The sequence below is a fragment of the Lysobacter sp. F6437 genome (assembly GCF_052547215.1).
In genome coordinates this window covers 795,278-852,178 of record NZ_JBQWRB010000001.1, presented here as the reverse complement: position 1 = coordinate 852,178, position 56,901 = coordinate 795,278, and the positions used below count along the sequence as shown (strand labels likewise).

General features: G+C 67.9%; 52 protein-coding genes and 1 tRNA gene (2 of these 53 only partly in view). 29 read left to right on the top strand and 24 right to left on the bottom strand.

What is annotated here, in order from left to right:
* The 3 genes in view from ACT9F5_RS03945 to yidD are tightly spaced (at most 50 nt apart) and all read right to left on the bottom strand, a layout consistent with a single transcriptional unit that may run on beyond the window.
* Positions 1-389 carry the start of a peptidoglycan DD-metalloendopeptidase family protein gene (locus ACT9F5_RS03945; protein WP_445119489.1) on the bottom strand. It extends 448 nt beyond the left edge of the window, so only the first 389 of its 837 coding nucleotides appear in the window; the start codon lies at positions 387-389; its stop codon lies off the left edge, out of view.
* A 50-nt stretch (positions 390-439) separates the two neighbouring features.
* Complete coding sequence (locus ACT9F5_RS03940) at positions 440-1,792, bottom strand: dihydroorotase (RefSeq protein ID WP_445118622.1); 1,353 nt, start codon at positions 1,790-1,792, stop codon at positions 440-442.
* Between the two features lie 43 nt (positions 1,793-1,835).
* Entirely contained in the window at positions 1,836-2,117 is a 282-nt protein-coding gene (gene yidD / locus ACT9F5_RS03935) for a membrane protein insertion efficiency factor YidD (RefSeq protein ID WP_445118621.1), read from the bottom strand.
* A gap of 144 nt (positions 2,118-2,261) precedes the next feature.
* On the opposite strand from yidD, the gene dksA reads away from it, so the two are divergent.
* On the top strand, positions 2,262-3,323 hold the full coding sequence (dksA, locus tag ACT9F5_RS03930) for an RNA polymerase-binding protein DksA (RefSeq protein WP_445118620.1): 1,062 nt from the start codon (positions 2,262-2,264) through the stop codon (positions 3,321-3,323).
* A gap of 139 nt (positions 3,324-3,462) precedes the next feature.
* Here the strand turns inward: dksA and ACT9F5_RS03925 are convergent, their stop codons facing one another.
* From ACT9F5_RS03925 to cysS, 3 genes are all read right to left on the bottom strand, one after another.
* Positions 3,463-4,719: an MFS transporter gene (locus ACT9F5_RS03925; protein WP_445119488.1), complete on the bottom strand. Its 1,257-nt coding sequence runs from the start codon at positions 4,717-4,719 to the stop codon at positions 3,463-3,465.
* Between the two features lie 8 nt (positions 4,720-4,727).
* Positions 4,728-5,165 carry a SufE family protein gene (locus ACT9F5_RS03920; RefSeq protein ID WP_445118619.1) on the bottom strand — a complete coding sequence of 146 codons (438 nt, stop codon included), beginning with the start codon at positions 5,163-5,165 and terminating at the stop codon, positions 4,728-4,730.
* A gap of 71 nt (positions 5,166-5,236) precedes the next feature.
* Entirely contained in the window at positions 5,237-6,604 is a 1,368-nt protein-coding gene (gene cysS / locus ACT9F5_RS03915) for a cysteine--tRNA ligase (RefSeq protein WP_445118618.1), read from the bottom strand.
* Between the two features lie 152 nt (positions 6,605-6,756).
* Between cysS and ACT9F5_RS03910 the strand changes: the two genes are divergently transcribed.
* From ACT9F5_RS03910 to ACT9F5_RS03870, 9 genes are all read left to right on the top strand, one after another.
* A complete protein-coding gene (locus ACT9F5_RS03910) occupies positions 6,757-7,203 on the top strand; it encodes a hypothetical protein (protein WP_445118617.1) in 447 nt (148 codons plus the stop codon).
* A 289-nt stretch (positions 7,204-7,492) separates the two neighbouring features.
* Positions 7,493-8,503: an N-acetylornithine carbamoyltransferase gene (locus ACT9F5_RS03905; protein WP_445118616.1), complete on the top strand. Its 1,011-nt coding sequence runs from the start codon at positions 7,493-7,495 to the stop codon at positions 8,501-8,503.
* 28 nt (positions 8,504-8,531) lie between these two features.
* Positions 8,532-9,728, top strand: a complete 1,197-nt coding sequence (locus ACT9F5_RS03900; RefSeq protein WP_445118615.1) for an argininosuccinate synthase — start codon at positions 8,532-8,534, stop codon at positions 9,726-9,728.
* 2 nt (positions 9,729-9,730) lie between these two features.
* Positions 9,731-10,849 (top strand): acetylornithine deacetylase, encoded by a 1,119-nt coding sequence (locus tag ACT9F5_RS03895; protein ID WP_445119487.1) that lies wholly within the window; start codon positions 9,731-9,733, stop codon positions 10,847-10,849.
* 99 nt (positions 10,850-10,948) lie between these two features.
* Positions 10,949-12,295 carry an acetylglutamate kinase gene (locus tag ACT9F5_RS03890; RefSeq protein WP_445118614.1) on the top strand — a complete coding sequence of 449 codons (1,347 nt, stop codon included), beginning with the start codon at positions 10,949-10,951 and terminating at the stop codon, positions 12,293-12,295.
* On the top strand, positions 12,292-13,269 hold the full coding sequence (gene argC / locus ACT9F5_RS03885) for an N-acetyl-gamma-glutamyl-phosphate reductase (RefSeq protein ID WP_445118613.1): 978 nt from the start codon (positions 12,292-12,294) through the stop codon (positions 13,267-13,269). Before ACT9F5_RS03890 ends, argC begins: the two co-directional genes overlap by 4 nt.
* 137 nt (positions 13,270-13,406) lie before the next feature.
* Entirely contained in the window at positions 13,407-14,696 is a 1,290-nt protein-coding gene (argH, locus tag ACT9F5_RS03880; protein WP_445118612.1) for an argininosuccinate lyase, read from the top strand.
* Positions 14,697-15,207: 511 nt separating this feature from the next.
* A complete protein-coding gene (gene proB / locus ACT9F5_RS03875) occupies positions 15,208-16,350 on the top strand; it encodes a glutamate 5-kinase (RefSeq protein WP_445118611.1) in 1,143 nt (380 codons plus the stop codon).
* A gap of 26 nt (positions 16,351-16,376) precedes the next feature.
* Entirely contained in the window at positions 16,377-17,705 is a 1,329-nt protein-coding gene (locus ACT9F5_RS03870) for a glutamate-5-semialdehyde dehydrogenase (protein ID WP_445119486.1), read from the top strand.
* Between the two features lie 78 nt (positions 17,706-17,783).
* Here ACT9F5_RS03870 and ACT9F5_RS03865 read toward each other — a convergent pair.
* Positions 17,784-17,860, bottom strand: a tRNA-Pro gene (locus ACT9F5_RS03865).
* Between the two features lie 132 nt (positions 17,861-17,992).
* Here ACT9F5_RS03865 and hisS point away from each other — a divergent pair.
* Positions 17,993-19,372, top strand: coding sequence for a histidine--tRNA ligase (hisS, locus tag ACT9F5_RS03860; RefSeq protein ID WP_445118610.1), 1,380 nt, complete (start codon positions 17,993-17,995; stop codon positions 19,370-19,372).
* Entirely contained in the window at positions 19,369-21,258 is a 1,890-nt protein-coding gene (locus tag ACT9F5_RS03855; RefSeq protein WP_445118609.1) for an aromatic amino acid lyase, read from the top strand. The genes hisS and ACT9F5_RS03855 overlap by 4 nt, the downstream gene beginning before the upstream one ends.
* An 18-nt stretch (positions 21,259-21,276) precedes the next feature.
* Here ACT9F5_RS03855 and ACT9F5_RS03850 read toward each other — a convergent pair whose 3' ends face one another.
* The gene (locus ACT9F5_RS03850; RefSeq protein ID WP_445118608.1) at positions 21,277-23,043 is read right to left on the bottom strand and encodes a 7TM diverse intracellular signaling domain-containing protein; all 1,767 of its coding nucleotides are present in this window, start codon (positions 23,041-23,043) and stop codon (positions 21,277-21,279) included.
* 251 nt (positions 23,044-23,294) lie between these two features.
* Here ACT9F5_RS03850 and ACT9F5_RS03845 point away from each other — a divergent pair, with 251 nt between their 5' ends.
* The 10 genes from ACT9F5_RS03845 (at position 23,295) to ACT9F5_RS03800 (ending at position 32,692) form a co-directional block, all read left to right on the top strand.
* The gene (locus ACT9F5_RS03845; protein WP_445118607.1) at positions 23,295-23,606 is read left to right on the top strand and encodes a YerC/YecD family TrpR-related protein; all 312 of its coding nucleotides are present in this window, start codon (positions 23,295-23,297) and stop codon (positions 23,604-23,606) included.
* Between the two features lie 30 nt (positions 23,607-23,636).
* The gene (hisG, locus tag ACT9F5_RS03840; protein ID WP_445119485.1) at positions 23,637-24,551 is read left to right on the top strand and encodes an ATP phosphoribosyltransferase; all 915 of its coding nucleotides are present in this window, start codon (positions 23,637-23,639) and stop codon (positions 24,549-24,551) included.
* Between the two features lie 29 nt (positions 24,552-24,580).
* Positions 24,581-25,879, top strand: a complete 1,299-nt coding sequence (gene hisD / locus ACT9F5_RS03835; protein WP_445119484.1) for a histidinol dehydrogenase — start codon at positions 24,581-24,583, stop codon at positions 25,877-25,879.
* Positions 25,876-26,991 carry a histidinol-phosphate transaminase gene (gene hisC / locus ACT9F5_RS03830; protein WP_445118606.1) on the top strand — a complete coding sequence of 372 codons (1,116 nt, stop codon included), beginning with the start codon at positions 25,876-25,878 and terminating at the stop codon, positions 26,989-26,991. Before hisD ends, hisC begins: the two co-directional genes overlap by 4 nt.
* Positions 26,988-28,064 (top strand): bifunctional histidinol-phosphatase/imidazoleglycerol-phosphate dehydratase HisB, encoded by a 1,077-nt coding sequence (gene hisB / locus ACT9F5_RS03825; RefSeq protein ID WP_445118605.1) that lies wholly within the window; start codon positions 26,988-26,990, stop codon positions 28,062-28,064. The genes hisC and hisB overlap by 4 nt, the downstream gene beginning before the upstream one ends.
* A gap of 13 nt (positions 28,065-28,077) precedes the next feature.
* A complete protein-coding gene (hisH, locus tag ACT9F5_RS03820; protein WP_445118604.1) occupies positions 28,078-28,698 on the top strand; it encodes an imidazole glycerol phosphate synthase subunit HisH in 621 nt (206 codons plus the stop codon).
* Positions 28,695-29,474 carry a 1-(5-phosphoribosyl)-5-[(5-phosphoribosylamino)methylideneamino]imidazole-4-carboxamide isomerase gene (gene hisA / locus ACT9F5_RS03815; protein ID WP_445118603.1) on the top strand — a complete coding sequence of 260 codons (780 nt, stop codon included), beginning with the start codon at positions 28,695-28,697 and terminating at the stop codon, positions 29,472-29,474. The genes hisH and hisA overlap by 4 nt, the downstream gene beginning before the upstream one ends.
* The gene (gene hisF, locus ACT9F5_RS03810) at positions 29,468-30,244 is read left to right on the top strand and encodes an imidazole glycerol phosphate synthase subunit HisF (protein ID WP_445118602.1); all 777 of its coding nucleotides are present in this window, start codon (positions 29,468-29,470) and stop codon (positions 30,242-30,244) included. Before hisA ends, hisF begins: the two co-directional genes overlap by 7 nt.
* Entirely contained in the window at positions 30,234-30,866 is a 633-nt protein-coding gene (gene hisIE, locus ACT9F5_RS03805) for a bifunctional phosphoribosyl-AMP cyclohydrolase/phosphoribosyl-ATP diphosphatase HisIE (RefSeq protein ID WP_445118601.1), read from the top strand. Before hisF ends, hisIE begins: the two co-directional genes overlap by 11 nt.
* Positions 30,867-30,973: 107 nt before the next feature.
* Positions 30,974-32,692 carry a calcineurin-like phosphoesterase C-terminal domain-containing protein gene (locus ACT9F5_RS03800; RefSeq protein ID WP_445118600.1) on the top strand — a complete coding sequence of 573 codons (1,719 nt, stop codon included), beginning with the start codon at positions 30,974-30,976 and terminating at the stop codon, positions 32,690-32,692.
* A gap of 25 nt (positions 32,693-32,717) precedes the next feature.
* Here ACT9F5_RS03800 and mtnC read toward each other — a convergent pair whose 3' ends face one another.
* From mtnC to ACT9F5_RS03775, 5 genes are all read right to left on the bottom strand, one after another.
* Entirely contained in the window at positions 32,718-33,416 is a 699-nt protein-coding gene (mtnC, locus tag ACT9F5_RS03795; protein WP_445118599.1) for an acireductone synthase, read from the bottom strand.
* Positions 33,413-33,967, bottom strand: coding sequence for a cupin domain-containing protein (locus ACT9F5_RS03790; RefSeq protein WP_445118598.1), 555 nt, complete (start codon positions 33,965-33,967; stop codon positions 33,413-33,415). Before ACT9F5_RS03790 ends, mtnC begins: the two co-directional genes overlap by 4 nt.
* A complete protein-coding gene (locus ACT9F5_RS03785; RefSeq protein ID WP_445118597.1) occupies positions 33,964-34,602 on the bottom strand; it encodes a methylthioribulose 1-phosphate dehydratase in 639 nt (212 codons plus the stop codon). The genes ACT9F5_RS03790 and ACT9F5_RS03785 overlap by 4 nt, the downstream gene beginning before the upstream one ends.
* A 68-nt stretch (positions 34,603-34,670) precedes the next feature.
* Entirely contained in the window at positions 34,671-35,966 is a 1,296-nt protein-coding gene (locus ACT9F5_RS03780) for an amino acid permease (protein ID WP_445118596.1), read from the bottom strand.
* Positions 35,967-35,975: 9 nt separating this feature from the next.
* On the bottom strand, positions 35,976-37,442 hold the full coding sequence (locus ACT9F5_RS03775; protein WP_445118595.1) for an amino acid permease: 1,467 nt from the start codon (positions 37,440-37,442) through the stop codon (positions 35,976-35,978).
* Positions 37,443-37,651: 209 nt separating this feature from the next.
* Here ACT9F5_RS03775 and ACT9F5_RS03770 point away from each other — a divergent pair, with 209 nt between their 5' ends.
* Positions 37,652-38,194 (top strand): NUDIX domain-containing protein, encoded by a 543-nt coding sequence (locus ACT9F5_RS03770; protein ID WP_445118594.1) that lies wholly within the window; start codon positions 37,652-37,654, stop codon positions 38,192-38,194.
* 4 nt (positions 38,195-38,198) lie between these two features.
* On the opposite strand, the gene serA is transcribed toward ACT9F5_RS03770, so the two are convergent.
* Complete coding sequence (serA, locus tag ACT9F5_RS03765) at positions 38,199-39,461, bottom strand: phosphoglycerate dehydrogenase (RefSeq protein ID WP_445118593.1); 1,263 nt, start codon at positions 39,459-39,461, stop codon at positions 38,199-38,201.
* A 109-nt stretch (positions 39,462-39,570) separates the two neighbouring features.
* Between serA and ACT9F5_RS03760 the strand changes: the two genes are divergently transcribed.
* The 3 genes from ACT9F5_RS03760 to ACT9F5_RS03750 all read left to right on the top strand — a co-directional run bounded on the left by ACT9F5_RS03760 (position 39,571) and on the right by ACT9F5_RS03750 (position 43,379).
* Positions 39,571-40,959 carry an FAD-linked oxidase C-terminal domain-containing protein gene (locus tag ACT9F5_RS03760; protein ID WP_445118592.1) on the top strand — a complete coding sequence of 463 codons (1,389 nt, stop codon included), beginning with the start codon at positions 39,571-39,573 and terminating at the stop codon, positions 40,957-40,959.
* A 140-nt stretch (positions 40,960-41,099) separates the two neighbouring features.
* The gene (locus ACT9F5_RS03755) at positions 41,100-41,435 is read left to right on the top strand and encodes a DUF2388 domain-containing protein (protein WP_445118591.1); all 336 of its coding nucleotides are present in this window, start codon (positions 41,100-41,102) and stop codon (positions 41,433-41,435) included.
* Between the two features lie 63 nt (positions 41,436-41,498).
* Positions 41,499-43,379 carry a zinc-dependent peptidase gene (locus ACT9F5_RS03750; protein ID WP_445118590.1) on the top strand — a complete coding sequence of 627 codons (1,881 nt, stop codon included), beginning with the start codon at positions 41,499-41,501 and terminating at the stop codon, positions 43,377-43,379.
* Between the two features lie 3 nt (positions 43,380-43,382).
* On the opposite strand, the gene efpL is transcribed toward ACT9F5_RS03750, so the two are convergent.
* From efpL to ACT9F5_RS03715, 7 genes are all read right to left on the bottom strand, one after another.
* Positions 43,383-43,949: an elongation factor P-like protein EfpL gene (gene efpL, locus ACT9F5_RS03745; protein ID WP_445118589.1), complete on the bottom strand. Its 567-nt coding sequence runs from the start codon at positions 43,947-43,949 to the stop codon at positions 43,383-43,385.
* A 130-nt stretch (positions 43,950-44,079) separates the two neighbouring features.
* Complete coding sequence (locus ACT9F5_RS03740; RefSeq protein WP_445118588.1) at positions 44,080-44,850, bottom strand: SDR family NAD(P)-dependent oxidoreductase; 771 nt, start codon at positions 44,848-44,850, stop codon at positions 44,080-44,082.
* Positions 44,851-44,926: 76 nt separating this feature from the next.
* On the bottom strand, positions 44,927-47,512 hold the full coding sequence (locus ACT9F5_RS03735) for an EAL domain-containing protein (RefSeq protein WP_445118587.1): 2,586 nt from the start codon (positions 47,510-47,512) through the stop codon (positions 44,927-44,929).
* A complete protein-coding gene (locus tag ACT9F5_RS03730; protein WP_445118586.1) occupies positions 47,513-48,403 on the bottom strand; it encodes a hydroxymethylglutaryl-CoA lyase in 891 nt (296 codons plus the stop codon).
* Positions 48,400-49,053, bottom strand: coding sequence for a hypothetical protein (locus ACT9F5_RS03725; RefSeq protein ID WP_445118585.1), 654 nt, complete (start codon positions 49,051-49,053; stop codon positions 48,400-48,402). The genes ACT9F5_RS03730 and ACT9F5_RS03725 overlap by 4 nt, the downstream gene beginning before the upstream one ends.
* On the bottom strand, positions 49,050-51,071 hold the full coding sequence (locus ACT9F5_RS03720) for an acetyl-CoA carboxylase biotin carboxylase subunit (RefSeq protein ID WP_445118584.1): 2,022 nt from the start codon (positions 51,069-51,071) through the stop codon (positions 49,050-49,052). The genes ACT9F5_RS03725 and ACT9F5_RS03720 overlap by 4 nt, the downstream gene beginning before the upstream one ends.
* 18 nt (positions 51,072-51,089) lie before the next feature.
* The gene (locus ACT9F5_RS03715; protein ID WP_445118583.1) at positions 51,090-51,872 is read right to left on the bottom strand and encodes an enoyl-CoA hydratase-related protein; all 783 of its coding nucleotides are present in this window, start codon (positions 51,870-51,872) and stop codon (positions 51,090-51,092) included.
* A 123-nt stretch (positions 51,873-51,995) separates the two neighbouring features.
* Here ACT9F5_RS03715 and ACT9F5_RS03710 point away from each other — a divergent pair, with 123 nt between their 5' ends.
* The 3 genes from ACT9F5_RS03710 to ACT9F5_RS03700 are packed head-to-tail and all read left to right on the top strand — an operon-like array spanning position 51,996 to position 54,354.
* On the top strand, positions 51,996-52,247 hold the full coding sequence (locus tag ACT9F5_RS03710; protein WP_445118582.1) for a FeoA domain-containing protein: 252 nt from the start codon (positions 51,996-51,998) through the stop codon (positions 52,245-52,247).
* Positions 52,244-54,112, top strand: a complete 1,869-nt coding sequence (gene feoB / locus ACT9F5_RS03705; protein WP_445118581.1) for a ferrous iron transport protein B — start codon at positions 52,244-52,246, stop codon at positions 54,110-54,112. Before ACT9F5_RS03710 ends, feoB begins: the two co-directional genes overlap by 4 nt.
* Positions 54,112-54,354: a DUF6587 family protein gene (locus ACT9F5_RS03700; protein WP_445118580.1), complete on the top strand. Its 243-nt coding sequence runs from the start codon at positions 54,112-54,114 to the stop codon at positions 54,352-54,354. Before feoB ends, ACT9F5_RS03700 begins: the two co-directional genes overlap by 1 nt.
* A gap of 189 nt (positions 54,355-54,543) precedes the next feature.
* Here ACT9F5_RS03700 and ACT9F5_RS03695 read toward each other — a convergent pair whose 3' ends face one another.
* The 3 genes from ACT9F5_RS03695 to ACT9F5_RS03685 all read right to left on the bottom strand — a co-directional run.
* The gene (locus tag ACT9F5_RS03695) at positions 54,544-54,906 is read right to left on the bottom strand and encodes a hypothetical protein (RefSeq protein ID WP_445118579.1); all 363 of its coding nucleotides are present in this window, start codon (positions 54,904-54,906) and stop codon (positions 54,544-54,546) included.
* Complete coding sequence (locus ACT9F5_RS03690; RefSeq protein WP_445118578.1) at positions 54,903-55,460, bottom strand: polymer-forming cytoskeletal protein; 558 nt, start codon at positions 55,458-55,460, stop codon at positions 54,903-54,905. The genes ACT9F5_RS03695 and ACT9F5_RS03690 overlap by 4 nt, the downstream gene beginning before the upstream one ends.
* 151 nt (positions 55,461-55,611) lie before the next feature.
* Positions 55,612-56,901 carry the 3' portion of a BCCT family transporter gene (locus ACT9F5_RS03685; RefSeq protein ID WP_445118577.1) on the bottom strand. The gene runs 684 nt beyond the window's last position, so the window shows 1,290 of its 1,974 coding nt (coding positions 685-1,974); its start codon lies beyond the right edge, outside the window; the stop codon is at positions 55,612-55,614.

The window sequence follows — 56,901 nt, the reverse complement described above, 5'->3', positions numbered from 1 at the left end:
ACCGCGGCCTGCTCGCGGGCGATGCGCGCGGCGATCGCGGGTGGCGGGTTGACGGTCTTGCCCGGCACGCCGTTCACCCGTTCGATCGGCCAGTCACGTGCGGTGACTGCGATGCTGGCGGTTTCCCGGCTGCCATCCGGCCGGGTGACCTCGACACTGACCGGACCGGACTCGGTGCGGGCCACGCCGAAGGCGACCGTGCCGTAAGACGTGACCTTGAGTTCGCGTCCAGCGTAGGAAACGCGGCTTCCTGAAGGCACTTTTCCGATCACCAGCGCGCCCTGCTGCACGGACCCGGGGAAGACGATCCGGCGGTCGACTGCAGGGGTTGCTGGAGCCGGGCTTGCGACCTGCGGAACAGGGCCGGCGCTGGCGGGGTGGGGCGCCACACCGGCGCAGGCGGTCAGCAGCCCCACGCCGGCGGCGGCCAGCCATGTCCTCAACGATCGAACTCCAGCCGTTGGCCGTTGGGTGCACCGACCAGTTGCGTACCGTCCCACGCCAAGTGGCCGTTGACCCAGGTCGAGCCGATCCGCGAGTGGAACGTCCGTCCCTCGAACGGCGACCAGCCACACTTCGACAGCACGTCCTCGCGACGCACGGTCAATGGGGTATCGTCGATCAGCACCAGGTCGGCGGCGTAGCCCTCGCGCAGGAAGCCACGATTCTTGACGTCGAACAGCTGGGCCGGCGCGTGGGCGAATTTCTGCACCACCTGCGCGGTGGTCAGGTGGCCTTCATGGACCAGTTCCAGCGCGGCGTTGAGCGCGTATTGCACCAGTGGCAACCCGCTCGGGGCTTTCGTGTAGGGGTTCTGCTTTTCCTCCAGCAGGTGCGGCGCATGGTCGGTCGCCAGCACGTCGATCACGTCGCCGGCCAGTGCGCGCACCAGCGCCTCGCGGTCGGCCGGGTCCTTGATCGCCGGATTGCACTTGATCAGGTGACCGAGCTCGGCGTAATCGCTGCGGTCGAAGCGCAGGAAGTGGATGCAGGTCTCGGCGGTGATCTGCTTGCGGCTGCCGTCGGCGCGGATCAGCGGGCCGGCCTCGAACAGCGCCAGCTCGTCGGCGGTCGAAATATGCAGCACATGCAGGCGGGTGCCGTGCCGCCGCGCCAGCGAGATCGCCAGCTGCGTCGACTTCATGCACGCCTCGCGCGAGCGGATGTCGGGATGGCATTCGGCCGGGATGTCGTCGCCGTACTGCGCCTTGTAGCGCGCGGTATTGGCCTCGATCATCGGGGTGTCTTCGCAGTGGGTGATGATCGGCGTCGGTACGTCGCGGAACACCGCGTCGAGCACCACCGGGTCGTCGACCAGCATGTTGCCGGTGGAGGCGCCCATGAACACCTTGACGCCCGGTGCGGTCAGCGGATCCAGCCGCTGGATGTGCTCCAGGTTGGAGGTGCTGGTCCCCATGTAGAAGCCGTAGTTGCCACGGACGCGGCCGGCGGCACGCTGGTATTTGTTCTCCAGCGCCTCGGCATCCAGTGTCGGCGGGCTGGTGTTGGGCATGTCCATGAAGCTGGTCAGGCCGCCGGCGACCGCGGCGCCGGACTCGACCGCCATGTCGGCCTTGTATTCCAACCCCGGCTCGCGGAAGTGGACCTGGTCGTCGATCATGCCCGGCAGCAGCCGGCGGCCGGCGGCGTCGACCACGGTTTCGTTCGCGCGTGCCGACAGCCCGCTGCCGATGGCGGTGATGCGGCCGTCCTCGAAGCGCAGGTCGCCGTCGAACTCGCGGCCCTCGTTGACCAGCCGGGCGTTGACGATAAGGGTCGGTGCAGAGGTCATCAGAGGTCCTTTTTCGGAAGTTCGGGCGTCAGGTTGGCAAGTATCACGACACCGGCGGCACCGGGTCGTGACCGCCGGGGTGGAGGGGGTGGCAGCGCAGGATCCGCCGGATCGCCAGCCAGCTGCCCTTGATCGCGCCAAAACGCGCCACGGCCTGCATGGCGTATTCGGAACAGGTCGGGTGGAAACGGCAGCGCGGGCCAAGCAGCGGGCTGATCCAGCGCTTGTAGCCGCGCAACAGGGCGATGAGCAGACGGTCGATCACGGGACCTTGAAGGAAATATGCGCCATGATGGGACGTTGGACGTGGCGCGCTCGTGCACATTTCGGAATGAGGCCGGGCAGCCAATCCGGCCGACGCCGCGCGAAACCTCGCGGAGGTTTGTCGCCGCGGTTGCTGCAAGTGTCCGGGCAGGGTATAACAGCGCGCTTTCCCGTCACAAGGGAATGAAAAAAGGATACGCCGACCGTGGCAGCCAAGAAAACCGCCAAGAAGGCCAGCAAGGCCACCAAGAAGACCGTCAAGCCGGCCGCCAAGGGGGCCGCTGCGAAGAAGCCCGTTGCCGGCAAGCCGGCGGCGCGCAAGGCGGTTGCCAAAAAGCCGGCCGCGAAGAAGTCGGCCGTGGCCGGCAAGTCGGTTGCAAAGAAGCCGGCGGCGAAGAAGGCTGCCGCGAGCAAGGCACCCGCGAAGAAGGCTCCGGTAAAGAAGACGCCCGCGAAGAAGGTTGCGGCGAAGAAGGCGCCCGCAAAGAAGGTCGCGACCAGGAAACCGGCAACCAAGACGGCGCAGAAGGCGGTCGCGAAGAAGGCTGCACCGGTCCGCAAGACGAGTGCGCCAGCCAGGACCGTCGCCAAGCCACCCGTGGCCAAGACCGGTTCGAAGAAAGCCCCGATCAAGAAGACGGCCGCCCACAAGGCGCCGGCTTCTTCCCCCGCAACTCCATCCCCCACCAAGGCTGCCAGGACGCCGGTTTCGCAGAAACCCGCGGCCGGCAAGCCTGCTTCGGCCCCGGCCAGGCGGCCCATCGGCAAGGTTGCCGTGGCGGTCGCGGCCAAGCCGCAAGCACCCGCACCGCGAGGAAAAGTGAAAGTCGTGCCGTACAAGACAGAAAAAGGTGGTCGTCCCATCGTCCCCAACGGCTACAAGCCGGGTCCGGACGAGGAGTACATGAGCCCGTTGCAACTGGAATATTTCCGCCAGCGCCTGCTGAAGTGGCGCGAGGACCTGGTCGAGGAATCCAAGCAGACGATCGAGAACCTGAAGGAAGAGGTGCGCGACGTCGGCGACGAAGCCGAGCGCGCTACCCGTGAGACCGAGAACTCGCTCGAACTGCGTACCCGCGACCGCTACCGCAAGCTGATCAGCAAGATCGACAGCACGCTGAAGCGGGTCGACAGCGGCGATTACGGTTTCTGCGTCGATACCGGCGAGGACATCGGCCTGGAGCGGCTGGAAGCGCGCCTCACCGCCGAGCGCACGATCGATGCACAGGAGCGCTGGGAACACCTGCAGCGCCAGATGGGCGACTGACCGCCGGTCCAACCTTCCAGGAAAAGCCCCGCACCGCGGGGCTTTTCCATATGGAACCTTCGGCATCTGTAGGAGCGGCTTTAGCCGCGACCTGGAACCGGACGGACGACCAGGCACCCGATCGCGGCTAAAGCCGCTCCTACAGGAGCCCGGGGTCTCGATCGAGGTCGCGCAGGTCGAGCCGTCGCAACTTGGGCGTCAGCTTCGCGGTGATGCCCACGGTCGCCAGCGTCATGAAACCACCGAACACCACCGACGGGACCAGCCCAAGCAGGCGTGCGGCGACGCCCGACTCGAACGCGCCCAGCTCGTTGGACGAGCCGATGAATATGCCGTTGATCGACGCGACCCGGCCGCGCATGTGGTCCGGGGTGGCCAGTTGCACGATGGTCGAGCGGATCACCACCGAGATGCTGTCGAATGCGCCGGACAGCAGCAGCATCGCCGCCGACAGCCACAGCCACTGCGACAGGCCGAAGCCGACGATGCACAACCCGAACGCCGCGACCGAGCCGAACAGCAGCGGACCGGCATGGCGTTGCGGTGGATGGCGAGCGAGCCACAGGCTCATCAGCACCGCGCCTGCCGCCGGCGCCGCACGCAACAGGCCGAGTGCTTCCGGGCCGGCCTCGAATATGTCGCTGACGAAGGCCGGCAACAGTGCGACCGCGCCGCCGAACAGTACCGCGAACATGTCCAGCGCCAGCGCGCCGAACACGACCTGGGTATTGCGGACGAAACGCAGGCCCTCGCCAATGCTCTTGAACACCGGCTCGCGCTGTAGCGGCAACGGCGGCTCGGTTACCCGCAAGCCGACAACCACCATCGCCGCCACCGCGGCAAATGCCGCCGCCACCAGGTAGGTCATGGTGGTGCCGATGGTGGCGATCAGCAGGCCGCCCAGTGCCGGGCCCAGCACCATCCCGGTCTGCATCACCGCCGCGCCGATGCTGGAGCCGCGGACATACTCTTCGCGCTTGAGCACGCGTGCGAACAGCGACATGTACACAGGGCCCAGGAACGCCCGGACCACTCCGTTGAACGCGATCGCGGCGTAGATGGTGAATGCCTGCATGCCGCCAACGCCTGCAGGCAGCAGCTCCGCGGCGACCGCGGCCAGCACCAGCGTGGTAACGCCCAGGCCGAGGCACGCGACCATCCCGACCTTGCGCCGGGGCAGGTGGTCGACCGCGTAGCCGGCGAACAGTGCGCAGGCGATGTACGGCCCCACCTCGGCCAGGCCGACCAGGCCGAGCGCGAACGGATCGGAGGTGAGCTGGTATATGTGCCAACCGACCGTCACCGCGACGATCTGCGCGGAAAACATCGACAGCAGCCGATAGGTCAGCAGCGCGATGAATCCCGGGTTGCGCAGCAACACCCGCACGCCGGGCATCGGCGCATTCACAGGCGGCGTCGGGCCTGGTCGCGGATGAACGCCAGCAGTGCGGCCAGGCCGTTGCTTCGGGTCGGTGAGAGGTGTTTGGCCAGGCCGATGTCGGCGATGTAGTCGGCGTCGGTATCGGCGATCTCGGCGGCGCTGCGGCCGGAATAGACCCGCAGCGCGAGGTAGACCAGGCCGGAGACGATCGCCGAGTCGCTGATCGCATGGAAGTCGAGTTTGTCGGCATCACCTTCGGCGACGATCCAGACCATCGACTGGCAGCCGTGCAGGCGGTGCTCCTCGGTCTTCCATTCCGCCGGCAGGTCGGGCAGCTTGCGGCCGAGGTCGATCAGGTACTGGTAGCGCTCCGACCAGTCGCCGAAGAACGCGAACTCGTCGCGGATCGCGGCCTGCGCCTCGGCGGTGGTGGGTTCAAGCGGGAACGGGGTATCGGTCACTGGCGGTGCTCAATCAACGGGGGCGTGGCTCCTTCTACCGCGTGCGGGAGAAGGCCGGGATGAGGGCGCTCTTATGCGCGTTTCCAACGTACACCCGCCGGCGTGTCTTCCAGCAGGATGCCGTCGCCGGCCAATTGCTCGCGGATCGCATCGGCGCGGGCGAAATCACGGGCCTGCTTGGCGGCGTTGCGCTCGTCGACCAGTGCCTGGATACGCACATCGTCGCCGCCATCGGCGCCGCGCGCGAACCATGCGGCGGGGTCCTGATGCAACAATCCCAGCGCCAGGCCGGCGCCGAGCAGTTCGGCCTTGAGCCGGGCCTTGTCAGCAGCCGACGCGGCCTTGCGCGCCTCGCCGCCGATCCGGGCGATCTCGGCCAGCGCCTGCGGAGTGTTGAGGTCGTCGTCGAGAATCGTTTCGATGGCGTCCGGGATGACGGCAGCGGCATCGATATCGGCAAGATCGCGCAGGGTTCCGTACAGCCGGTCCAGGGTCCGCACGCTCTGCTCGATCAACCCGTCGGACCAGTCCAGCGGCTGCCGGTAATGCGCCGACAGCAGCGCGTAGCGCAGCGCCTCGGGCGGGTGGGCGCGGACCAGGTCGTGCACCTTCTCGATGTTGCCCAGCGACTTGGACATCTTGGCGCCGCCGAAATTGAGCATGCCGTTGTGCAGCCACCAGCGCGCGAACGGCTTGCCGCCATGGGCACACTCACTCTGGGCGATCTCGTTCTCGTGGTGCGGGAACTGCAGGTCGACGCCACCGGCATGGATGTCGATGGTCTCGCCGAGGTGCGCGGCGGCCATGGCCGAGCACTCGATATGCCAACCCGGACGGCCGCGGCCCCAGGGCGACTCCCAGCCCGGCAGGTCGTCGCTCGACGGCTTCCACAGCACGAAATCGCCGGGGTCGCGTTTGTACGGCGCCACGTCGACCCGGGCGCCGGCCAGCATGTCCTCGGTATCGCGCCGCGACAGCTTGCCGTAACCGTCGAAGCTGGCGACCGAGAACAGCACGTGGCCCTCGGCCGCGTAGGCGTGGCCGGAGTCGATGAGACGCTCGATCATCGCGACGATCTCGCCGACATGCCCGGTCGCCTCCGGCTCGATGTCCGGTGGCGCGATGCCCAGTGCCGCCATGTCCTCGCGGTAGGCGGCGGCGAAGCGGTCGGTGATCGCCGTGATCGGCACGCCCAATTCCTTCGCCGCGGCGTTGATCTTGTCGTCGACGTCGGTGATGTTGCGGGCGTAGGCGAGGGCGCCGAAGCGCCGGCGCAGCAGGTCGGCCAGCACCCCGAACACCACCGGCCCGCGGGCGTTGCCGATATGCACGTAGTTGTAGACGGTCGGGCCGCAGACATACATGGTCACGCGGGCCGGATCGGCGGGGAGGAAGGTTTCGACCCGGCGGGTCAGGCTGTTGTATAGATGCAGGCTCATGGGGGCGTTGCGATGGTTTGCGACATTCTAGCGGGCCGCCGTTGGCCGCGGCGGGACGCGCGCGCTTGCCAGGGATACGACAGCGAGGATTCAGCCCATCTACATCCCGCCCGCATACACTTTGTGAATACGCCTGCCGAGCCCCCGATTTGATGACCCGCCTTGCCCTGTCGCTGCCGTTGATGCTGTCTGCCCTGTGGGCATTCCCGGCGACGGCGCAGGAAACCACGGTGATCCAGGCCGAGAACGTCCGGTTCGCCTACGCCCAGGTGCTTCGCGTGACTCCGGTCTACCAGACGCTGACCGCAACCAGCGTCGAGCAGCGCTGCGACCAGTCGCCGCGTCCGGAGGAGGACGCGTCGGGGCTGTCGCGGGTGGTCGGTGCGGTCAAGGACGCCCTGACCCGCAAACCCGAGGAAGTGCCGGAAAACTGCGTGGCGGTGCCCGTGGAGCGCGAGTTCCACCGGCCGATCGCCTACGACGTCGACTATGTCTACAAGGGTTCCAAGTACCGTTCGCGCCTGCCCGACGACCCGGGCAACCGCCTGCGTATCCGGATAGGGGTGACCCCGGTGGTGACCGGTTCGCGCAGCCACTGATGGCGATCCGGCCTTCCCTCACAATTATCCGCCGGGGCGCTTGCCCCCACCCGCAGCCCGTGCGAGCATCCGTCTCCTGATGACCCAGTTCCGCGCCGACGCCGACATTCTCACCTCCGCCTGGATGGCGGCGGGGATGACCTCGCGCGCGCGCCGACCGCAACCCTCCAATTTGGCCGGGTAGCGTTCGCACACGCGCGACAGATCGCGTGACACACGAAAAGCCCAGCCTCCGCGCTGGGCTTTTTTGCGTTATGGCCCGGCGATCCAGCCCAACGGAACCCATGCGATGCCCATCAAACACTTCCTCAATACCCAGGACTGGTCGCGGCCCGACCTCGACGCACTGCTCGCCCAGGCCACCGCGTTCAAGCGCGAGAAGCTCGGTGACCAGTTGCGTGGAAAGTCGATCGCGCTGGTGTTCTTCAACCCGTCGATGCGCACCCGCACCAGTTTCGAACTGGGCGCGTTCCAACTCGGCGGACACGCGGTGGTGCTGCAGCCGGGGAAGGACGCCTGGCCGATCGAGTTCAATCTGGGCACGGTCATGGATGGCGAGGCCGAGGAGCACGTGGCCGAAGTCGCCCGCGTGCTCGGTCGCTATGCCGACCTGATCGGGGTGCGAGCGTTTCCGAAGTTCATCGACTGGTCGGTGGATCGCGAGGATCGCGTGCTCAAGGCCTTCGCCAAATACTCGCCGGTGCCGGTGATCAACATGGAGACGATCACCCACCCGTGCCAGGAACTGGCCCACGCGATGGCGCTGCAGGAGCATTTCGGCAGCAGCGACCTGCGCGGGAAGAAGTTCGTGTTGACCTGGACGTACCATCCCAAGCCGCTCAACACCGCCGTCGCCAACTCGGCGCTGACGATCGCGACCCGCATGGGCATGGACGTGACCCTGCTGTGCCCGACGCCGGAATACGTGCTGGACGAGCGCTACATGGGTTGGGCCGAGTCGAACGTCGACGAAAGCGGCGGCTCGCTCGCGGTCAGCCACGACATCGACAGCGCCTATGCCGGCGCCGACGTGGTCTACGCCAAGAGCTGGGGTGCATTGCCGTACTTCGGCAACTGGGCGCCGGAAAAGCCCATCCGCGACCAGTACAAGCACTTCATCGTCGACGAACGGAAAATGGCGTTGACCAACGACGCCGTCTTCAGCCATTGCCTGCCGCTGCGCCGCAACGTCAAGGCGACCGATGCGGTGATGGATTCCCCGCGCTGCATCGCCATCGATGAAGCCGAGAACCGCCTGCATGTGCAGAAGGCGATCATGGCCGCGTTGACCGCGCGGTAGCCGCCAACACCATTCCCGAGAACTGATAATGACCGACAAGAACATCGTCCTCGCCTTTTCCGGCGGCCTCGACACCAGCTTCTGCGTGCCCTACCTGCAGGAACGCGGCTGGGCCGTGCACACCGTGTTCGCCGACACCGGCGGCGTCGACGACGAGGAGCGTGCCTTCATCGAGCAGCGTGCGGCCGAGCTGGGCGTCGCCTCGCACGTGACAATCGATGGCGGACCGGCGATCTGGTCGGGCTTCGTCAAGCCGTTCGTGTGGGCGGGCGAGGGTTACCAGGGTCAGTACCCGCTGCTGGTGTCCGACCGTTACCTCATTGTCGAGGCGGCGCTGAAGCGTGCCGCCGAGTTGGGCACCCGCGCGATCGCACATGGTTGCACCGGCATGGGCAACGACCAGGTGCGCTTCGACCTGGCGGTCAAGGCGCTGGGCGACTACGAGATCGTCGCGCCGATCCGCGAGATCCAGAAGGAACACACCGAAGTGCGTGCCTACGAGCAGGCTTATCTGGAGCAGCGCGGTTTCGGGGTGCGGGCCAAGCAGCAGGCCTACACCATCAACGAAAACCTGTTGGGCCTGACCATGTCTGGCGGCGAGATCGATCGCTGGCAGGCGCCGGGCGAAGGGGCGACGGGCTGGTGCAAGCCGCGCGCCGAATGGCCGGCGCAGCCGCTGCGGGTGACGCTCGGTTTCGAGAATGGTGAAGCGGTCTCGCTTGATGGCGACAGGATCGCCGGACACGCGTTGCTCGCGAAACTCAACGGCCTGTTCGCGGAATATGGCGTTGGTCGGGGGCTCTACACCGGCGACACCACGATCGGCCTGAAGGGACGGATCATCTTCGAGGCACCCGGCCTGGCCGCGCTGCTGGTCGCCCATCGCGCACTGGAAGAGGCGGTGCTGAGCAAACAGCAGAACCGCTTCAAGCCCGAGGTTGCGCGCAAGTGGGTGGAGCTGGTCTACGAAGGATTTTTCCATGACCCGCTGAAGACCGACCTGGAGGCCTTCCTCGCGTCCAGCCAGTCGACCGTCAACGGCGAGGTCGTGCTGGAAACCCATGGCGGCATCGTCAACGCGGTCTCGGTCGACTCGCCGCACATTCTCAACGCCAAGGGCGCGACCTACGCGCAGGCGGCGGACTGGGGCGTCGCCGAGGCGGAAGGCTTCATCAAGCTGTTCGGCATGAGCAGTACGCTGTGGGCGGAGGTTAACCGGACGTGACCATGCTCCCCGACATCCTCCGCCACCTCGAAGCGCTCGTTTCCTTCGACACCCGCAACCCGCCGCGCCGGATCGGTACCGGTGGGATATTCGATTACCTGCGCGCGCAGTTGCCCGGGTTCCGGATCGAGGTCACCGACCATGGTGCCGGCGCGGTGTCGATGCTGGCCGTCCGCGGCGACCCGCGACGGGTGTTCAACGTGCATCTGGACACCGTTCCGGACTCTAAGGCGTGGAGCGCTGATCCGCATGTGCTCCGTGTTACGGGCGACCGGGCGATCGGCCTTGGCGCCTGCGACATCAAGGGTGCGGCGGCCGGCCTGCTGGCTGCCGCGGCGAAGACCGGAGGTGATGCCGCATTCCTGTTCAGTACCGACGAGGAAGCCAACGACGCCCGCTGCATCCCCGCATTCCTCGGTTCCTCGCACGGCTTCACCGAGGCGGTCGTGGCCGAGCCCACGCGCTGCGAAGCGGTGCTCGCCCACCGTGGCATCAGTTCGGTGCTGTTGAAGTTCCGCGGCAGCGCCGGCCATGCCTCCGGTGCCAACGCGATGGAGGCCAGCGCCCTGCACCAGGCGATGCGCTGGGGCGATCGCGCGCTGGACCTGGTCGAGGCCGAGTCGCACCAGCGCTTCGGCGGCCTGACCGGGTTGCGCTTCAACATCGGCAGGGTCGAGGGCGGGATCAAGGCCAACATGATCGCGCCGAGCGCCGAGGTCCGGTTCGGATTCCGGCCGCTGCCGTCGATGTCGATCGACGAACTGCATGCACGCTTCGGCACCCTCGTCGAGGCCGGTGCGGTGGAGCGCTACGAGGAGACCTTCCGTGGCCCGCCGTTGCCTTCGGGTGACATCGCGACCGCCGAGGAACGCCGGCTGGAAGCGCGCGACCTCGCCGAGGCGCTGGAGCTGCCGATCGGAAATGCGGTCGACTTCTGGACCGAGGCGTCGCTGTTCTCCGCTGCCGGCCTGGCCGCGATCGTCTATGGACCGGGCGACATCGCTCAGGCGCATACCGCTGATGAGTGGGTGGCGCTGGAGCAGTTGCAGCGATACGGCGAGTCGGTGAAGCGCATCCTTTCCGGGCCCTTGTCCTCCATGGGGACTTCTTTCGGGGCGTAGGAGCGGCTTCAGCCGCGATCGGGTGCCTGATCGCCCGCGCCGATTCCAGATCGCGGCTGAAGCCGCTCCTACAACAGCACGAACATCGACCTGACACTCATGACCATCCCGCCCACCGTCCACGACATCCAGACCCGCCAGACCATCGTGCGGCTGCTTTCCAGCATGGCCAGCGCCAAGGAGATCAGCCAGTACCTCAAGCGCTTCTCGCAACTCGACGCGGCCCGCTTTGCGGTGGTCAAGGTCGGCGGCGCGGTGTTGCGTGACGACCTCGACGCGCTGACCTCGTCGCTGGCGTTCCTGCAGGATGTCGGCCTGACTCCGATCGTCGTCCACGGCGCCGGCCCGCAACTGGACGAGGCGATGTCCGCCGCCGGCATCGAGAAGCAGACCGTAAACGGCCTGCGCGTGACGTCGCCTGAGGCGCTGGCGGTGGTGCGCCGGGTGTTCCACAGCCAGAACCTGAAACTGGTCGAGGCGTTGCAGCGCGGCGACGCGCGCGCGACCTCGATCGTGTCGGGTGTGTTCGAAGCCGACTACCTCGACCAGGGCACCTACGGCCTGGTCGGCGAGGTCAAGCGGGTCGACCTGGCGCCGATCCAGGCCAGCCTGCAGGCCGGGTCGATCCCGGTGATCGCCAGCCTCGGCGAAACCGTCGGCGGGCAGATCGTCAACATCAATGCCGACTTCGCCGCCAATGAACTGGTGCAAGTGCTGCAGCCCTACAAGATCGTGTTCCTGACCGGTACCGGCGGCCTGCTCGACGAGCAGGAGCGGGTGATCGACTCGATCAACCTGTCGACCGAGTACGAGCACCTGCTCGCACAGCCGTGGGTCAACGGCGGCATGCGGGTCAAGATCGAGCAGATCAAGCAACTGCTGGATCGGCTCCCGTTGTCGTCGTCGGTATCGATCACCCGGCCGGCCGAACTGGCCAAGGAGCTGTTCACCCACAAGGGCTCCGGGACCCTGGTACGGCGGGGTGAGCGGGTGTTGCAGGCCGATGGTTGGGACGCGTTGGACCTGCCCCGGCTGCGCGCGCTGATCGAGTCCGCGTTCGGGCGGCGGCTGGCCCCGGACTACTTCGAGCGCACCGCTTTGCATCGCGCGTACGTGAGCGAGAACTACCGCGCCGCAGTCATCCTCACCGAGGTCGATGGCCACGCCTACCTGGACAAGTTCGCCGTACTCGACGAAGCACAGGGCGAGGGCCTTGGCCGCGCGGTATGGCTGGTGATGCGCGAGCAGAACCCGCGGCTGTTCTGGCGTTCGCGCCATGGCAATCCGGTCAACGCGTTCTACTACGCCGAATCCGACGGCCACTACAAACAGGAGCAATGGAAGGTGTTCTGGTACGGACTGGAAGACTTCGATGAGGTCGCGCGCTGCATCACCCACTGCCGCGATCGTGCGCCGACCCTGCTCGAACCGCTGGAGGCCGCATGAGCGTCCAGCCCACGCGTCCCATCAGCATCGGCATCGTCGGTGCGCGCGGTCATGCCGGTGCCGAGTTGATCCGGTTGATTGCCGGACACCCGCGGTTCGAGCTGGCATTCGTGTCATCGCGTGAGCTCGATGGACAGCGCCTCGCCGACCACAGCGACGCCTATGCCGGTTCCCTGCGCTTCAGCGCGCCGGGCCACGAGCAGCTGCCGGACCTGGACACCGATGCGGTCGTGCTGGCGTTGCCGAACGGCAAGGCCGCGCTGTGCGTGGATGCGTACGATGCGGCCGGGGCGGATGCGAACGACGGTCCGGTGATCATCGACTTGTCGGCCGACTACCGCTTCGATGACGACTGGTACTACGGCCTGCCGGAACTGACCCGCGGCAACTACGCCGGCCAGCGCCGGGTCAGCAACCCGGGTTGTTATGCCACCGCGATGCAACTGGCGATCGCGCCGATGCTGGATGTGCTGGAAGGCCCGGTGCAGTGTTTCGGCGTGTCCGGGTATTCGGGCGCCGGGACGACGCCATCGGACAGGAACGATCCGGACAAGCTGCGCGACAACCTGATGCCGTACGCGCTGACCGGACACGTGCATGAGCGCGAGGTCTCATCGCGTCTGGGCCATGCGATCGAGTTCATGCCGCATGTCGCGCCGCATTTCCGTGGCATCACCGTCACCGCGAATCTGCACCTCGCGCGACCGTTCTCCATCGACGAAGTGCAGGCGCGCTACCGCGATCGCTATGCCGACGAGCCGCTGGTCCGCGTGCTCGACCAGGCGCCTTGGGTCAGTAAGATCGCCAGCCGGCACCATGTCGAACTCGGCGGGTTCACCCTGTCGGAGGACGGTCGACGACTGGTCGTGGTCGCCACCGAGGACAACCTGCTCAAGGGCGCCGCGACGCAAGCGCTGCAGAACCTCAACCAGGCGTTTGGCCTGCCCGAACTTGCCGGCATACCCTGCGGGTAACCGATTGCCTTTTGTAGGAGCGGCTTCAGCCGCGATCGTGGGCCGGTGCAAGCGACCATGCATCCGATCGCGGCTGAAGCCGCTCCCACAAAGAGCCCCTGCACCCGCGCCAACCCTCAACGCCACGGAACCCCACAATGACCGACCTCCTCTGGCAGAAACCCGGCGTCAAGCTCGACACGCGCATCCAGCAGTTCTGCGCCGGCGACGACGTGATCCTCGATCGCGAATTCTTCCTGTTCGACATCCAGGCCAGCGTCGCGCATGCCGAGGGCCTGCAGCGGATCGGCATCCTCGATGCCGACGAGCTCGCCGGCATCGTCCATGAACTGGAGGCGCTGGCCGCCGACTTCGAGGCGGGACGCTTTGTTCTCGATGACCGCTACGAGGACGGTCACTCGGCAATCGAGGCGCGACTGATCGATCGCCTTGGCGATACCGGCCGCAAGATCCACACCGGCCGCAGCCGCAACGACCAGGTGCTGGTCGCGACCCGGCTGTGGCTGAAGGACCGGCTTGCACGTTTGCTGGCATCGTGCCGCGAGGCGGCCACCGTCGCCCTTCACCGTGCGGAGGCCGAGGCATTGCTGCCTTTGCCCGGCTACACCCACCTGCAGCGCGCCGTGGTGTCCTCGGCCGGCATGTGGTGGTCGGCATGGGCCGAGGCGTTCATCGACGACGCCACGCGCGCGCGCGACACCCTCGCGTGGGTCGACGCCAACCCGCTCGGCAGCGCCGCGGGCTACGGCGTCAACCTGCCGCTCGACCGCGACCACACCACGCAGGCGCTCGGGTTCGGTCGGATGCAGGTCTCCGCGACTTACGCGCAGCTGTCGCGTGGCAAGTTCGAGCTGGCCGCGATCGAGGCGTTGTCGAGCGCGATGCTGGACCTGCGCCGCCTCGCCTGGGACCTGAGCCTGTTCACCAGTGCCGAGTTCGGCTTCGTCGCGTTGCCGGCGCAATACACCACCGGCAGCTCGATCATGCCGAACAAGCGCAACCCCGATGTCATCGAACTGATGCGTGCCAGCTACGCGAGCGTCGCCGCCGGTCGCACCGAGATCGAACATCTGCTGTCGCTGCCGTCGGGCTACCACCGCGACCTGCAGTTCTCCAAGGGCGCCATCTTCCACGCGTTCGGCCGCGGGCTGGGTGCACTGGAATTGCTGCCGGACCTGTTGCGCAACATGCAGTGGAAGCCCGATGCGATGCGCGCCGCACTCGACCCGTCGATGTACGCGACCGACCTCGCGATCGACCTCGCGCGGGAGGGGGTGCCGTTCCGCGATGCCTACCGGCAGGCCGCCGACCCGGCACGCTGGAACGAGGGTGACGCGGATGCGAGCCTGGTTGCGCGGACGTCTCCCGGCGCAGCCGGCGATCTGCGGTTGGACGTGTTGCGCGAGCGGTTGGATGTGCTTGATTGATGCCCCCAAAACAGGCGAATCAGCGCCTTTTGCAGGAGCGACGTAAGTCGCGATTTCACTGATGGTCGGAATAACCGTGCGATCGCGACTTACGTCGCTCCTACATCAAACCCCATCCGCGATTAGCCGCCGCACCCACTCCCGCATGAATGGCCCGCTGGCCTGAGAAGCCCGGAAATGCTAGGATTGCGGGCTTCCGAGTACAGCTTCCGGCGTTGGTGGACGTAACGCCGTTGTCCTGCACGTGCGCTCCCGGGCTCCTTTCCGAGCCGTCACCTTGAGCGCTTTCTTCGCGAACACTGCCGCAGTGCGTCGCCATCCGCAGGCAATGATTTCCGACTGATCAGCCTTGTTGGCCCAGTCCTGTCGATCCGTGTGCCAAGCGCTGATCCGCGTGGGCACCAGCCGGTTGACTGTTCTCCGATTACGCCGCGTCCGCCCCGTGGATCGCGCCCCGTACATTCCAGGAGGACCCACCAGGCCGATGACTTCAGTATTTCCGGAACAACCCATGCCCCCGTGGCAGCGTGCCGTGCTCAAGGTCGGCAGCAGCCTGCTCAGCGACGGACAGGGTGGCCTTGGCAAGCGTAACGCCGCGGCACTCGCCAACATGATCGCGCGCTTTCGCGAGCAGGGCCGGGAGGTCCTGCTGGTGTCGTCCGGCGCGGTGGCGGCGGGGCGCGGACTGCTCTCGAGTACTCGCGCCGGCCTGGTGCAGCGCCAGGCGCTGGCGGCGATCGGGCAGACCCCGATGCTCGCACTGTGGCAGGGCCTGGCGCAGCAACCCGTCGCGCAGGTGCTGCTGAGCCACGATGACCTGCGCAACCGGCGGCGCTACCTCAATGCGCGCGCCACCCTGCGCGAGTTGCTGCGGATCGGCGCGTTGCCGATCGTCAACGAGAACGACACCGTCGCCGTCGACGAGCTCAGGCTGGGCGACAACGACAACCTTGCCGCCGTCGTCGCCAGTCTGGTCGACGCCGATGTGCTGCTGATCGCGACCGACACTGCCGGCCTCTACACCGGCCATCCCGGCAACGACCCGGCCGCGGTGCCGGTGCCGCGTATCGAGGAGATCACGCCCGACATCATGCTGATGGCGCAGGGCGGGGCAGGCTCGCTTGGCACCGGTGGCATGTACACCAAGCTGGAAGCGGCCACCAAGACCGCCGCGGCCGGCATCGACACTGCGCTCTTCTGCGGCCATGACACCGACACCATCGCGGCCCTGGCCGACGACCGCTTGCACGGCACCTTCATCCCCGCCCACGGCGACCGCCTGGTCGCGCGCAAGATGTGGCTGCGGCATACCCCGCCGAGCGGGGGCGCGATCCGGATCGACGCGGGTGCGGCCGAGGCCCTGTCCGAACAGGGTGCCTCGCTGTTGCCCGGCGGCGTGGTGTCGGTCGAAGGCGACTTCAACCGCGATGCGATGGTCGACGTGTTGCCGGCCGAGGGATATCGCCGCCTCGCACGCGGCCTCGTCCAGTACCAGTCAACCGACCTGCAGCGCATCGCCGGATGCCACAGCAGCGAGATCGAGGGCGTACTGGGTTTCAACAACTGCCATTCGGTGATCCGCCGCGAGGACATGGTGCTGCTCAGCGCCGCCGCGGCCGCCGCCACCCCCGAACTGTTCATGGAGACTTGCTGATGAGTGATTCCACCACCACCGCACCGATGACGAGCGACGCGAATGCGACCGACTCGAACGCGAGCGCCGCGAATGCCGGCGGCTACGTCCGCGGCCTCGCCGAGCGCGCCCGCGCGGCCTCGCAGGCCATTGCCGCGCTCGACGGCACGCAGCGCGTCGCGCTCATGCAGGCCATGGCCGATGCCGTGGCCGCCGGTCGTGACGACATCCTCGCGGCCAACGCCGCCGACATGCAGCGCGCCGCCGATGCCGGAACCACCGGCGCGATGCTCGACCGGCTCAAGCTCGACCCCGAACGGATCGACGGCATCGTCGCCGCGATCCGCGAGGTGGCCGAACTGCCCGATCCGGTCGGCGAGGTCACCCGCAGCGAGACGCGCCCCAACGGCCTGCAGGTCGAGAAGGTCCGTATCCCGCTCGGCCTGATCGCGATGATCTACGAGGCGCGGCCGAACGTGACCGCCGATGCCGCCGCGCTGTGCCTGCGCGCCGGCAACGCGGTGCTGCTGCGCGGCGGTTCGGAAGCGCGCGACAGCAACATCGCCATCGCCGTCTGCCTGCACCGCGCGCTGCGCGAACAGGGATTGCCGGCCGAAGCGGTGTCGCTGGTCGAGGACACCGCGCGCGAGCACGTGCTGGAACTGCTGCAGCTGTCGGACCTGATCGACCTGGCAATCCCGCGTGGTGGCGAGAAGCTCATCCGTTTCGTCGCCGAACATGCGCGGGTGCCGGTGATCAAGCACTACAAGGGCGTCTGCCACCTGTATGTCGACCGTGCCGCCGATCTCGACCTGGCGTTGAAGCTGGCGATCGACGGCAAGCTGTCACGCCCCGGTGTGTGCAACGCGCTGGAAACGATGCTGGTGCATGCCGAGGTCGCCGGCCGCTGGCTGCCGGACGCATTGGCCGAACTCGCCGCGCGCGGCGCCGAGATCCGCGGTTGCGAGCGCACGCGGACGCTGTTCCCCGACGCAATCCCCGCCACCGATGCCGACTACGACGCCGAGTTCCTGGCGCCGATCCTTGCGGTGCGCGTGGTCGACAGCATCGAAGACGCGATCGCCCATATCCATCGCTACACTTCCGACCATACCGAGGTGATCGTCAGCGTCGACAGCGCCGCGAGCGACCGCTTCATTCGCGACATCCGCAGTTCCGCCGTGGTGGTCAACGCCTCATCGCGCTTCAACGACGGCGGTGCGCTCGGCCTGGGCGCGGAGATCGGCATCTCGACCACCCGCCTGCACGCCTACGGGCCGATGGGGCTGGAGTCGCTGACGATCGAACGCTACGTGCTGCGCGGCGAGGGGCAGGCGCGGCATCCGGACGTGGCCAGGGTCGCCGCAGCCGGATAATGCGCGGGCCGAGAGGTCCGAAAAACGGGCACAAAAAAACCGGCCTCGGCCGGTTTTCTGCTATCTGCTTGATTTGATTGGTCGGGGAGACAGGATTCGAACCTGCGACTTCTACGTCCCGAACGTAGCGCTCTACCAGGCTGAGCTACACCCCGACAGCAGAGCCGCGCATTTTAGACAGTGCCGTGGAGTTAGGCAAGGGGTCGGAGCCATCGGGCGACGGGAATCGGGCGGCCCCGCTAAACTGTGGCGATCCGTCCGCGACACCGCCGTCACTGGAGCCTTGCTTGATCAAGCCGCGTACCCCGCCGGGGGTCATGGAGCTGCTGCCTCCCGACCAGATCGCCTTCCAGCGCATGCTGGACACGATCCGCCGCAACTATGAACGCTTCGGCTTCCTGCCGGTGGAAACCCCGGTGATGGAGCTGTCGGAGGTGCTGCTGACCAAGTCCGGTGGCGAGACCGAGCGGCAGGTGTATTTCGTGCAGTCCACCGGCGCGCTGGAGAAGGGTGGGGACGGGTTGCCCGAGTTGGCGCTTCGCTTCGACCTCACCGTGCCGCTGGCGCGCTACGTCGCCGAGCACGAGCACGACCTCGCGTTCCCGTTCCGGCGCTACCAGATGCAGCGGGTCTACCGTGGCGAGCGCGCCCAGCGTGGCCGCTTCCGCGAGTTCTACCAGTGCGACATCGACGTGGTCGGCAAGGACGCGCTGAGCGTGCGTTTCGACGCGGAGATTCCGGCGGTCATCCACGCGGTGTTCTCGGAGCTGGCGATCGGCAAGTTCACCATCCAGCTCAATAACCGCAAGCTGCTGCGCGGCTTCTTCGAGGCCCAGGGCGTGGCCGATGGCGAGTTGCAGGCCCGCGTGCTTCGCGAGGTCGACAAGCTCGACAAGCGCGGCGCCGACTACGTGCGCGACACGCTGACCGGCGAGGGCTTCGGGCTCGATGCCGCGGCGGTCGCGGCGATCATGGCGTTCGTCGAAGTGCGCTCCACCTCCCACGCCGATGCGTTGCAGCGGCTGGATGAGCTTGGCGACGGCAACGAGTCGCTGCGCGAGGGCGTGGCCGAGCTGCGCGAAGTGCTCGATCTGGTCCGCGCACTCGGCGTGCCCGAGGCCGACTACGCGCTCAACTTCTCGATCGCGCGTGGCCTGGACTACTACACCGGCACCGTCTACGAAACCACGTTGGACGACTACCCGCAGATCGGTTCGATCTGCTCCGGCGGCCGCTACGACAACCTGGCCGGCCACTACAGCAAGTCGAAACTGCCCGGCGTCGGCATCTCGATCGGCCTGACCCGGCTGTTCTGGCAACTGCGCGAGGCCGGGCTGGTCGACAGCGGCGCGAGCACGGTGCAGGTGCTGGTGACCCAGATGGATGCCGCGCACCTGCCGCACGGGCTGGCGATCGCCCACGAATTGCGGCAGGCCGGACTCAACACCGAGGTGGTGATGGAATCGTTGAAGCTGGCAAAGCAGTTCAAGTACGCCGACCGCGCCGGCATCCGCTTCGTGGTGGTGACGGGCGAGGACGAGATCGGCAAGGGCACGGTGACGGTCAAGGACCTGCGTCGGGCCGACCAGTTCGAGGTGGCGCGGGCCGAGCTGGCCAAGGCGTTGCGGGTCGAGCTGGCCCAGCCGCAGGTGGAGGCGCAGCGATGAAGCCGGTACGTCTGGATGGCCGCTCACTCACGCGCGCGCAACTGGTTGCGGTCGCGCACGGCGCGCAGGTGGAGCTGGCCGAAGAGCAACTGCCCGCGGTCGCGCGCGCCGCCGAATTCCTGGCCGAACAGGTGCGCCGCGAGGAGCCGATCTACGGCGTCTCGACCGGCTTCGGCAGCAATGCCGATCGCCTGCTCGGCGCGCATCGCCTGCGTGGGGAACTGCACGGCGAGCCGCAACCGGCCGGCACCCTGCACGAGGAACTGCAGCGCAATCTCATCATCACCCATGCCGTGTGCGTGGGCGAGCCGTTCGCGCCGGACGTGGTCCGGGCGATGCTCTGCATCCGCATCAATACGCTGATGCGCGGGCATTCCGGTATCCGCGTGCAGACCCTGCAGGCGCTGGTGGCGATGCTCAACGCCGGCATCGTGCCGGTGGTGCCGCAACTGGGCTCCGTTGGCGCGTCTGGCGACCTCGCGCCGCTGTCGCACCTGGCGATCGTGCTGCTCGGCGGTGGCGAGGCGTTTTACGAAGGTGAGCGGATCAGCGGCGCCGACGCGCTGGACCGCGCCGGGCTGCAGGCGGTCACGCTGTCGTACAAGGAAGGCCTCGCGCTCAACAACGGCACCGCGCAGATGCTGGCCTGCGGGGTGCTGGCGTTGTCGAAGCTGGAGGACCTGCTGGATACCGCCGACCTCGCCGCGGCGATGACGATCGACGCGTTCGCCGGCCGGCTTGGTGCGTTTGCGGAAGAGGTCCACGCGCTGCGGCCGCATCCGGGTCAGGTCGAGGTCGCCGCGCACCTGCGCCGGCTGCTCGATGGCTCGACCCTTGCCGATATCCCGTACCACCTTGTACCCGCGTTCCGGCCGTGGGCGCCGCAGAGTTGGGACACTCCGGAAGCGCAGGCGCTGCGTTTCGACATCGGCTGGAACTGGGTGTCGTTCGACCAGCGCCACGGCCGCGAGAAGTTCTACACACGGTTCCGGCCGTTCCGCGGCGGCAAGAAGCACCAGCCGCAGGACAGCTACTCGTTGCGCTGCATCCCGCAGGTGCACGGCGCGGTGCGCGACGCGGTCGCGCAGGCCGCGCGGGTGCTCGAGGTCGAGCTCAACGCGCTGACCGACAACCCGATCGTGTTCCCGGATGCGAAGGCCGAGCATGTCGAGGAGCAGGTGATCTCCGCCGGCCACTTCCACGGCATGCCGCTGGCGCTGGTGATGAGCTACGTCAAGGCGGCGGTCCCGGTGTTGGCGTCGATCTCCGAGCGCCGCCTCAACAAGCTGGTCGATCCCGCCACCAACGATGGCCTGCCGGCCTTCCTGATAGGCAACGAGGACTCGACCGAATCGGGCTTCATGATCGTGCAGTACACCGCGGCGGCGATCGTCAACGACCTGGCCAGTCGCGCGCACCCGGCGTCGGTGTATTCGATCCCGACCAGCGCGAACGCCGAGGACCACGTCTCGATGGGCGCCAACGAGGCACGGCACGTGCTGGCGATGGCCGACGACCTCGGCAAGGTGTTGGCGCTGGAGCTGTACACCGCGGCGCAGGCGCTCGACCTGCGCCGCGACATGATCAACGCCGCGCGCGACCTGGCCGACCGCGCCGATGCCGCGGCGCTGGCGGCGAAAGTGCAGGGCGCGCCACGTTCGGACGGTGCCGACCATGCCGGCTTCATTGCCGAGGTCGAGGCGCTGCGGGTCGAATTGGCCGCCGCCGACGAGTTCCGGCCGGGGCACGCGGTTGCCGCCGCACATGCCGCGATCCGGGCACGTATCCCGTTCCTGCAACGCGACCGCGCGCTTGATGGCGAGGTCGCGGCGGCGGTGCAACTGGTGGTGGACGGCGAGGTGCTGGCTGCGGCGCGACTGGCTTGATGTAAACGCGCCGACGGATCAGTTGATCGCCAGCGGTTCGATCCGCGGTGCCGGCCGCACGCAGTCGCGGCCGTCCGCCTTGGCCCGGTACAGCGCTTCGTCCGCACGTTGCAGCGCGGCGTCGATTCCGCCGGGCTCGTCGTTGTCGACTTCGTGCACGCCAATGCTGGCGGTGACGGTGATTTCACGAGTGCCGCTGATGCAGGGTTCGTCGCCCAGGTGCTGGCGCAGATCCTCGGCGACCAGCAACGCGGCCTGCAGGTCGAGCCCCGGCAACCCGACCACGAATTCCTCCCCGCCGAACCGTGCCAGCAGTGCGCCGTGTGGCCGCAGCGCCTGGCCGATGGTGCGTGCCGCCCAGCGCAGGCACTCGTCGCCGGTCAGGTGGCCGTGGCGGTCGTTGATCAGCTTGAAGTGGTCCAGGTCGATCATCAGCAACGACAGCGGCCGGTCCTGGCTGCGTGCCTGCGCCATCAACTGCTCGAAGCGCTCGCGGAAATGCACCCGGGTGTGCAGGCCGGTCAGGCCGTCACGCTGGCTGGACTCGCGCAGGCGGGCGTGGGCATCGCCGAGCTGGCCCAGCGCGTTGCGCAGTTCGGCGGTGCGTTGCTCGACCTTGTGTTCCAACTGGTGCTTGGCCTCGCGAACGATGCGCTCGTTCTCGTTGCGAAGCCCCGCGTACCGGTAACCCAGCGCGATCGACAGCAGCAGCATCTCCAGTGCGGAGCCGAACTGCACGCCGTAGGCGGTGACGAAATTCTTGGGCAGCAGGCCGAACGCGACTGCCGCGATCATCCCGGTGCCCAGCAGGAATGCGCTCCAGGCCAGCAGGAACAACCGTGCCGGCTTGTAGCCGCGGCGCATCACCACCATCGCCTCGATCGCGATCCAAGCGATGCTGATGAACACCGAAGCCGACGCGATCGGGGTGGATATCCGATACGGCAACCAGGTCGACGCGATTCCTAGCAGCACGAAGAACGCGATCATCCCCAGCCCGACGTAGTCGCCGAATCGCCAGCGTTGCCGCAATTCCAGGAAGGACCGCGCGAACTGCTGCATCCCGACCTGCGCCAGGCAGATCGACAGCGGCACCGACTTGTCCGCCAGCCAGGTCGAGTTCGGCCACAGGTACTCGAAGCCCAGCCCGTTGAGGGTGAACAGCACCAGCCCGAACGCGAAGATGTGCAGCAGGTACCAGAAGTAGCTGGCATCGCGCAGCTGCAGCCAGAGCACGAGGTTGTAGAAGAACAGGGCCAGCAGGATGCCGTAGTAGAGCCCGATGCCGAACTGCGCGTCGCGCGATACCTCGGCGAACGCGGCCGGGGTGTAGAGCGACAATGGCACCTGCATCGAGCTCTGGCTTTCGACGCGCAGCAGCACATCGACCGACTGGTCCGGCGGCAGGTGCAGCCAGAAATTCGGCATCCGGTAACGGATGCTGCGGGCATCGAACGGCAACGCGTCGCCGCCGGCATGGCGGGCCACGCGGCCGTCGGGGTACAGGCTGTAGGTCTCGAGCCGGTCACTCAGCGGGTAGTCCTGCACCAGCAGCCAGCGCGGCTCGACCGGGCTGCGATTGACCAGTCGCACATGGAACCAGTACGCGCCGGGCTGGAACCCGAAGGCGGCGTTGCCGGCCGGCAGCGCGCGGAAATCACCGTGCCGCAAGTGCCGACGCGCCTCGGCCAGGCCGTCGTTCCCCGAGATGTCGTGGTAGTAGGCGACATACGGATTCAACGCCAGGCGCGACGTTCCGGTAGTGAGTTCCAACGTAGGGGGCATGCTTCCCGCCCCCGCTGCGGGCAGTGCAGGGCGCGCGTGCGTCCAGCCGCAAACCAGTGCCAGTAGCAGCACCAGCAACGCTCCCTGGCAGGTTGTCCCCGGCTTGCAGCGCATTCCCCGACCCTTCCTGGCGACCCGTAGATCTTTGTTCAGCCTGCGATGGCGAGTGTACTTCGCGGGACGGGGCCGTGTTGACGAATGCCAATTCGTCCGGCCTAATGTATTAACGCATTAATACATTAGGTAATTCAGTGAAGCGACGACCGGGCGACATCGAAGCGCAAAAGGACGTGATCGACGCATTGGCGACGGCCATCCATGGGCTGCGCAGTGGCGACGAGGTGCGGGCGTTCCTCGAGGACCTTTGCACCCCGGCGGAACTGGAAGCCATGACCGACCGCTGGCGGGTCGTGCCGCTGCTGCAGGAAGGCATTCCCTACCGCGAGATCCACGAGCGCACCCAGGTCAGCGTGACCACCATCGGTCGCGTTGCCCGGACGCTCGACCGTGGCGCCGGCGGCTACGACCTCGCAGTGCGGCGCAGCCGCGGACGCACAGGCTGAGACGTCTTGGACGACATGACAGGTACGACCCTGATGACCAGCACCAAGCCCGCCGCCCGCGACCGCCTGCGCATCGCGATCCAGAAATCCGGCCGCCTGGCGGAGCCGGCCCGAAGCCTGCTCGCCTCCTGTGGCCTGGGCTGGCGCGAAAGCCGCGACCGCCTGTTCTGCTACGGAGAGACGCTGCCCGTCGACCTGCTACTGGTGCGCGACGACGACATCCCCGCGTTGATCGCGGACGGCGTTTGCGACCTCGGCGTGGTCGGCAGGAACGTGTTGTCCGAAGCGGATGGCGTACGTATCGCCGCTGGCCGTCGGCCGGTGTTCAGTGAGTGGCGTGCGCTCGGTTTCGGCGGTTGCCGGCTGGCATTGGCGGTGCCGGATGGCTGGGACTGGAAGGGGCCGGCGCAGCTCGCTGGCAAGCGCATCGCCACGAGCTATCCCGCGCTGCTGTCGCAGTGGCTGGCCACGCAGGGGGTCGAAGCCGAGATGGTGCTGTTGTCGGGATCGGTCGAGATCGCGCCGCGCCTGGGCCAGGCCGATGCGATCTGCGACCTGGTGTCCAGTGGCGCGACCCTCGCCGCCAACCAGCTGGTCCCGGTGGCGACCCTGTTCGAGAGCGAGGCGGTGCTGGCCGGACCGGTCGAGGGTTTCGACGGCGTCCGCGCGGAGTTGGCCGAGCTGTTGTGCCGTCGTCTCGATGGCGCATTGCGGATCCGCCACAGCAAGCTGCTGATGTTCCAGGCCAGTCGGGACAGGTTGCCGTCGCTGTTGCCGTTGCTGCCCGACGCGGAAGCCCCGACCGTGATGCGGATCGACGGTGCGGACCAGCTCGCGTTGCAGGCGCTTTGCCACGGCGCGGTGACCTGGCAGCGGCTCGAAGACCTCAAGAGCGCCGGTGCGCGCGGGCTGATGGTGTTGCCGGTCGAGGGGATGCTGGCATGACCACGGCGGCGCTGGGGACAGGCCCCGGCATGGAGATACTGGTATGGAACGAGCTGGACGCGTCGCAGCGTCGCCTGGCGCTGCGACGGCCCGCGCAGGTCGTGGGAGCTGAAACCACCGCCGCGGTTGCCGCGTTGATCCAACAGGTCCGGACGGACGGCGATGCCGCGTTACGTGCGCTGGGCCGGCGGTTCGACGGCGTCGAGCTGGACGACTTCGAGGTGCCGCAGTCCGCGCTGGTCGCGGCGCAGGCCGCCGTGTCGCCGGAACTGCTTGCCGCGATCGACGATGCAGCGACCCGCATCGAGCGGTTCCACCGTGCCGGCATGGCGTCGGGTTTTGCGATCGATACGGCTCCGGGTGTTCGCTGCGAACGCGTGCTGCGCCCGATCCGGCGGGTGGGGCTGTACGTCCCGGCCGGCTCGGCGCCGCTGCCTTCGACTGCATTGATGCTGGGGATTCCGGCGCGGCTCGCCGGTTGCCGCGATGTCGTCCTCTGCACGCCGCCGCGTGCCGACGGCAGCGCGGATCCGGCGGTGCTGGCGGCCGCGGCGCGTTGTGGCGTGCGGCGGGTGTTCAAGCTCGGCGGCGTGCAGGCGATCGCGGCGATGGCCTTCGGCACGACGAGCGTGCCCAAACGCGACAAGCTGTTCGGCCCCGGCAACGGGTACGTCACCGAGGCCAAGCGACAGGTCGCGATGGCCGATGGCGGCGCGGCGATCGACATGCCGGCCGGCCCGTCGGAAGTGCTGGTGATCGCCGATGGCGGCGCCAACCCGGTGTTCGTCTCCGCCGACCTGCTGTCGCAGGCCGAACACGGGCCGGACTCGCAGGTGCTGCTGTTGAGCGACGACGCGGACTTGCTTGCCCGGGTCCGGATGGAACTCGATGCCCAGCTCGCCGACCTGCCACGTGCGGGTATCGCCCGCCACGCGCTCGCGGCCTCCCGATTGGTGCGGGTCGACACGCTGGCGCAGGCATTCGAGATCAGCAACGACTACGCGCCCGAACATCTCATCCTGGCGGTGCGTGATCCGCGTGCATGGTTGCCGCGCATAGAGGCCGCCGGCTCGGTATTCCTGGGCGACTGGGCGCCCGAAGCGCTGGGGGATTACTGCAGCGGCACCAACCACGTCCTGCCCACCGGAGGCGCGGCGCGCTGGTGCGGTGGACTGGCGGTTTCCAGCTTCCAGACCGCGATCACCGTGCAGGAAGTAAATCCGGATGGACTGCGGGCCATCGGTCCCTGTGCGATCGAGCTGGCCGCGACCGAAGGCCTGGAAGCGCACCGGCGTGCGGTGTCCCTGCGACTGGAGGCGATCGCATGAGTGCGTCGCCGCTAGGCCTCATCCGTCCCGATCTGCGCGATTTCACCGGCTACGCGTCGGCGCGCAGCGTGTGCCTTTCCGGGCAGGACGTTTCGAGCACCATCTGGTTGAACGCCAACGAGTCGCCATGGCCGAACCGGGCTGACAGTGCTGCACAGTTGCGCCGATATCCCGACCCGCAGCCGGCGGGACTTCTGGACGCGCTGGCTGAACTGTACGGGTGCACACCCGCGCAACTGCTGGTCGGGCGCGGCAGTGACGAAGGCATCGACCTGCTCGTGCGCGCGCTGTGCCGACCCGGCGCCGATGCGGTAGTGACGACCCCGCCGACCTTTGGCATGTACGCGGTAAGCGCGCGGCTGCATGGCACGGCGGTGCTCGAAGCACCCCTGATCGAAGGGGTGGACGGCTTCACCTGCGACATGGATGCGGTTGCGCGCGCCGCGGAAGACACGGCCGCCCGGCTGGTGTTCCTGTGCTCGCCGGGGAATCCCTGCGGCAACGTCCTGCCGTTGGCGTCCATCGGGGCGCTCGCGCAGCGTTTGCAGGAACAGGCGGTGGTCGTGGTCGACGAGGCCTATCTGGAATACGGGCGCCAGCCGTCCGCGGTCACGTTGATCCCACGCCAACGCAACATCGCGGTGCTGCGCACCTTGTCCAAGGCGCATGCGCTGGCCGCGGCGCGGGTCGGCTGCGTGGTTGCCGACCCGGAGCTGGTCCTGCAGTTGCGACGTTGCCAGGCGCCGTATCCGTTGCCGGAACCGTGCGTGGCATTGGCCGAACAGGCCTTGGACCCGCAAGCCCGCGCAGCCACCGCGAGCCGCATTGCCACGGTGGTGGCCGAGCGCGGACGCCTGGCCGCGGCGCTGGCTGCATCGCCCTGGGTACGGCAGGTTTACCCGTCGGACGGGAACTTCCTGCTGGTGCGTTTCTTCGATCTGGACGCCGCGTTTGCCCGGCTGCTCGCGGCTGGCATCGTCGTTCGCGGGCTGGCCGCCGTGCCGGGCCTGGAGGATGCGTTGCGCATCACCGTTGGCAGTCCCGTACAGAACGCGGGCGTGATCCGCGCGCTCGCGTCGCCGCCTGCCGCTGTCGGCGCGGGTGCGGCATGAACACGCCAATCCTGTTCGTCGACCGTGACGGGACGCTGGTCGAGGAGCCCGCGGATTTCCAGCTCGATCGCTACGAAAAGCTGCGGTTCGTCACCGGGGTGATACCGGCGATGCTGCGGTTGCGCGACGCCGGCTACCAGTTCGTGATGGTGACCAACCAGGATGGCCTGGGCAGCGACGCGTTTCCGCTGGCCGCTTTCGACGGCCCGCACCGATTGATGATGCAGGTGCTGGAAAGCCAGGGCATCGCATTCCGGGACGTGCTGATCGATACCAGCCTGCCGGCCGACAATGCGCCCACGCGCAAGCCCGGCATCGGGATGGCGCTCGACTACCTAAAGGATCGCGACATCGACTGGTCGCGCTCGGCGATGGTCGGGGACCGCGAGACCGACACCGGTTTTGCGACCAACCTCGGCATCCGCGCATTCCAGTTGCGCACGCCGGAGTTCGGTGGGGAATGGGACTGGAGCGGGATCGCCCACGCGCTGGTCGATGCCCCGCGCTTCGCCCGGGTCGTACGCGACACTCGCGAGACCCGGATCGTGGTCGAGGTCGATCTGGACCGTGTCGCGGATCCGGTGGTGTCGACCGGGCTTGGTTTCTTCGACCACATGCTCGAACAGCTTGGGAAGCACGGTGGTTTCGCGCTGGTGCTGCGCTGCGACGGCGACCTGCACGTCGACGAGCACCACACGGTCGAGGACAGCGCACTGGCCTTGGGTCAGGCCTTACGCGAGGCATTGGGTGACAAGCGCGGCATCGGTCGATACGGCTTCACCCTGCCGATGGACGAGGCACTCGCAAGCGCGGCGCTGGATTTCTCCGGGCGGCCGTGTCTGGTGTTCGAAGGGGGATTTCGACGCGAGCGTGTCGGCGACCTGCCGACCGAGCTGGTGCGGCATTTCTTCCAGTCGCTGTGCGACGGTGCCGGTCTCAATCTCAACCTGCGGGTCCAAGGTGACAACGACCATCACAAAGTGGAGGCCTGCTTCAAGGTAGTCGCGCGTGCACTGCGGCAGGCGCTGCGTCGCGAAGGCCGCGAGCTACCCAGCACCAAGGGCCGGCTGTGAGCGGGGTGGCGGCATGACCGCCGTGGTGCTGGTCGACGCGGGCGGCGCAAACCTGGGCTCGGTCCGCTACGCACTGGAACGGCTTGGTGCGCAGGTGCGGGTCAGTGCCGACGCCGCGGAAATCGCAGCGGCCGATCGGGTCATCCTGCCCGGCGTCGGCGCGGCCGGTCCCGCCATGGCGCGGCTCCGCGAGCTTGGCCTGGTGGAGTTGCTGCGTGAATTGCGCCAGCCGGTACTCGGCATCTGCCTGGGCATGCAGCTGTTGTACGAGGCCTCCGACGAAGGCGATGTCGAATGCCTGGGTGTGTTGCCGGGGCGGGTATCCCGGCTTGTCGCCGCAGCGCCCCCGGTGCGCGTGCCGCACATGGGGTGGAATCGCCTGCGGTTGGAACCGCCCGGAATGGAACCGCCCGAGCCGTTGTTGTGCGGCATCGCGGAGGGATCGCCGGCGTATTTCGTCCACAGCTATGCGGCACCCGTGAACGGCGCGACGCGCGCCAGCTGCGATCACGGTGGTGCGTTCTCGGCCGTGGTGCGTCGCGGCAACTACTTCGGCGCCCAGTTCCACCCGGAGCGCTCCGCGGCGGTCGGGTCACGCTTGCTCGAAAACTTCCTGTCGGAGTCGATCGAATGAATGCCGTCTTCGCACCTTCAGCCGGGCCGACGGCGTTCCGGGTGTATCCGGCGATCGACGTGCGCGACGGTCGGGTGGTGCGGTTGCGGCAGGGCGACTACGCGCAGGAGACGCGCTATCCGGATACGCCGTTGGCGATTGCACGGCGGTATGCCGCTGCGGGCGCGCGCTGGTTGCATCTGGTCGATCTGGACGCGGCGCGGTCGGGTGGCTACACGCTCGGGCCGCTGCTAGCCGCGATCAAGGCCGAAACCGGACTGCAGGTCCAGACCGGCGGTGGCATCCGCAGCGCGGCGGACGTGGCCGCGTTGCTCGAAGGCGGCGCGGACCGGGTCGTCGTCGGCTCGCTGGCGGTGCGCGATCCCGACCTCGTGATCGGCTGGCTGGAGCGGTTCGGCGTGGAGTCGATCACCGTGGCGCTGGATGCGCGCCAGGCCGATGACGGCTGCTGGTGCCTGCCGACGGCGGGGTGGACGAAGGTCAACGATGTCGATCTCGCGTCGCTGCTTGCGCGCTATGCCAAAGCCGGACTGGCGCATCTGCTGTGCACCGACATCGGACGCGACGGCATGCTGGCGGGACCGAACCTAGATCTCTACAGGCAGGTCCGTGCGATCACGCCCGGCGTGCAACTGCAGGCTTCCGGCGGCATCCGCGATGTTGCGGATATCGCGGCGACGCGCGCGATGGGCTGTGCGGGTGCGGTACTCGGCAAGGGCTTGCTGGATGGCCACTTCCCGCTGGTAGCGGCGCTGGCGGAGGAGCGTCGATGCTGAGCCGCCGGATCATTCCCTGCCTCGACGTGCGCGACGGCCGCGTGGTCAAGGGCGTGCGCTTCCGCGACCACGTCGACATGGGCGACATCGTCGCGCTGGCGCTGCGCTATCGCGACGAGGGCGCCGACGAGCTGGTGTTCTACGACATCACCGCCAGCCCGCAGGACCGCAATGTCGACCGCGGCTGGGTCGAGCAGGTCGCGCGCGTGATCGACATTCCGTTCTGTGTCGCCGGCGGCATCCGCACGGTCGACCAGGCGCGCGTGGTGTTGCATGCGGGTGCCGACAAGATTTCGGTCAACACCCCGGCGTTGCAGCGACCGGCACTGGTCGCCGAGCTGGCGGAGGCATTCGGCAGCCAATGCGTGGTGGTGGGCATCGACAGCCTGCGCGGTGCCGACGGCGAATGGCGCGTGCACCAGTTCACCGGTGATCCGGACCGTTCGCACGCATTGCCCCGCCGAACGCTTGACTGGGTGGTCGAGGCGCAACGGCTCGGTGCGGGCGAGGTGGTCCTCAACTGCATGGGCAGCGACGGCGTGCGCGAGGGTTACGACATCGAGCAGCTCCGTGCGGTCCGAGAACTCTGCGACGTGCCGCTGGTCGCTTCGGGCGGCGCTGGCACGCCCGACCATTTCGCACGCGTGTTACGCGAGGCGGGCGTCGATGGCGCATTGGCGGCGAGCGTGTTTCATTCGGGACGCATCGCGATCCCGCAGCTGAAGCGGCACCTGCGTGCACAGGACATCGAGGTGCGTGATGTCGCATGAAGCCTGCAAGGCGCCGGCATGGGTCCAGTCGCTGGCCTGGGACAAGCAGGCTGGGCTGCTGCCGGCGATCGTGCAGGATGCCAACACCCTGCGCGTGCTGATGCTCGGCTACATGGACCGCGCGGCGCTGGATGCCACGCTGGCGACCGGCCTGGTGACCTTCCACAGCCGCAGCCGCCAGCGGCTCTGGGTCAAGGGCGAGACCTCCGGCAACACGCTGGCACTGGTCGCGGTCGAGCCCGACTGCGACGCCGACAGCCTGCTGGTCACCGCGCGCCCCGGCGGCCCGACCTGCCACTTGGGCCGGACCAGTTGCTTTGCGTCGTCGCCAGCGGACGTGCTTGCCGGGCTGGACGGACTGGTTGCCACGCGGGAGCGCTGTCGGCCACCGGGCAGCTACACCACCCGGCTGTTCGACTCGGGCATACGCGCCATCGCGCAGAAGGTCGGCGAGGAGGGTGTCGAGACGGCACTCGCGGCAGTGGCGCAAGACGACGACGCGTTGGCCGGCGAGGCGGCCGATCTGCTGTACCACCTGCTGGTCTTGCTGCGTGCCCGGGGGCTGTCGCTGAGCGACGCGACGGAAGTGCTTCGGCAGCGTCATCGCCAGACCCGTACCTGACCTGCGGCTTCTGCGAAATTGCCGTCATCGTGGTGGGCACCGGTCCGCAATCCCTGCCGGTGACCTGTGCTGTTACGCTTGATGCTCCAGTCAAGGGATTCGTTTTCATGCGGTGTTCGCGCCTGTTGCCCGCTGCCGTGCTGCTCGTTTTCCTGGCCGTGGGGCCGGCAGTCGCCGCGTCGCCCTGCAACGGCGGCATCGTGTTCGAGGACGATGATCACGACGGCGCGCGCGATCCCGGCGAGCCCGGCATCGCGGACGTCAAGGTCTCCGACGGCGTCCGCATCGTCACTACCGATGCGGAAGGACGCTACACGTTACCGGTCGTCGATGGCCGCAGCATCTTCATGATCAAGCCGCCTGGCTACGAGGCCGGGCGCAGGAACAACGGACTCCCGGACTACTGGCGCAACATCCGCACGATGCCCGGGCCGGACTTGGAATACGGCGGCATTCCGGTGCAACCGGTGTTGTGCAAGGACTTCCCGCTGGCCAGGATCGATCGGGTCAATATCCTCCGTGACGAGAGCCGGTTGCGGGTCGCGGTGTTCGCAGACCCACAGGTCAAGTCGATGGTCGACGTGGGCTATTACAAGCGCGACATCGTCGGCTCGGTATTGGTCGACCAGGTATTGCAGGAAGGCGTCATGTCGGCTGACGGAACGGTGGAGCGCCATATCTCGGAAGGCGCACCGGCGGACCTCGGGCTGACATTGGGCGACGTCGTGAATGACGACCTCTCGCTGTATCCGGCGCTGAACGAGGTGACCGCGAGTCTAGAGACGTCGTGGCTGCATGCACCGGGCAACCATGACCTGGACTTCGATGCCGGCAAAGATGCCGACTCGCTGCTGACGTTCCGCAACACCTATGGCCCCGACACGTTCGCATGGGAAGAGCGGCAGGCGAGCTTCGTCGTGCTCGACGACGTGGTCTATAGGCCTGGCCAGCAACCGGCCTACACCGGCGGCCTGCGTGACGACCAGTTCGGTTTCCTCGAAGCCTACCTGCCGACGCTGCCGAAAGACCGGCTGCTGGTGGTCGCGGTGCATATTCCGTTTTTCGAACCGGACGGCCGCGACGCCTTCCGCGATGCCGACCGCGAGCGGCTGTTCGCGTTGCTCGACGACTTTCCGCACGTCCTGCTGCTCAGCGCCCACAGTCATACCCAGCAGCATGTATTCCACGGCGCCGAAACCGGCTGGCATGGCGCGCGACCGTTGCACGAATACAACGTCGGCGCGGCGTGCGGCGCATTCTGGTCGGGCGTGAAGGGCGCCGACGGCATTCCCGACACGACCATGGCCGACGGCACCCCGAATGGCTACGCCACGCTGGTCGTGGGCGCCCAAGGCGAGTACGAGTTGGCCTGGCATCCGGCGGGACTGCCCGACGACGACGCGATCTGGCCACCGCCATCGCGACAGGACGACGATCCTTCGGTCACCCAGGCGATGGCCCTGCACGCGCCCAAGGTGTTGCGCCGCGGCGCGTACCCGGCGGCCGGCGTGTACGCCAATGTGTTCATGGGCATGGAGGACACCCGCGTCGAATACCGCATCGACGACGGTGAATGGAAACCCATGCGCCGCACCGCGCGCCCCGATCCGCGCTTGCTCGCTGAAAACGTTCGCGATGATGCCGCCACGACCCTGCGTGGCTATGACCGTGCTCCTGAAGCGGAGCCCTCGACGCACCTTTGGCGCGGCGCCCTGCCCACGGATCTGGACGTTGGCGAGCATCGGATCGAAGTGCGTGCGTTCGACCGCTGGCAAGGCGAGCAACGGGCCTCGGCGGTCTATCGGCTCGCCGACGCCGAGGCGTAGCCAACGGCCCGATGCGACCGGGTGCTCAGCTGCCGACAGAGATATCCGCGAACGATTCGACCCGGCGATGGCCGTTGGCGGCGTCGCCGGTGCGCGGCTGCGGATAGTCGGATAGACGGTCGACCAGCACGGTGTCGAATCCCGCCTCGCGTGCGGCGTCGAGTTCCTCGACCACGTCGGACAGGAACATGATCTCGCCCGCCGGAATATCGGTCGATTCCGCGATCCGGCGATAGCTGCCGGCCTCGCGCTTGCCCCCCACCTCGGTGTCGAACCAGCCATTGAACAGCGCGGTCAGGTCGCCAGCATCGCTGTGGCCGAAGAACAGCCGCTGCGCCGGCACGCTGCCGGAGGAGTACACGTACAGCGGCATCCCGGCATCGTGCCACTCACGCAGAGCGGGTGCCGCGTCCGGGTAGATGTGGGCGGTGAAGTCGGCGCTGTCGTAGCCAGCCGCCCAGATCATGCCCTGCAGGGCCTTCAGCGCGGTGTGCTTGCGGTCCTGGTCGATCCAGCCCTGCAGCACCTCGACGATCATCTCGTCGCGGCACATACCACCGTTCTCGGCCGCGACCGCATCCAGCCACTTGCGCACCGGTGGTTCGTTGCCATGCGCGCGGACAAAGCCGGGCAGGGCGCGTCGCGCATACGGGAACAGCACGTCCTTGACGAACGAGATGCTGCTGGTGGTGCCTTCGATGTCGGTGAGGATGGCGCGGGTCATTGGTGCGAGGGCTCGTAGCGCGGGAAGTGCTGGGCGATGTCGGTACCGGTGAAGTGGCCGACCCAGCCGTCGGGCTCGGTGAAGAAGCGGATCGCGACGAAGCTCGGCTCCGGACCCATGTCGAACCAGTGGGTGGTGCCGTCGGGCACCGCGACCAGGTCGCCCTGTTCGCACAGGATCTCGTAGACCCGGTCGCCCACGTGCAGGGTGAACAGGCCCGAGCCCGCGACGAAGAAGCGGACCTCGTCCTCCTTGTGGAAATGCTCGTCGAGGAACTTCGCGCGCATCTCTTCGCGATTGGGATTGTCCGGCGCGATGCTGACCACGTCGACGCTCTTGAATCCGCGTTCGGCGACCAGCCGGTCGATGTCGTCGCGGTACGCGGCGAGGATCGTTTCGGGACTGTCGCCCGGCGCAACGGGCGCACTGGCCTCCCATTGCTCGAACCCGACGCCGATCGTCGCCAGCTCGGCAGCCATCGCGGCATGGTCGCGGGTGGACAACAGCGCGGCCCCCGGCTCGCTGTCGGCAAAGATCCGCAGGCGGCTCACTGGTGCAGTCTCCTCAGTTCCAGTTCGCAACCGAGCAGGAACTCGAATGCTTCCAGATGGCGTCGCGCTTCGGCCATGTCGCGGCCCCAGGTGTACAGGCCGTGGCCGTCGATCAGGTAGCCCCACATGCATTGCTGGTCGAGCAGGGCATCGACCTGCGCTGCGAGCGTGTGCATGTCCTGGCTGTTGGGCAGCACCGGCAGCTCGATCGTGGTCTCGTGGGTGGTGTTGCCGGTGAAGGCCTTGAGCAGCTCGTATCCCTCGAGATGCACGTGGCCGGTGCCGGAATACAGCCGCGATGCGACGGTCTGGTTCATCGAGTGCGTGTGCAGCACGCAGCCGATCTCGGCGAAACGCTTGTACAGCTGGGTGTGCAGCAGCGTCTCGGCCGATGGTCGCTGGTCGGTTGCGACCGGCTGGCCGTCGAGGTCTACCACCATGATGTCGGCTTCGGTCAGGCGACCCTTGTCGCCGCCCGACACGGTGATCGCGACATGGCGGTCATCCAGCCGCAGCGAGAAATTGCTGCTGGTCGCAGGGGTCCAGCCGGCGGCGGCCAGTTCGCGCACGTTGACGATGATCTCGCCGGCGCGTTGCTTCAGTTGTTGCGGGTCGTAGGGCAGGGACGGGCTCATGCCGCGAGTTTAGCAACGCGGCGAGTGTCTGGAACGGTCCGGGCCTGCCAACTGCAGGCTGCACGCGTTCAGCCTGCCTGGGCGGCGTCCTTGCGACCGAGCAGCCGGAACAGCACCCAGGCCACCAGCATCGCAGCGACCAGGCCGAGCAACATCTCGACGGAGGTCGAGCCCAGCAGCAGGGCGCAGGCGACCAGGGCCCCGATTCCGAGCAGGCGGTCGCTGGTACTCGCGCGGCGCTCGCGGGTGCCGACCACCAGGCTCAGGCCGGCGGCGGCGTACGCGAGCACCACCAGGTTGACCACGATGCCGATGATCGTCCCGAACTGTCCGGACACGTTGGGCGACAGGGTCAGGACCGCGATGACGCTCATCGCCGACGCCACGATCAGCAGGCCCCAGCCAGCCGCGCCGCGCCGGTTGAGGCGACCGAACACCCCGGGCAGGAACCCGCGCTGGGCCGCCTGCGCGCCGGTTTCGCCGGTCACCAGCATCCAGCCACCGAGGGTGCCGGTCGCCTTGAGCGCCGCGGCGGCGGCGATCGCGATTGCCGCCCACGGGCCGAAGATCTCGGCGGCGACCAACGCGAACGGCGCGCTGGATGCGGCCAGTTCCTGCGCGGGCACGATGCCCATCACCAGTACCGAGGAAACGATGTAGACGATACCGGCGATGAGCACGCCACCCAGCGTCGCGATCGGCACGTCGCGGTCCGGGTCGCGCACCAGTCCGGCGATCATCGCCCCGGTTTCCAGCCCGACGAAGGCCCAGAAAATCGCGCCCAGCGAACCGAACACCACCGAACCGTCGGATTCGCCCGAGACGTTCCACGCCGCATCGTAGATGTCGGGGTCGAAGTGGCCCCAGCCGAACAGCAACACCACCGCCACCGGCAACAACCCGAATACCACGCAGAACGACTGGAACTTCGCGACCGGTTTCGGGCCCAGCAGGTTGACTGCGAACATCAGCCAGATAAGCGCGATCTGGCCGCCGACCTGCACCATCGGATTGCCGCCATCCAGCGGCAGCAACATGACCAGGTAGCCGAATGCCGCCACTGCGATCGCGTTGTTGCCGATCCAGGACGACACCCAGTACAGCGAGGAAGCCAGGAAGCTCGCATCACGCCCCAGCGATGGCCGCACGTAATCGTCGGCCGACTGCAGGTTCGGATAATGGCGGGCCAGCCGCGCAAACGCCCCGCCCAGCATCAGCGCAAGCGCGGTGCCGATCACCCAGCTGAAGACAGTGACCGCGCCGGAAGTGGCGAGGCTGGCCGGCAACAGGAAGAATCCCGAGCCGATCATGTTGTTGGCCACCACGAAGGTGGCCAGCACCGGGCCGATCTTGCGTGAACTCATTGGGGTGGATTACCCGTTGCGCAGCTTGCTGTGGCGGTAGCCATAGAGCCCGTAGATCAGCGCGCCGATGATGATCCAGCCCACCAGCAGGTGCCAGTGTTCGGCGAACGGCAGCGAGAACAGGTACAGGCAGGCGACGAATCCGAGCGGGCAGATCACGATCGCCAGCGGCACCCGGAACGGGCGCGGGAGGTCGGGCTTGGTGAAGCGCAGGACCAGCACGCCGGCGCAGACCGTGGCGAACGCCAGCAGGGTGCCCATCGACACGATGTCGCCCAGCAGCCCCAGCGGCATCAGGCCGGCCAGCGCCGCGGCGATGATGCCGACGATGACGGTGCCGATGTACGGGGTGTGGTACTTGCGGTGGACCTTGCCGAACAGCTTGGGCATCAGGCCGTCGCGCGACATGCTGTAGAAGATGCGCGGCTGCGCCATCAGCATCACCAGGATCACCGACGACAGGCCGGCGATCGCGGCGAGCTCGACCAGGGTCTGCAACCAGCCCAGGCTCGGGTAGTTGTTGAGCGCGGTCGATACCGGCTCGGGCGTGCCGAGCAGGCGGAAGTCCATCATTCCGGTCAGCACCGCGCACATCACGATGTACAGCACGGTGCAGACCGCCAGCGAGCCGAGGATGCCGATCGGCATGTCCTTCTGCGGATTTTTCGCCTCGCCGGCCGCGGTGGATACCGCGTCGAAGCCGATGTAGGCGAAGAACACCACCGACGCCGCGCGCAGCACGCCGGCCACGCCGTAGGTGTTGCCACCCTCGCTCGGCGGGATGAACGGCTCCCAGTTCGCCGGGTCGATGTACTGGATGCCGAAGGCGATGAACAGCACGATCACCGAGACCTTGATCGCGACGATGATCGAGTTGACGAACGCCGATTGGGTGATGCCGACATAGCCGACCGCACTGACCGCGGCGATGATCAGCACCGCTGGCAGGTTCACGATGCCGCCGGTGTGGGAGAACGTGCCGTTGTCGTAGGCGAACGGCGCACTGGCCAATGCCGTCGGCAGCGCCAGGTCGAAATTGCTGAGGAACGCGTTGAGGTAGCCCGACCAGCCCACCGCCACCGTCGAGGACGCGAACAGGTACTCGAGCACCAGGCACCAGCCGATGAACCAGGCCACGCCTTCACCCAGGGTGGCGTAGGAGTACGAATACGCGCTGCCCGAGACTGGCAGCATCGCCGCGAACTCGGCATAGCACAGGCCGGCGAAGGCACAGGCGATGCCGGCGAGGATGAAGCTGAGCATCACCGCCGGGCCGGCGTATTCCGCCGCGGCCTGGCCGGTCAGCACGAAGATGCCGGCGCCGATCACCGCACCGATGCCGAGCATGATCAGCTGGGTGCCGGTGAGGGTGCGCTGGAGTGTGGGTTCGCCCTCCAGGCTGCCCTCGAACGGCTCGCCCGCATCGACGTGTCCCGCCGGTGCGATCGGCTTGGTGGCTAACAGGTTCTTGAGCATCCGGATCCCCAATTGAGTTGGCGGCGAGCGGCAGCTGGCCGTGTACGGTGCGTGAAGCAACGCCCGACAATACCCCAGCGGAGAAACGAGCGGCAAGCGCCATAACGGGGGTCACAATCGCGTGGTGGTGCGCGGATAATCCCGGCTTCCGCCCGAAACCGAACGTACCTTTACGTATGTATGCAGGCCTGGATTCCGCTGGCAGCTTCGTGAACGGGGCACTGATCGACTATCGACGCCGGTGGCCCGGCGAGGCCGATGTCATCGCGTTGTTCGAGCAATTGCTGGCGACGCAGGACGACGGCCCGGACAGCAATCCGTTCCTGCGCGAACGCCTCGCGGGGCACCTGACCGGGTCGAGCTGGCTGGTCGATCGCTCCGGGCACCGGGTGCTGCTTACCCACCACCGCAAGCTTGATCGCTGGTTGCAACTGGGCGGCCACGCCGACGGCGATATCGATCTCGCGCGGGTTGCGTTGCGCGAAGCGGAAGAGGAGTCCGGGCTCGACGGACTCACGCTGGAGGGCGGATTGTTCGATCTCGACCGCCACTGGATCCCCGAACGCGGCGACGTGCCCGGGCATTGGCACTACGACGCGCGCTACGTGGTGCGCACCGGCGCCAACGAGGATTTCGTGGTCAGCCCCGAGTCGCTCGACTTGGCCTGGCGCGACATCGATGCGATCGCCGCCGATCCCGATGCCGACCCGTCGCTGCGCCGGATGGCGCTCAAGTGGTTGCAGCGGACGTAGTGGCTCAGACCAGGCTTCGCGTCCGCAGGGTCCCGGGAATCGCCGCCAGTTGCTCCTTCAACTGCGCCGCCTGCGCATCGTCCGCGGTGACGTCGATCACCACGTAACCCACCTCGGGGTGGGTGCGCAGGAACTGACCGTCGATGTTGACCCCGGCCTGCGAGAAGATCTCGTTGACCCGCGACAGCACGCCCGGCACGTTGCGGTGGATATGCAGCAGGCGCAGGCTGCCCTCGTGCCCGGGCAGGGTGACCTCGGGGAAGTTGACCGCCGACAGGGTCGAGCCGTTGTCGCTGTAGCGCACCAGCTTGGCGGCGACCTCCAGCCCGATGTTGTCCTGCGCCTCCAGCGTGCTGCCGCCGATGTGCGGGGTCAGGATCACGTTGTCGAGGCCCACCAGCGGCGACTCGAACAGGTCGCCATTGGCCTTGGGCTCGACCGGGAACACGTCCACCGCCGAACCGCCGAGCTGCCCCGACTGCAATGCCTGGGCGAGTGCGTCGATGTCGACGACCTTACCGCGCGAGGCGTTGATCAGATGCGCGCCGCGACGCATCGCCGCGATCTGCGCGGCGCCGATCATGTCGCGCGTGGCCGGGGTTTCCGGCACATGCAGGGTCACCACGTCGCTGCGTGCCAGCAGGTCGTCCAGCCCCGCGGCGGCGCGCGCGTTGCCGAGCGACAGCTTGGCCTCGATGTCGTGGAACAGCACCTGCATCCCCAGCGCCTCGGCGATCAGCCCGACCTGGGTGCCGATGTGGCCGTAGCCGACGATTCCAATCGTCTTGCCACGGACCTCGTGGCTGCCCGTGGCGGATTTCGACCAGCCCCCCCGATGGCATTGCGCGCTCTTCTGCGGGATCCCGCGCATCAGCATGATCGCCTCGGCGACCACCAGCTCCGCGACGCTGCGGGTGTTGGAGTAGGGCGCGTTGAACACCGGGATGCCGAGCCGTTCTGCGGCATCGAGGTCGACCTGGCTGGTGCCGATGCAGAAGCAACCGATCGCTATCAGCCGCCGGGCCTCGGCCAGCACGTCCGCGGTGAGCTGGGTGCGCGAGCGAATACCGATGATGTGGGCGGTGGCGATCTGGCGCCGCAGTTCGTCCTCCGGCAGCGACTTGTCGTGGATCTCGATCTGCGAGTAACCGGCCTCGCGGAACGCATCGACCGCGTTCTGGCTGACGCCTTCCAGCAGCAGCACGCGGATGTCGCTCTTGGGGTAGGACGTCTTCTTGGTCACGGCAGGCGGTCGTAAGCGAGGCAACTAGGAAGCACGAATATCGCAGAAATCCCTGCGGTTTGCTGCGGCGCACCACTGGACGTGCGGCCTGCAGCGCTGGCACGCTCGCACTTCCTCCCGCGACGGCCAGACGATGAACGATCCGCGCTTCGATGCCCTGCTGGCCGCCGCCCCGGGACTGCGGCTCAAGACCGAGCCATCCGACCTGGAGCATTACGGTCGCGACTGGACGCGGCGCTGGATCCCGGCGCCGCTGTCCATCGCCCTGCCGGGCAGCATCGGCGAGGTGCAGGCGCTGGTGCGCTGGGCCAACGACGAAGGCATCGCCATCGTGCCGTCCGGTGGGCGCACCGGTTTGTCCGGCGGCGCGGTCGCGGCCAACGGCGAGCTGGTGGTGAGCCTGGAGCGCATGAATCGCGTACTCGATTTCGATCCGGTCGATCGCAGCCTCACGGTGCAGGCCGGCATCGCGTTGCAGACGGTGCAGGACGCGGCGCGCGAACATGGCTTGCAGTACCCGGTCGACTTCGCCGCGCGCGGGTCCTGCACGATCGGCGGCAACATCGCGACCAACGCCGGCGGCATCCGGGTGATCCGCCATGGCAACACCCGCGCGTGGATCGCCGGACTGACCGTCGTCACCGGCGCGGGCGACCTGCTGGAACTCAATCGTGGCCTGCTGAAGAATTCCAGCGGCTACGACCTGCGCCACCTGATGATCGGCTCGGAGGGCACCCTCGGGATCGTGGTCGAGGCGATCCTGCGGCTGGCCGACCCCGCGCCGCCGACCAACGTGATGCTGCTCGCGTTGCCGTCGTTCGAGGTGTTGATGCAGGTGTTCGCCGCCTTCCGCGAGAGGCTGCAACTGCAAGCGTTCGAGTTCTTCACCGACCGTGCGTTGCGGCATGTCCTCGCGCACGGGGCGCAGGCACCGTTCGCCGAAATCCATCCGTACTATGTCGTCGCCGAGTTCGCCGCGGGTGATCCGGGTGGGGATGCGGCCGCGCTGGAGGCGTTCGAGCATTGCCTCGGGGCCGGCCTGGTCAGCGACGGGGTGATCAGCCAGAGCGACGCGCAGGCCGCGCAACTGTGGCGCCTGCGCGAAGGCATCACCGAGAGCCTGGCGCCCCACACGCCCTACAAGAACGACGTCTCCGTGCGGGTGTCGGCGATGCCGGCGTTCCTGGCCGAGGCGCAGGCGCTGCTTGCGCGCGAATACCCGCAGTTCGAGGTGGTGTGGTTCGGCCACGTCGGCGACGGCAACCTGCATATCAACGTGCTCAAGCCGGAGGGGTACGACGCCGCCGGCTTCGTCGACCAGTGCGAATCGGTGACCCGGCTGCTGTCGGACACGCTGGCGCGCCACGGCGGCAGCATTTCGGCCGAGCACGGCATCGGACTGGTCAAGAAGGCCTGCCTCGAGGGCACCCGCAGCGCGGCCGAGATCGCGATCATGCGCGGGATAGCCCGTGTACTCGATCCCCACGGCATCATGAATCCGGGCAAGTTGCTGGATCGATAGCCTCCGCGACTGAACCGTTTCCGTCAGTGCGTCGCATTTGCGCGGCCCGGACATGCGATTGACGCCCGACGACGGTAGGCTGTGCCGGCTGATCCCTCCCGGCGCACGACTGTGCTTCCACCAGTGACAGGACCCATCCGATGAGACACCCCCACCAGCCCGCGATCCGCCTGCTCACCGCCACGCTGCTGCTCGGCCTCTCGATGACCACCCCGGCATCGACCTTCTACACGATCTCCGATTCGTTGAGCGGGTCGGTCAAAGCCATTTCCGATGGCACCTCCGGCACCAGCGGCTCGTTCAGCAGCGACAAGATCGTCCTCGCCGCGCGCGATGACGCCGCAAGCTACGTCGCAAGCGCCGGCGCGATCCGCGGGGTGCACCTGGAGGCCGCCTTCCTACATATCCGCGAGCTGCTGCCCGCCGCCCGCCAGGCCAGCGATGACGAACTGGCGCAGGCGATCCTCGCCATCTGACGCCGTGGCGTCGTGAAACCCGGCCGCTGGCACAGGGGCCTTGGCTGGCCGGGAGCCGCACTGGTGCTGTCCGGTGCGCTGCTGCTGGCCGGGTTGCCGGTCCATGCCTCGCCGCAGCAGGCTACGCCGCCGCAATCCAGCGGACCACCGCCTGGAGATCCATCGGCAGGGCTGCGGCTCCGGCTCGACACGCAGGGATTGGCCCCCGCGCAGGTCGACGCCAGCCAGCGGCTGCTCGACGACGCGCTGGCGCGGTTGCCGCCTCAATTCATGAACCAACTGGATCGGGCGGTGCCGGTCCGCTGGAGCGACGCGCTTCCGCATGCGTCCTACGGCCGCGCCGAACGGACCGACCTGTTGCTCAACCGCCGCCTGCTGCCGGCGCTAACCGATGGCAGTGCCGCCACGCTGCGCAGTGACCGCCCGCACCGCAGCCAGCGCCGCGAATTGCTGGCGACGGTGCTGCACGAGCTGACCCATTTCCTCGACCGGGAACAGCGCCTGTCCGACGACCCGCGACTGCTCGACCTCGCCGGCTGGCAGGTCAAGGTGCATCGCCGGTCGCGGCTGGCGGACAATCGCTTCGTCGACCGCAGCCCCGACCCCTACGAGCTCACCGATCCGGAGGAGTTCGTCGCGGTCAACATGGAGTACTTCCTGCTCGACCCGGCCTACGCCTGCCGCCGGCCCGCGTTGCATCGCTGGTTCAGCGCGTACTTCGACTGGTCGCCGCCGCAGGATGACTGCGCCGCCGGCTACCCGTTCCTCGATACCTCGGACGATCCCGACGCAAAGGTCGTGGGCATCCTCGACCCCGAGCGGGTCTACCAGGTCGACTACCTGCTGGCCGAAGGCAATGACCAACTGATGAGCCGCTGGGGCCACGGGATGCTGCGGCTGGTGGTGTGCGCACCCGGACGTCCGCGCGGTCCGGACTGCCGGCTCGACCTGCAGCACCACCTGGTGCTGTCGTTCCGTGCGTTCGTCGACGACGTGCAGCTGTCCAGCTGGCGCGGGCTGACCGGCTCCTATCCGTCGCGGCTGTTCGTGCTGCCGCTGTCGCAGGTGGTCGAGGAGTACACCAAGGACCAGTTGCGCGGCCTGCGTTCGGTGCCGTTGCGACTGGAGCGCGACGAGGTCGCCGGCCTGCTCGAGCGCGCCGCGAAACTGCACTGGAGTTACGACGGGCGCTACTACTTCCTGACCAACAATTGCGCGGTGGAGACCTTCAAGTTGCTGCACGACGGCGTGCCGCGGCTGGTTGCTGAGCGGCTCGACAGCATCACCCCGACAGGATTGATGAGGCAGTTACGCGAGCAGGGCATCGCCGACACCGCGGTGCTCGACGACCGGCGCGAGGCGCTGCGGCTGGGCTACCGGTTCGATTCGCTACGCGAGCGTTTCCAGGCGATGTACGACGTGGCACGTGGCGAGCTGGCGTTGCCACCGGCCTCCGTCGAGGGCTGGTTGGATGCGTCTCCCGATGCTCGCCGGCCCTGGCTGCGCGACGCAGGCCTGCGAGCCAGTGCTGCGTTATTGCTGCTGGAGCAGGCCGCCTACCGGCGCGAAGTCCTGCTGGCGCGCGAGGACCTCAAGCGGCGCTATCTCGACCGCACTACGGACGACCCCCGTTTCGCCGATGCCGATGAGCAATTGCAGCAGGTCCTGGAGCAGAGCGGCTTCCTGAGTCGCCCGGCCGAATTGCTGGACGGGCAGGCCGGTTATGGCCTGCCGCAGCACGGAGAACTGCAATGGCTGGCCGCCGAAGGCGCACGCCGGCGCGTGGGTCTACAGCGTCTCGGCGAACAGCTCACCGCCGAGGTGCGCGAATTGCTCGATCCGGCTGCGCGCGCACGGCTGGACGGCGCCCAGGCCAACGTCACGTTGCTGGGCGACCGCCTGCGCGCCCTGCACGAGGCAGGCGACGGATTGCGCCTGCCGTGATCGTCAGTCGGCGCGGCCGGCGAACTCGCCGGTGAGCGTGCTCACCAGCACCCGCTCGCCATTGCCGATGTACTCCGGGACCATGATCTCCAGCCCGGTCGACAAGCGCGCCGGCTTCGGCCGCTTGGTCGCGGTGCCGCCCTTGAGCTCCGGCGGGGTCTCGACCACCTCGATCGCGACGCTGGCGGGAAGCTGCAGCGCCACCGGCTGGTCATCGATGATCTGCACGTAGCAACCGGTCAGCTCGTCGACGATGTAGCCGGCGTCGTCACCGACCACGTCGGCATCGAGCGTGTACGGGGTGTAGTCCTCGTCGTCGAGGAACACGAACGCATCGCCGTCCTTGTACGAGTAGGTCGCCTGGCGGCGGCTCAGCTCGACTTCCTTCAGTTCGTCGTCGCCACCGAGGCTGAGGTCGAACTTGTTGCCGCCCGGCACCGAGTACAGGGTGAAACGGAACTTGACGTTGCCGCCACGGCCCTGCGGCGAGCTGCGCTCGATGCCGCGCACCTGGTAGACGGTGTTGTTGTACTCGACCACGTTGCCTTTCTTGACGTCGAAAGCTTTCATGCGATTTCCGGGGTTGGGGATGCGGCTTGTGTAGGAGCGGCTTCAGCCGCGATCGGGAGTCGGCGCGGGCGAACGATTTCAGATCGCGGCTGAAGCCGCTCCTACAACGGCATTTGCAGAGTGGGATGAATTACTTCGGGGCCAGGCGGGTCGCGCCATCCAGGCGGATGGTCTCGCCGTTGAGATACGTGTTGCCAAGGATGTACGCGACAAGGTCGGCGAACTCCTCCGGCTGGCCAAGCCGCGACGGGAACGGGATCGTCGCCGCCAGCGACTGCTGCACGCTCTCCGGCATGCCGTCGACCATCGGGGTCCAGAACACGCCGGGGGCAATCGTCATCACGCGGATGCCGAAGCGCGCCAGTTCGCGCGCCATCGGCAGGGTCATGCCGACCACGCCGCCCTTCGACGCCGAGTACGCAGCCTGGCCGATCTGGCCCTCGTAGGCGGCGACCGAAGCGGTGCTGACGATCACGCCGCGCTCGCCGTCGACGCCTGCCTCGTTGTGCTGCATGACCTCGGCGGCGGCCTTGGCGACGTTGAAACTGCCGACCAGGTTGACCATCACCGTGGACTGGAACTGCGACAACGGCATCGAGCCCTCGCGGCCCAGTACACGACCGGCGCCGAGGATGCCGGCACAGTTGACCGCCACGTTCAGGCCACCAAGGAACTCGCGTGCGGCGGCGACGTTGGCCGCGACCAGCGCCTCGTCGGACACGTCGGTCTTGTAGAAACGCGCCTTGCCATCGCCCAGCTCGGCGACCGCGGCAGCGCCCTTGTCGTCGTTGACATCGAACAGCGCGACCTTGCCGCCGTGCTTGACCAGGTGCCGGGCGACCGCGAGGCCGAGGCCGGAAACGCCACCGGTGACGATGGCGCGGGTATCGGAAAGTTGCATGGGGAATTCCTGCGGGCGGAAACCCGCGATTCTAAGCGACCGGCTGGACCGGCGTGGGTCCGCGGCCGTCGACTCCCTACGTGGCGCGGCCCCGGATCATCGCGGACGGCAGGTACCGGTGTTGCATCTCGGCCGGCGTCAGCCCGGGAGAGAACAGGAATCCCTGGCCGATGCCGACCCCCAGCCCGACCAGGAAATCCCGCTGGGCGACGGTTTCGATCCCCTCCGCGACCAACCCCAGCCCAAGGCTGCGGGCGATCCCGGTGATGGCCTGGCAGACCGCGACGTCCGACGCGTTGCCCGGCACGCCCTGCACGAACAGCTGGCTCAGCTTGAGCCCGTGGATCGGCAGCCGGCGCAGGTAATTGAGCGCGCTGTAGCCCTCGCCGAAGTCGTCGATCGACAGCACCACGCCGAGCTCGCGCAACGCGGCGAACGTGCGCAGCGTGTCGGGTTCGTCCTCGATCAGCACCCGCTCGGTGAACTCCAGTTCCAGTGCGCTGCCGGGCAAGCCGGACTCGGCGAGCGCGACACGCACGTGCTCGGCGAGGTTTTCGCCAAGGAACTGCCGATAGGAGACGTTGACCGCGACCCGTTCCAGCGGCAGCCCGCGCTCGCGCCAGTCGCGCAACTGGCGGCAGGCTTCGGTGAGCACCCAGTCGCCGATCCCGACGATGTCGCCCGTGGTCTCGGCATGGCCGATGAACTGTCCCGGCGCCATCTCGCCCAGCGCGCGGTTGCGCCAGCGCACCAGCGCCTCGGCGGCGACCAGACGCCCGCTGGAGAGCTCGATCTGCGGCTGATAGACCAGGTGCAACTCGTCGTTGCTGACGGCGCGGCGCAGCTGGGTCTCCAACTGCAGCCGTTCGTTCTGCTGCGCCGCCAGTTCCGCGGTGAAGACCTGCCAGCTGTTGCGGCCGCGGCGCTTGCTGTCGTACATCGCGACGTCGGCGCTCTGGATCAGCTGCTGCGAGCGGGTGCTGTCGTCGGGCGCCTGGGCGATGCCGATGCTGGCGGTGATCGCGAATTCCTCGCCGTCGAGCCGGAAGCTGTCGCCGAAGATGTCGAGGATGGCGTCGGCCAATCGCGGCGGGCGCGCGGGGTCGTCGTCCGTCGCGCAGACCACCAGGAACTCGTCGCCGCCGAACCGTCCGATCACGCCTTCGGTGCCGACCGCGTGCTGGATCCGCCGCGATGCCGACGCCAGCAGGCGGTCGCCCGCGGCGTGGCCCAGCACGTCGTTGACGATCTTGAACCGGTCCAGGTCGATGTACAGCACCGCCAGCCGGGCCTGCGCGGGGTCGGCCAGGCGGCGCTCGATCTCGAAACGCATCGCGTCACGGTTCAACAGGCCGGTCAGCGGGTCGGTCCGGGCCTGGGTCCGCAGGGTTTCCTCGGCCTGCATGCGTTCGGTGACGTCCTGCAAGGTGCCGGTCAGGCGCGCATGGAGCGGGCCGCCGGCCTCGGCCTCGCCGATCACCCGCGCCCAGAACGGCCGGCCATCGCCGCGGACGCCGCGCAACTCCAGTTCGATCGCCTTGCCGGTCGCCATCGCGTGGTCGAGGGCAAGACGGAAGCGGTCGCGGTCGTTGTCGACGAAGCAGTCCAGCAGCCCGTCGATGGTGTCCGGGGGGCGGGTCCGGCCGATGATCCGGCGAGCCTCGGCGGTCAGGTAGACCTGGTCCTGGCCGGTGTCCCATTCCCATCCACCGATGTGCGCCAGGGCCTGGGCACGCTCGAACATCGCGCTGTCGCGCTTGAGGTCGGTGATGTCGCTGAACATCGACAGCACCTGGTGTGGCCGGTCCGCGCCCGCGGCGAACTGCGGGACCGAACCCACCGACAACCAGCTCAGCTGGCGCAGCCGCTGGTTGAAGAACCCGATTACCCGCGGCCCGACCGGCTTGCCCGTGCGCAGCGCCTCGCTCGATGGCAGCGCGTCCTCGGTGAGGATGCGGCCGTCCTCCCCCACCAGCAGCCAGTGCCCATCGCGGATCAGGTCTTCGAAACCCTGGCGGTGCTGCGAGTCCATCAGCCGCATCGCAGCGGCGTTGGCATAGACGGTGCGGCCGTTGGCGTCGCGCACCACGACGCCCTTGTCGACCATTTCGGTCAGCACGCGGAACCGGGCCTCGGCATCGATCCGGGCGCTGAGGTCGCGCGCGACCGCGACCAGGCTGCGCTGCCCGTCGTACTCGAAATTGGCCGAATGCACCTCCACCGGGAACCGGCTGCCGTCGGCGCGCATGTTGGTGACCTGGATCACGTAGCTCTCGCCGCGCAGCAAGGCATCGTGCACCGGGCCCATGTGGCCGGAGGGCAGGTCGGGATTCAACAGCTCGATCGGTCGGCCGACGATGTCCTCGCGCGGTCGCTGGTAGGCGGCGATGCCGGCCTTGTTGAGGTCGAGCACGGTGCCGTCCCAGGCGATGATGCTGACCGGGTCGGGGACGGCATCGAACAGCGCCTGGTAGCGCTGGTGCGCGGATGCTTCGTCGCGCAGGGCCAGGCGCAGTGCATCGCGTGCCTGTTGCAGCAGGGCCGCCTGTTCCGGTGGCAGGGCGTCGTCGCTGCAGGCCCGGTCGAGCGCCGCCAGCGTCGCCGCCGCATCCACCTCGTCGAGGGGCAGGGGCGGGCGCTGGTCGGGCGGCTCGGCTTTCATCTACACGGCCAGGGCCTTGCCGACCTTGCTGCCGGTCTCGCGTCCCAACAGTGACGCGAGCCAGCGACCGGTATCGGCGAGGCGATCGAGGTCGATGCCGGTCTCGATGCCGAGCCCGTGAAGCATGTACACAACATCCTCGCTGGCGACGTTGCCACTGGCGCCCTTCGCGTACGGACAGCCGCCGACGCCGGAGACCGCCGAGTCGACCACCGCCACGCCTTGCTCCAGGCAGGCGAGGATGTTCGACAGCGCCTGCCCGTAGGTGTCGTGGAAGTGCACCGCCAGCGCGGGCATCGGCACCTCGGCGGCGACCGCCTTCAGCATCGCGCGCGCCTTGCCGGGTGTGCCGACGCCGATGGTGTCGCCCAGTGAAATCTCGTAACAGCCCATTGCATGCAGTTCACGTGCAACCCGGACCACATCGGCCAGCGGCACCTCGCCCTGGTACGGGCAGCCGAGCACGGTTGAGACGTAGCCGCGCACCCGCACACCGTCGGCCTTCGCCCGTGCCAGCACCGGCGCGAAGCGGGCCAGCGACTCGTCGATCGAGGCGTTGATGTTCTTGCGGTTGAACGCTTCGGAGGCGGCGGTAAACACCGCGATCTCCTCGACCCCGACCTCGCGCGCGCGCTCGTAGCCCTTCTCGTTGGGCACCAATACCGGGTAATGCACGTCGGGGTGGCGCGCGATGCCGGCAAATACCTCGGCGGCGTCGGCCAGCTGCGGCACCCACTTCGGACTGACGAAACTGGTCGCCTCGATGCTTTGCAGGCCGGTGGCCGAGAGCCGGTCGATCAGTTCGATCTTGTCGGCGGTGTCGACCAGGGTCTTCTCGTTCTGCAGCCCGTCGCGCGGGCCGACTTCGACGATGCGGACGTGGGATGTCATGGCAGCTTGTCCAGTTGCAGGGCCGCGGCGTAGGGGCGGTACATCGCCTCGGCCTGGTCGTGGTTCAGGACCGGGTCGGTGCATTCGATGGTCAGTGCGTAGCGGTCATTGATGACCGCCAGCAGCGGATCGCTGCCCGGTTCCTCCTGGCTGGCGGGCACCGGGATGGCATAGGTGTCGCCGTTGGCGAGCTGGCCGACCACGGGCAGGGTGGACGGACCGCCACGCATGTCCAGCAGTACCGGTTCGTTGAGAATCCCCTCCCGGGACTTCACCAGAACTTCGACGTTGAACTTCGAGAAGTTCAGCATCAGCGACTTGCCATGGTCGAATGCGCCGACGGCACCCACGGCCGCGGCGCCGTCGGGTGTTTCAAAACGCGTGTCGGAGATATCGATGGTGCAGTGGTCGCCGTCGCCGGTCTCGGGGTCCTCCTGGCCATAGCGCGCACTCACCTCGGCGACGCCGCATTCCTTCCACAGCAGGGGCCTGGAGCCGATCACCTCGGCAGACGGCAGCGCGGCGGCGAATGGAATCCGGTCGCAGGCGTCGCCGATGTCCGCCTCCACTTCGGGGGTGGCGGCGGGATTGCAGGCCGCCAGCATCGATCCGGACAGCAGGACGGCAATGGCACGGGCGAACCGGTTCATTGCGCACCCTCCAGCGCCACCAGCACCGCATCGGCTTCGACGAAGTCACCGGCGGCCGCGCGGACCCCGGCGATGGTGCCGGCGCGTGGCGCCTTGAGGCTGAGCTCCATCTTCATCGCCTCGATCACCATCACCTCCTGGCCGGCTTCGACCGCGTCGCCTGCCGCGGCGCGAACCACCACCACGCGGCCCGGCATCGGCGCGACGACATTGTCGGCCCCGGCCCCGGCCGCGCCTTCCTCGTGACGGTACATCGCCAGCGGTTGCAGGCGCAGGCGGTGCTCGCCATCGTGGACCAGCACGTTGCGTTCGCGGTCGAGCACGGTGAAACCGCGGGCGCGGGCATCAATCCGCAGGCTCAGGTGGCCCTCGTGCAGGCGCGCGCCGCTGATCTGGTAGGTACCGCCGTCGTGGCCGGTGTCGGCCAGTTCCACCTGGTAGTCGCCATTGCTGCCGCGCGCATGCACCTCGATGCGCTGGTCGCGATGGCCGAAGGCGAGGCTGCGGCGGCTGCCGTGACCGAGCCGCCAGCCGTCCGCGATCGCCCACGGCGAGGTCGGGTCGCCCGAGTTGCCGGCGCGGGCACGGGTGTCGTGTTCCTGCGCCAGCAGCCGGGTCACGGTGGCGGCCAGCAGCAGGTCGGTGTCGATGTCGTTGCCTGCATCCGGCACGAACTGGTCGAGGTGGCGGTCGAGGTAGCCGGTGTCGATGCTGGCGTCGACCACCGCCGGGTGCCGGACCAGCCGTTCGAGGAACTCGATGTTCGACTTCGGCCCGGTGACCTCGCATTGCGCCAGCGCGGAACGCAGGCGGGCTAGGGCGCGCGGGCGGTCGATGTCGTGGACGATCAGCTTAGCGATCATCGGGTCGTAGAAGATCGTCACGGTGTCGCCTTCGACCACGCCCGAGTCGATCCGCACGTGCTCGGTGGGGGTCGGCAGGCGCAGGCGTTCGAGCTTGCCGGAGCCGGGCAGGAAGCCGGCCTCGGGATCTTCCGCGTACAACCGCACTTCGATCGCGTGGCCGTCGCTGCGGATCTGCTCCTGCGCCAGCGGCAGGGGATCACCGGCGGCAACCTGCAACTGCCACGCGACCAGGTCGAGCCCGGTCACGCATTCGGTTACGGGGTGTTCGACCTGCAGCCGGGTATTGATCTCCATGAAATAGAACTGGCCGTCCTGGCCGACGATGAACTCGACCGTGCCGGCATTGACGTAATCGATCGCGCGCGCGGCCTGCACCGCGGCGGCGCCCATCGCCTCGCGCATTTCCGGGGTGAGGAAATGCGACGGCGATTCCTCCAGCACCTTCTGGTAGCGCCGCTGCGCCGAGCACTCGCGCTCGTTGAGGTGGATCGCGTTGCCGTGCGTATCGCCGAACACCTGGATCTCGATATGGCGGGGCTTCTCGACGTAGCGCTCCAGCAATACCCGGTCGCGGCCGAAGGCGTTCTTCGCCTCGCGTTGGCACGACTCCAGGTTGGCCAGGAACTCGCCGCTGTCGCGCACGATCCGCATGCCTTTGCCACCGCCGCCGTGCGCGGCCTTGATCATCAGCGGGTAGCCGACCTTGTCGGCCGCGGCGTGCAGGTGCGCGGGGTCCTGCTCCGCGCCGGTGTAGCCCGGCACCACCGGCACGCCGGCGGCCTGCATCAGTTCCTTGGCGCCGGCCTTCGAGCCCATCTTGCGCATCGACGCGGCTTTCGGGCCGATGAAGGCGATCCCGGCGGCTTCCACCGCGTCGGCGAAGTCGGCGTTCTCCGACAGGAAACCGTAGCCGGGGTGGATCGCCTGCGCGCCGGTCTGGCACGCGACCTCGATGATCGCGTCTCCGCGCAGGTAGCTGTCGGCCGGCTGCGGGCCGCCGATGCAGTGCGCCTCGTCGGCCTGGCGCACGTGCTGGGCGCCGGCGTCGGCCTCGGAATACACCGCGACGGTGCGGATGCCCAGCTCGCGGCAGGTGCGGATGACCCGGCAGGCGATCTCGCCGCGGTTGGCAATCAGGATCTTTTCGAACACGTGGTCACTTCCTTTTGTTCAGCCGCACCAGGCGGGCTTGCGCTTGTCGAGGAACGCGGACAGGCCTTCCTGGCCTTCCGGCGACACCCGCAGGCGCGCGATCAGGGCGGCGTTGTCGGCGTCGTGGCGGGCACCGTCGCTGTGGGAGGAAACTTGCCGGACCAGCGACTTGGCCTGCGCCGAGGCCAGCGGGCCGGCCTTCAGCAACAGGTCGACCTGGCGCTGCACCGCGGTGTCGAGCGCGGTCGGGTGGGCCACGTCGTGCAGCAGGCCCATCGCGCAGGCCTGCTCGGCGTCGAAGATCTCCGCCGAGGCGAACCAGCGGCGCGCCTGGCGGGCGCCGATCGCCTCGATCACGTATGGCGAGATCACCGCCGGCAGCAGGCCGAGCCTGCTTTCGGTCAGGCCGAACTTGGCCTCCCGCGAGCCGATCGCGATGTCGCAGCAGGCCACCAGTCCGACGCCGCCACCGAAGGCGGCGCCGTGGACCTTGGCAATCGTCGGCTTCGGCAATTCGTTCAGTGCCCGCATCAGGCGGGCGAGGGCCAGCGAGTCGATGCGGTTCTCGTCCTCGCTGGCGGCGGCCATGCTGCGCATCCAGTTGAGGTCGGCGCCGGCCGAGAACGAGGCGCCTTCGCCCTCGAGCACGACCACCCGGACTTCGGGGTCGCGACCGACCGCCTCCAGCGCGCCGGTCAGGGCCGCGATCAACTCGGCGTCGAAGGCGTTGTGCACCTGCGGGCGGTTCATGCGCAGGCGGGCGACCGGGCCCTCGCGCAGGTTCAGCAATGGATGGCTCATGGCGGCGTCCGGTTCCTTGGCTGCCCCAATGATAGACGCTGGCGCATCGGCCATTTCCGGCATACGCCCGCCGCCATTGGCGATGATAGAATGAGAACAATTCCCATTTGTACGGACGTTGCCTTGAAGCTGACGGAACTGCCGCGGCGCACCGCGGCCACGGTCGAGACGGTCGAGGACCTGTCGCCGAACGACGCCATTGCACGCCGCCTGCGTGAACTGGGCTTCGTCAGCGGCGAGCGGGTCGAGGTGATGGCGGCCGGCCCGTTCTCGGCCGAGCCGCTGCTGGTGCAGATCGGTTTCACCCGGTTCGCGCTGCGCCGGGCCGAGGCCGCGCGCGTTCGGGTGAGTTGCGAAGTGGAGCAGGCCGCATGAGCAGCGCCGACAGCCTCCGCCTTGCCTTGGTCGGCAGCCCGAATTGCGGCAAGACCGCGTTGTTCAACCTGCTGACCGGCAGCCGCCAGAAGGTCGCCAACTACGCCGGCGTCACCGTCGAGCGCAAGGAAGGGCGGTTCAACGCACCGTCCGGCCGCAACTACGCGGTGCTGGACCTGCCGGGCGCCTACAGCCTCGATGCCGCCAGCCTCGACGAGGCGGTGACCCGCGACCTGTGCCGCGGTTTCTACCCGGGCGAGCCGGCGCCGGACGTGATCGTCTGCGTGGTCGACGCGACCAACCTGCGCCTGCACCTGCGCTTCGCGCTGGAAGTGCGCGAGCTCGGCAAGCCGATGGTGCTGGCGGTCAACATGATGGACGCGGCCAAGCGCCGCGGCATCGAGGTCGACCTGGCCGCGCTGGAGCGCGAACTGGGCGTGCCGGTGGTGCCGACGGTGGCGATCCGCCGCGACGGCGCCGAGGCGCTGGTGGCGAAGCTGGACGGTGTCGCCGGGAGTATCCACGAACCGCGCGAGCACCTGTCCGCCGCGGCCATGGTCGACCCCGACGCATTGCACGCCGAGACCCGCCGCCTGCTGTCGCTGGCGGTGACGATGCCGCGCCGCACCGCCGCGATCGACGACACCCTCGACCGCTGGCTGCTCAATCCCGCCATCGGCCTGCTGTCGCTGGCGGTGGTGATGTTCCTGATCTTCCAGGCGGTCTACGCCTGGGCGACGCCGATCATGGACATGATCGACGCTGGCACGGTTGCACTCGGCGAGTTCGTCGGCGCGACCCTGCCCGAAGGCCCGCTCAACAGCCTGCTGGTCGACGGCATCATCGCCGGGCTTGGCGGGGTGATCATCTTCCTGCCACAGATCCTGATCCTGTTCGCCTTCATCATCGCGCTGGAGGAGTCGGGTTACCTGCCGCGCGCGGCGTTCCTGCTCGATCGCATGATGTCGAAGGCCGGTCTTTCGGGCCGTTCGTTCATCCCGCTGCTGTCGAGTTTCGCCTGTGCGATCCCGGGGATCATGGCGACCCGCTCGATCCAGGACCCGCGTGATCGTTTGGCGACGATCCTGGTGGCGCCGCTGATGACCTGCTCGGCGCGGCTGCCGGTGTACGCGTTGCTGATCGGCGCGTTCATCCCGCAGCAGCAGGTCGGCATCTTCAACCTGCAGGGGTTGGTGCTGTTCGGCCTGTACGTGGCCGGCATCCTCAGCGCGCTGGCGGTGTCGTGGGTGATGAAGAAGTGGCGCCGCGACAAGAGCGAGCATCCACTGATGCTGGAGCTGCCGTCGTACCGCATCCCGCACCCGCGCGACGTGCTGATCGGCCTGTGGGAGCGCGCCTGGATCTTCCTGCGCCGGGTCGGTGGCATCATCCTCGCGCTGACCATCTTGCTGTGGTTCCTGCTGTCGTTCCCGGCCGCGCCGGCCGATGCGGTGCAGCCGGCGATCGACTACAGCTTCGCCGGCCGGATCGGCCACGCGATGACCGCGATCTTCGCGCCGCTGGGTTTCAACTGGCAGATCTGCATCGCGCTGATCCCGGGCCTGGCCGCGCGCGAGGTGGCGGTGTCGTCGCTGGCGACGGTGTATGCGCTGTCGGCGGCCAATGACGATGCGGCGACCGCGGCGCTGACGCCGGTCATCTCCGACACCTGGTCGCTGGCAACCGCACTGTCGCTGCTGGTGTGGTTCATCTACGCGCCGATGTGCATCTCGACGCTGGCGACGATCAAGCGCGAGACCAACTCCTGGAAGCAGGTCGGCATCGCCACCGGCTACCTGTTCGGACTGGCCTACCTGGCGTCGCTGGTGACCTACCAGGTCGCGGTGTTGCTGGGAGCGGGATGATGGAAGCCGGTCTGCTGCTGCAGTACACGGTGATCGCGCTGGCGGTGGTGTTCAGCGCGGCCTATGTCGCGCGCCGGCAGTTCCCGGCCGCGGTGCGCAGGCTGCGGGTGCTGGTCGCGGTGCCGATGGTGCGCGAAGGAAAACCACGCTGGATGCAGCGGCTGGGTCGCGCGGTGGCGCCGCCGGTGCGGGGCGCCGATGGCAGCTGCGGAACCTGCGACGGCTGTGGGCCGGTCGATTGACCGGCGCGATGCCAATTGACCGGCGTGCCTGTTCGATGCCCTGCGCACCCCTGTAGGAGCGGCTTCAGCCGCGATCGGAAGTCGGCGCGCGCGACCGATTATCCGATCGCGGCTGAAGCCGCTCCTACAAAGGCTGGGAGGTCGCATCCAGGAAGCGGGAGCAACCCGTCCAACGGACGGAAAGTCGGCCTAGTGCTTGCGCCGGACCTTGTGCGCGGGCACTTCGGTCGCCTCCACCGCGAGGCTGAAGGTTCGCTCCTCGCCGGGGTGCAATGCGCCCACTCCGACCACCTGGCGATTGATCTCGCGGCCACGTCCATCGCGGATCGACAGCACCATCGAATACTCGAAGGCACCGTCGGCTGGCGCCGGGATGGTGCCCTCGACCTGCAGCGGCGAGAACTTCACCGCCGCAACCGCGTTGGCGTCGCTGTCGAAACGCAAATGACCGCGACACTGCGGACAGACGCTGGAGCTCTCCAGGATCGTCGTCTTGCAGTGCGGGCAGGTGCGGGTCGAACCCGGCGTGCCGGGGCGCGGGGCGGCGCTCATGCGGCGTCGTCGGTGCCCGTCTTGTTGCCGCCCGTGGTTTTGTCGGCGTGCTTGCCGGAGTGCTTGTCGCCCCACCCAAACTCGACCTGGCCGCGCATCCGCGAACCGGCGGCGACGGTCAGCGAACCTGCCTTGACGTCGCCGATCAGCGCGCCCGACTCCAGCACCTCGACCTTCTGCGCCGACTCGATGTTGCCTTCCAGCTCGCCGGCGATGGTGACCTTCTGCGCGCGGACGCCGCCGGTCAGCTTGGCGCCGGTCTCGATGGTCAGGTTGCCCTGCACGTTGACGTCGCCGTTGAACTTGCCGGCGATGCGGACATGGCCGGTGCCTTCGATCTTGCCCTCGATGGTCAGGTCGGCGGCGATCAGCGACTCCTTCAACTGCGCCTCGCTCGCGCGCTGCGGGGGCGACGAGGGTGTCGGTGACGCCGCGGGCGTGGTTGGGCTGATGTCGCGGATCGGGGTCGGATCGAACTGCGCGGCTTCGGGCGAAGGCGCCGGGGAGGGCGATGGAGAGGACTTGGACGGGGTGGTTTCTTTCCAGATGGCCATGATGGGTCCGGGATTCAGGGGAACCCCAAACTTACACCCGCTTCACGCGGCCTTCATTGCGCAGTCGCACATCGGGCTGGTTGCTTCAGCCACGCGACAGGAAACGCGTGTTCATCGGTGAAGATGGTCACACCTCCCCAGGTCCCGCACTTCAGGCGGGCGGAGGTGAAGAGGCATAGAGGTAGTGACGGAACCGGTTGTAGTGGGTGATCACGTCGGCGATGACCTGCTCGCCCTCGTAGCCGTAGATGTCGTAACCCCGTCCACCCTGGCTGAGGAATACTTCCGCGCGGTAGTAGCGGCGTCGCTCGCCGTCGCGCCTCGCGACATCGGTCAATGCGAACGCCGGGATGGGATGGGCAACCGGCTGCACCGAATAGACGAAATCCGCGGCGTTCCCGCCGTGATGGACCGTCAGCACCACGCTCTCTTCGAGCAGCTGGCTGTCGGCGGCGATGTCGCGTTCACCCAGTTCCTTCACCACCGTCGCGAAAGCAGGGGCGACCGTGCCCCGGAGGAAGCCTTGCACCTGTGGCTTGCCCGGATGGCTGACGATCGCAGCCAGCCGGCGACGCCATGAACCGCCCGCACCCTGCACCAGCGGTGCCGACGGCAGCTGCTGGCTGAGGCTCATTCCGTGTTCCTCACGCAGCGCCTTGGTGATGCAGTAGCACATCAGCAGCAGGACCACCGTCAGCGGAAGCGCCGCGATCACTGCGGCCATCTGTACCGCGGCCAGCCCGCCGGCCAGTAGCAGGCCCCCCGCGACGGCACCGCAGGTCAGCGCCCAGCCTATCCGCAGCCACAGCGCCGGCTCCTCTTCACCGCGCGAGGTGATCATCGCGATGACCAGTGCGCCGGCGTCGGATGCGGTGATGAAATACACCGCCACCAGCAAGCCGGTGATCCAAGACAGCGCCGTCGCCCACGGCAGGTAGTCGAACACGGTGAACAGCGCGATCGGCATGTTGTCGGCCACGGTGGTGGCGATCGCCCCGTCGGCGACGTTGAGGTCCAGCCAGATCGCGGTGTTGCCGAAGATCGTGAACCAGATGAAGCTGAAGCCGGCCGGCGCGAACAGCACGCCGAACAGGAACTCGCGAATGCTCCGTCCGCGCGAGATGCGCGCGATGAACATGCCCACGAACGGCGACCACGAGATCCACCAGCCCCAGTAGAACAGCGTCCAGGTGCCGACCCAGTCGGTCGGCTCGTAGGCGTAGATGTGGAATGTTCGCGAGACGAACGCGTCGAGGTAGAGGCCGATGTTCTCCACCAGCGCCTGCAGCAGGAACGTGGTCGGCCCCAGCGCGAGGATCAGCAGCATCAGCAGGCACGACACCAGGATGATCATCTCGCTGAGCCGGCGGATGCCGTTGTCGACGCCGGTTGCGACGGTGATGGTGGCGAGGATGGTGACGATGCCAATCAACAACAGCTC

Excerpts from the sequence above, each read along its gene's own strand:
- ACT9F5_RS03695 (WP_445118579.1), bottom strand. The coding sequence starts at position 54,906 with ATGAGCGCCGCCCCGCGCCCCGGCACGCCGGGTTCGACCCGCACCTGC.
- hisC (WP_445118606.1), top strand. The coding sequence starts at position 25,876 with ATGAGTGCGTCGCCGCTAGGCCTCATCCGTCCCGATCTGCGCGATTTC.
- ACT9F5_RS03800 (WP_445118600.1), top strand. The coding sequence starts at position 30,974 with ATGCGGTGTTCGCGCCTGTTGCCCGCTGCCGTGCTGCTCGTTTTCCTG.
- hisIE (WP_445118601.1), top strand. The coding sequence starts at position 30,234 with ATGTCGCATGAAGCCTGCAAGGCGCCGGCATGGGTCCAGTCGCTGGCC.
- ACT9F5_RS03870 (WP_445119486.1), top strand. The coding sequence starts at position 16,377 with ATGACGAGCGACGCGAATGCGACCGACTCGAACGCGAGCGCCGCGAAT.
- argH (WP_445118612.1), top strand. The coding sequence starts at position 13,407 with ATGACCGACCTCCTCTGGCAGAAACCCGGCGTCAAGCTCGACACGCGC.
- proB (WP_445118611.1), top strand. The coding sequence starts at position 15,208 with ATGCCCCCGTGGCAGCGTGCCGTGCTCAAGGTCGGCAGCAGCCTGCTC.
- ACT9F5_RS03905 (WP_445118616.1), top strand. The coding sequence starts at position 7,493 with ATGCCCATCAAACACTTCCTCAATACCCAGGACTGGTCGCGGCCCGAC.
- ACT9F5_RS03890 (WP_445118614.1), top strand. The coding sequence starts at position 10,949 with ATGACCATCCCGCCCACCGTCCACGACATCCAGACCCGCCAGACCATC.
- ACT9F5_RS03940 (WP_445118622.1), bottom strand. The coding sequence starts at position 1,792 with ATGACCTCTGCACCGACCCTTATCGTCAACGCCCGGCTGGTCAACGAG.
- ACT9F5_RS03700 (WP_445118580.1), top strand. The coding sequence starts at position 54,112 with ATGGAAGCCGGTCTGCTGCTGCAGTACACGGTGATCGCGCTGGCGGTG.
- argC (WP_445118613.1), top strand. The coding sequence starts at position 12,292 with ATGAGCGTCCAGCCCACGCGTCCCATCAGCATCGGCATCGTCGGTGCG.
- efpL (WP_445118589.1), bottom strand. The coding sequence starts at position 43,949 with ATGAAAGCTTTCGACGTCAAGAAAGGCAACGTGGTCGAGTACAACAAC.
- hisF (WP_445118602.1), top strand. The coding sequence starts at position 29,468 with ATGCTGAGCCGCCGGATCATTCCCTGCCTCGACGTGCGCGACGGCCGC.
- hisD (WP_445119484.1), top strand. The coding sequence starts at position 24,581 with ATGGAGATACTGGTATGGAACGAGCTGGACGCGTCGCAGCGTCGCCTG.
- ACT9F5_RS03715 (WP_445118583.1), bottom strand. The coding sequence starts at position 51,872 with ATGAGCCATCCATTGCTGAACCTGCGCGAGGGCCCGGTCGCCCGCCTG.
- ACT9F5_RS03925 (WP_445119488.1), bottom strand. The coding sequence starts at position 4,719 with ATGCCCGGCGTGCGGGTGTTGCTGCGCAACCCGGGATTCATCGCGCTG.
- ACT9F5_RS03900 (WP_445118615.1), top strand. The coding sequence starts at position 8,532 with ATGACCGACAAGAACATCGTCCTCGCCTTTTCCGGCGGCCTCGACACC.
- ACT9F5_RS03775 (WP_445118595.1), bottom strand. The coding sequence starts at position 37,442 with ATGCTCAAGAACCTGTTAGCCACCAAGCCGATCGCACCGGCGGGACAC.
- ACT9F5_RS03785 (WP_445118597.1), bottom strand. The coding sequence starts at position 34,602 with ATGAGCCCGTCCCTGCCCTACGACCCGCAACAACTGAAGCAACGCGCC.
- yidD (WP_445118621.1), bottom strand. The coding sequence starts at position 2,117 with ATGTGCACGAGCGCGCCACGTCCAACGTCCCATCATGGCGCATATTTC.
- hisA (WP_445118603.1), top strand. The coding sequence starts at position 28,695 with ATGAATGCCGTCTTCGCACCTTCAGCCGGGCCGACGGCGTTCCGGGTG.
- feoB (WP_445118581.1), top strand. The coding sequence starts at position 52,244 with ATGAGCAGCGCCGACAGCCTCCGCCTTGCCTTGGTCGGCAGCCCGAAT.
- ACT9F5_RS03855 (WP_445118609.1), top strand. The coding sequence starts at position 19,369 with ATGAAGCCGGTACGTCTGGATGGCCGCTCACTCACGCGCGCGCAACTG.
- hisB (WP_445118605.1), top strand. The coding sequence starts at position 26,988 with ATGAACACGCCAATCCTGTTCGTCGACCGTGACGGGACGCTGGTCGAG.
- ACT9F5_RS03735 (WP_445118587.1), bottom strand. The coding sequence starts at position 47,512 with ATGAAAGCCGAGCCGCCCGACCAGCGCCCGCCCCTGCCCCTCGACGAG.
- ACT9F5_RS03895 (WP_445119487.1), top strand. The coding sequence starts at position 9,731 with ATGCTCCCCGACATCCTCCGCCACCTCGAAGCGCTCGTTTCCTTCGAC.
- cysS (WP_445118618.1), bottom strand. The coding sequence starts at position 6,604 with ATGAGCCTGCATCTATACAACAGCCTGACCCGCCGGGTCGAAACCTTC.
- mtnC (WP_445118599.1), bottom strand. The coding sequence starts at position 33,416 with ATGACCCGCGCCATCCTCACCGACATCGAAGGCACCACCAGCAGCATC.
- ACT9F5_RS03725 (WP_445118585.1), bottom strand. The coding sequence starts at position 49,053 with ATGAACCGGTTCGCCCGTGCCATTGCCGTCCTGCTGTCCGGATCGATG.
- ACT9F5_RS03740 (WP_445118588.1), bottom strand. The coding sequence starts at position 44,850 with ATGCAACTTTCCGATACCCGCGCCATCGTCACCGGTGGCGTTTCCGGC.
- ACT9F5_RS03910 (WP_445118617.1), top strand. The coding sequence starts at position 6,757 with ATGACCCGCCTTGCCCTGTCGCTGCCGTTGATGCTGTCTGCCCTGTGG.
- ACT9F5_RS03690 (WP_445118578.1), bottom strand. The coding sequence starts at position 55,460 with ATGGCCATCTGGAAAGAAACCACCCCGTCCAAGTCCTCTCCATCGCCC.
- ACT9F5_RS03760 (WP_445118592.1), top strand. The coding sequence starts at position 39,571 with ATGAACGATCCGCGCTTCGATGCCCTGCTGGCCGCCGCCCCGGGACTG.
- ACT9F5_RS03780 (WP_445118596.1), bottom strand. The coding sequence starts at position 35,966 with ATGAGTTCACGCAAGATCGGCCCGGTGCTGGCCACCTTCGTGGTGGCC.
- ACT9F5_RS03850 (WP_445118608.1), bottom strand. The coding sequence starts at position 23,043 with ATGCCCCCTACGTTGGAACTCACTACCGGAACGTCGCGCCTGGCGTTG.
- ACT9F5_RS03730 (WP_445118586.1), bottom strand. The coding sequence starts at position 48,403 with ATGACATCCCACGTCCGCATCGTCGAAGTCGGCCCGCGCGACGGGCTG.
- ACT9F5_RS03755 (WP_445118591.1), top strand. The coding sequence starts at position 41,100 with ATGAGACACCCCCACCAGCCCGCGATCCGCCTGCTCACCGCCACGCTG.
- hisH (WP_445118604.1), top strand. The coding sequence starts at position 28,078 with ATGACCGCCGTGGTGCTGGTCGACGCGGGCGGCGCAAACCTGGGCTCG.